General features: G+C 73.1%; 52 protein-coding genes, 1 pseudogene and 1 riboswitch (2 of these 54 running past the window's edge). Of the genes and pseudogenes, 20 read left to right on the top strand and 33 right to left on the bottom strand.

What is annotated here, in order from left to right; translation table 11 throughout:
• Positions 1-535, top strand: the 3' portion of a protein-coding gene (locus tag O7616_RS28865; protein WP_282304834.1) for a histidine kinase. Its footprint begins 596 nt before the window's first position; the window shows 535 of its 1,131 coding nt (coding positions 597-1,131); its start codon lies off the left edge, out of view; its stop codon occupies positions 533-535.
• Positions 532-1,164 carry a response regulator transcription factor gene (locus O7616_RS28860; RefSeq protein WP_282304833.1) on the top strand — a complete coding sequence of 211 codons (633 nt, stop codon included), beginning with the start codon at positions 532-534 and terminating at the stop codon, positions 1,162-1,164. Before O7616_RS28865 ends, O7616_RS28860 begins: the two co-directional genes overlap by 4 nt.
• Positions 1,165-1,188: 24 nt before the next feature.
• Here the strand turns inward: O7616_RS28860 and O7616_RS28855 are convergent, their stop codons facing one another.
• Complete coding sequence (locus tag O7616_RS28855; protein ID WP_282304832.1) at positions 1,189-2,097, bottom strand: L,D-transpeptidase; 909 nt, start codon at positions 2,095-2,097, stop codon at positions 1,189-1,191.
• A 200-nt stretch (positions 2,098-2,297) separates the two neighbouring features.
• On the opposite strand from O7616_RS28855, the gene O7616_RS28850 reads away from it, so the two are divergent.
• The 5 genes from O7616_RS28850 (at position 2,298) to O7616_RS28830 (ending at position 10,249) form a co-directional block, all read left to right on the top strand.
• On the top strand, positions 2,298-3,932 hold the full coding sequence (locus tag O7616_RS28850) for a hypothetical protein (protein ID WP_282304831.1): 1,635 nt from the start codon (positions 2,298-2,300) through the stop codon (positions 3,930-3,932).
• Complete coding sequence (locus O7616_RS28845; protein ID WP_282304830.1) at positions 3,932-5,395, top strand: NADH-quinone oxidoreductase subunit NuoF family protein; 1,464 nt, start codon at positions 3,932-3,934, stop codon at positions 5,393-5,395. Before O7616_RS28850 ends, O7616_RS28845 begins: the two co-directional genes overlap by 1 nt.
• A gap of 52 nt (positions 5,396-5,447) precedes the next feature.
• A complete protein-coding gene (locus O7616_RS28840; protein ID WP_282304829.1) occupies positions 5,448-6,101 on the top strand; it encodes a redoxin family protein in 654 nt (217 codons plus the stop codon).
• On the top strand, positions 6,098-6,991 hold the full coding sequence (locus O7616_RS28835; RefSeq protein ID WP_282304828.1) for a cytochrome c biogenesis CcdA family protein: 894 nt from the start codon (positions 6,098-6,100) through the stop codon (positions 6,989-6,991). Before O7616_RS28840 ends, O7616_RS28835 begins: the two co-directional genes overlap by 4 nt.
• A gap of 114 nt (positions 6,992-7,105) precedes the next feature.
• On the top strand, positions 7,106-10,249 hold the full coding sequence (locus O7616_RS28830; protein WP_282304827.1) for a discoidin domain-containing protein: 3,144 nt from the start codon (positions 7,106-7,108) through the stop codon (positions 10,247-10,249).
• A 71-nt stretch (positions 10,250-10,320) separates the two neighbouring features.
• Here the strand turns inward: O7616_RS28830 and serS are convergent, their stop codons facing one another.
• The 5 genes from serS to O7616_RS28805 all read right to left on the bottom strand — a co-directional run bounded on the left by serS (position 10,321) and on the right by O7616_RS28805 (position 15,693).
• On the bottom strand, positions 10,321-11,607 hold the full coding sequence (gene serS / locus O7616_RS28825) for a serine--tRNA ligase (RefSeq protein WP_282307762.1): 1,287 nt from the start codon (positions 11,605-11,607) through the stop codon (positions 10,321-10,323).
• Positions 11,608-11,692: 85 nt separating this feature from the next.
• Entirely contained in the window at positions 11,693-12,757 is a 1,065-nt protein-coding gene (locus O7616_RS28820) for a MerR family transcriptional regulator (protein ID WP_282307761.1), read from the bottom strand.
• Positions 12,758-12,800: 43 nt separating this feature from the next.
• Positions 12,801-13,982, bottom strand: a complete 1,182-nt coding sequence (locus O7616_RS28815; protein WP_282304826.1) for a saccharopine dehydrogenase NADP-binding domain-containing protein — start codon at positions 13,980-13,982, stop codon at positions 12,801-12,803.
• Between the two features lie 50 nt (positions 13,983-14,032).
• Complete coding sequence (locus O7616_RS28810; RefSeq protein ID WP_282304825.1) at positions 14,033-15,187, bottom strand: alcohol dehydrogenase catalytic domain-containing protein; 1,155 nt, start codon at positions 15,185-15,187, stop codon at positions 14,033-14,035.
• Positions 15,184-15,693 carry a hypothetical protein gene (locus tag O7616_RS28805; protein ID WP_282304823.1) on the bottom strand — a complete coding sequence of 170 codons (510 nt, stop codon included), beginning with the start codon at positions 15,691-15,693 and terminating at the stop codon, positions 15,184-15,186. Before O7616_RS28805 ends, O7616_RS28810 begins: the two co-directional genes overlap by 4 nt.
• Positions 15,694-15,760: 67 nt before the next feature.
• Here O7616_RS28805 and O7616_RS28800 point away from each other — a divergent pair, with 67 nt between their 5' ends.
• On the top strand, positions 15,761-18,679 hold the full coding sequence (locus O7616_RS28800; RefSeq protein ID WP_282307760.1) for a LuxR C-terminal-related transcriptional regulator: 2,919 nt from the start codon (positions 15,761-15,763) through the stop codon (positions 18,677-18,679).
• A 14-nt stretch (positions 18,680-18,693) separates the two neighbouring features.
• Here the strand turns inward: O7616_RS28800 and O7616_RS28795 are convergent, their stop codons facing one another.
• From O7616_RS28795 to O7616_RS28775, 5 genes are all read right to left on the bottom strand, one after another.
• Positions 18,694-19,242, bottom strand: coding sequence for a DsbA family protein (locus tag O7616_RS28795; protein ID WP_282257306.1), 549 nt, complete (start codon positions 19,240-19,242; stop codon positions 18,694-18,696).
• Positions 19,239-19,736, bottom strand: coding sequence for a redoxin domain-containing protein (locus O7616_RS28790; RefSeq protein WP_282304822.1), 498 nt, complete (start codon positions 19,734-19,736; stop codon positions 19,239-19,241). Before O7616_RS28790 ends, O7616_RS28795 begins: the two co-directional genes overlap by 4 nt.
• 94 nt (positions 19,737-19,830) lie before the next feature.
• Positions 19,831-20,517 (bottom strand): BON domain-containing protein, encoded by a 687-nt coding sequence (locus O7616_RS28785; RefSeq protein WP_282304821.1) that lies wholly within the window; start codon positions 20,515-20,517, stop codon positions 19,831-19,833.
• Between the two features lie 488 nt (positions 20,518-21,005).
• Positions 21,006-21,404: a hypothetical protein gene (locus tag O7616_RS28780; RefSeq protein ID WP_282257311.1), complete on the bottom strand. Its 399-nt coding sequence runs from the start codon at positions 21,402-21,404 to the stop codon at positions 21,006-21,008.
• A 128-nt stretch (positions 21,405-21,532) separates the two neighbouring features.
• Positions 21,533-21,673, bottom strand: a complete 141-nt coding sequence (locus O7616_RS28775) for a hypothetical protein (RefSeq protein WP_282257313.1) — start codon at positions 21,671-21,673, stop codon at positions 21,533-21,535.
• Positions 21,674-22,060: 387 nt separating this feature from the next.
• Here O7616_RS28775 and O7616_RS28770 point away from each other — a divergent pair, with 387 nt between their 5' ends.
• Entirely contained in the window at positions 22,061-22,423 is a 363-nt protein-coding gene (locus O7616_RS28770; RefSeq protein ID WP_030330302.1) for an STAS domain-containing protein, read from the top strand.
• A gap of 10 nt (positions 22,424-22,433) precedes the next feature.
• Here O7616_RS28770 and O7616_RS28765 read toward each other — a convergent pair whose 3' ends face one another.
• Together O7616_RS28765 and O7616_RS28760 are read right to left on the bottom strand one after the other, a co-directional pair.
• Positions 22,434-23,261 (bottom strand): 5'/3'-nucleotidase SurE, encoded by an 828-nt coding sequence (locus tag O7616_RS28765; protein ID WP_282257314.1) that lies wholly within the window; start codon positions 23,259-23,261, stop codon positions 22,434-22,436.
• The gene (locus O7616_RS28760) at positions 23,258-24,253 is read right to left on the bottom strand and encodes a PfkB family carbohydrate kinase (protein ID WP_282257317.1); all 996 of its coding nucleotides are present in this window, start codon (positions 24,251-24,253) and stop codon (positions 23,258-23,260) included. The genes O7616_RS28765 and O7616_RS28760 overlap by 4 nt, the downstream gene beginning before the upstream one ends.
• Before the next feature lie 148 nt (positions 24,254-24,401).
• Here O7616_RS28760 and O7616_RS28755 point away from each other — a divergent pair, with 148 nt between their 5' ends.
• Positions 24,402-24,869: an SRPBCC family protein gene (locus O7616_RS28755; protein ID WP_282304820.1), complete on the top strand. Its 468-nt coding sequence runs from the start codon at positions 24,402-24,404 to the stop codon at positions 24,867-24,869.
• A gap of 657 nt (positions 24,870-25,526) precedes the next feature.
• Here O7616_RS28755 and O7616_RS28750 read toward each other — a convergent pair.
• From O7616_RS28750 to O7616_RS28730, 5 genes are all read right to left on the bottom strand, one after another.
• Positions 25,527-26,042: a hypothetical protein gene (locus O7616_RS28750; RefSeq protein WP_282304819.1), complete on the bottom strand. Its 516-nt coding sequence runs from the start codon at positions 26,040-26,042 to the stop codon at positions 25,527-25,529.
• Positions 26,043-26,161: 119 nt separating this feature from the next.
• Complete coding sequence (locus O7616_RS28745; RefSeq protein ID WP_282307759.1) at positions 26,162-27,175, bottom strand: hypothetical protein; 1,014 nt, start codon at positions 27,173-27,175, stop codon at positions 26,162-26,164.
• Between the two features lie 55 nt (positions 27,176-27,230).
• Positions 27,231-27,362: riboswitch (cyclic di-AMP (ydaO/yuaA leader) on the bottom strand.
• 113 nt (positions 27,363-27,475) lie between these two features.
• A complete protein-coding gene (locus O7616_RS28740) occupies positions 27,476-28,393 on the bottom strand; it encodes a cation diffusion facilitator family transporter (protein WP_282257324.1) in 918 nt (305 codons plus the stop codon).
• A gap of 105 nt (positions 28,394-28,498) precedes the next feature.
• Complete coding sequence (locus O7616_RS28735; RefSeq protein ID WP_282304818.1) at positions 28,499-30,616, bottom strand: AAA family ATPase; 2,118 nt, start codon at positions 30,614-30,616, stop codon at positions 28,499-28,501.
• Between the two features lie 108 nt (positions 30,617-30,724).
• Positions 30,725-31,690, bottom strand: a complete 966-nt coding sequence (locus tag O7616_RS28730; protein ID WP_282304816.1) for an alpha/beta hydrolase — start codon at positions 31,688-31,690, stop codon at positions 30,725-30,727.
• Between the two features lie 169 nt (positions 31,691-31,859).
• Here O7616_RS28730 and O7616_RS28725 point away from each other — a divergent pair, with 169 nt between their 5' ends.
• Positions 31,860-32,486, top strand: coding sequence for a carbonic anhydrase (locus tag O7616_RS28725; protein WP_282304815.1), 627 nt, complete (start codon positions 31,860-31,862; stop codon positions 32,484-32,486).
• Positions 32,487-32,573: 87 nt separating this feature from the next.
• On the opposite strand, the gene O7616_RS28720 is transcribed toward O7616_RS28725, so the two are convergent.
• On the bottom strand, positions 32,574-32,903 hold the full coding sequence (locus tag O7616_RS28720; protein ID WP_282257332.1) for a hypothetical protein: 330 nt from the start codon (positions 32,901-32,903) through the stop codon (positions 32,574-32,576).
• 307 nt (positions 32,904-33,210) lie between these two features.
• Between O7616_RS28720 and O7616_RS28715 the strand changes: the two genes are divergently transcribed.
• The 3 genes from O7616_RS28715 to O7616_RS28705 all read left to right on the top strand — a co-directional run bounded on the left by O7616_RS28715 (position 33,211) and on the right by O7616_RS28705 (position 35,829).
• On the top strand, positions 33,211-33,702 hold the full coding sequence (locus tag O7616_RS28715) for a DUF3145 domain-containing protein (RefSeq protein ID WP_030330284.1): 492 nt from the start codon (positions 33,211-33,213) through the stop codon (positions 33,700-33,702).
• A 96-nt stretch (positions 33,703-33,798) separates the two neighbouring features.
• Complete coding sequence (locus tag O7616_RS28710) at positions 33,799-35,532, top strand: glycoside hydrolase family 3 N-terminal domain-containing protein (RefSeq protein ID WP_282307758.1); 1,734 nt, start codon at positions 33,799-33,801, stop codon at positions 35,530-35,532.
• 78 nt (positions 35,533-35,610) lie between these two features.
• On the top strand, positions 35,611-35,829 hold the full coding sequence (locus tag O7616_RS28705; protein ID WP_282304814.1) for a hypothetical protein: 219 nt from the start codon (positions 35,611-35,613) through the stop codon (positions 35,827-35,829).
• 50 nt (positions 35,830-35,879) lie between these two features.
• Here the strand turns inward: O7616_RS28705 and fabF are convergent, their stop codons facing one another.
• From fabF to O7616_RS28665, 8 genes and pseudogenes are all read right to left on the bottom strand, one after another.
• On the bottom strand, positions 35,880-37,106 hold the full coding sequence (gene fabF, locus O7616_RS28700; protein WP_282304813.1) for a beta-ketoacyl-ACP synthase II: 1,227 nt from the start codon (positions 37,104-37,106) through the stop codon (positions 35,880-35,882).
• Between the two features lie 2 nt (positions 37,107-37,108).
• Positions 37,109-37,348 carry an acyl carrier protein gene (locus tag O7616_RS28695; RefSeq protein ID WP_053653162.1) on the bottom strand — a complete coding sequence of 80 codons (240 nt, stop codon included), beginning with the start codon at positions 37,346-37,348 and terminating at the stop codon, positions 37,109-37,111.
• A gap of 84 nt (positions 37,349-37,432) precedes the next feature.
• Positions 37,433-38,377: a beta-ketoacyl-ACP synthase III gene (locus O7616_RS28690; protein ID WP_282304812.1), complete on the bottom strand. Its 945-nt coding sequence runs from the start codon at positions 38,375-38,377 to the stop codon at positions 37,433-37,435.
• Between the two features lie 14 nt (positions 38,378-38,391).
• Positions 38,392-39,300, bottom strand: a pseudogene (locus tag O7616_RS28685) (ACP S-malonyltransferase); the annotation flags it as partial.
• A 78-nt stretch (positions 39,301-39,378) separates the two neighbouring features.
• The gene (locus O7616_RS28680; protein ID WP_282304811.1) at positions 39,379-40,680 is read right to left on the bottom strand and encodes a helix-turn-helix domain-containing protein; all 1,302 of its coding nucleotides are present in this window, start codon (positions 40,678-40,680) and stop codon (positions 39,379-39,381) included.
• Between the two features lie 11 nt (positions 40,681-40,691).
• A complete protein-coding gene (locus tag O7616_RS28675) occupies positions 40,692-41,531 on the bottom strand; it encodes a septum formation family protein (protein ID WP_282304810.1) in 840 nt (279 codons plus the stop codon).
• 96 nt (positions 41,532-41,627) lie between these two features.
• Positions 41,628-42,305 (bottom strand): response regulator transcription factor, encoded by a 678-nt coding sequence (locus O7616_RS28670; RefSeq protein ID WP_282304809.1) that lies wholly within the window; start codon positions 42,303-42,305, stop codon positions 41,628-41,630.
• Positions 42,302-43,507, bottom strand: a complete 1,206-nt coding sequence (locus O7616_RS28665; protein WP_282304807.1) for a histidine kinase — start codon at positions 43,505-43,507, stop codon at positions 42,302-42,304. Before O7616_RS28665 ends, O7616_RS28670 begins: the two co-directional genes overlap by 4 nt.
• Positions 43,508-43,626: 119 nt before the next feature.
• Here O7616_RS28665 and pyrE point away from each other — a divergent pair, with 119 nt between their 5' ends.
• Together pyrE and O7616_RS28655 are read left to right on the top strand one after the other, a co-directional pair.
• Positions 43,627-44,169 (top strand): orotate phosphoribosyltransferase, encoded by a 543-nt coding sequence (gene pyrE, locus O7616_RS28660; RefSeq protein ID WP_282304806.1) that lies wholly within the window; start codon positions 43,627-43,629, stop codon positions 44,167-44,169.
• A 195-nt stretch (positions 44,170-44,364) separates the two neighbouring features.
• Positions 44,365-44,730, top strand: coding sequence for a hypothetical protein (locus O7616_RS28655; protein ID WP_282304804.1), 366 nt, complete (start codon positions 44,365-44,367; stop codon positions 44,728-44,730).
• Positions 44,731-44,843: 113 nt separating this feature from the next.
• Here O7616_RS28655 and O7616_RS28650 read toward each other — a convergent pair whose 3' ends face one another.
• Complete coding sequence (locus tag O7616_RS28650; RefSeq protein ID WP_282304802.1) at positions 44,844-45,494, bottom strand: hypothetical protein; 651 nt, start codon at positions 45,492-45,494, stop codon at positions 44,844-44,846.
• Positions 45,495-45,765: 271 nt separating this feature from the next.
• On the opposite strand from O7616_RS28650, the gene O7616_RS28645 reads away from it, so the two are divergent.
• Complete coding sequence (locus tag O7616_RS28645; protein WP_282304801.1) at positions 45,766-46,350, top strand: copper resistance CopC family protein; 585 nt, start codon at positions 45,766-45,768, stop codon at positions 46,348-46,350.
• A 62-nt stretch (positions 46,351-46,412) separates the two neighbouring features.
• Here O7616_RS28645 and gltX read toward each other — a convergent pair whose 3' ends face one another.
• Genes gltX through O7616_RS28630 form a run of 3 tightly spaced genes read right to left on the bottom strand, consistent with a single transcriptional unit; the run spans position 46,413 to position 50,496 of the window.
• On the bottom strand, positions 46,413-47,822 hold the full coding sequence (gene gltX, locus O7616_RS28640; RefSeq protein WP_282304800.1) for a glutamate--tRNA ligase: 1,410 nt from the start codon (positions 47,820-47,822) through the stop codon (positions 46,413-46,415).
• A 50-nt stretch (positions 47,823-47,872) separates the two neighbouring features.
• Entirely contained in the window at positions 47,873-49,150 is a 1,278-nt protein-coding gene (locus tag O7616_RS28635) for an MFS transporter (RefSeq protein WP_282304799.1), read from the bottom strand.
• Positions 49,147-50,496: a GH1 family beta-glucosidase gene (locus O7616_RS28630; protein WP_282304798.1), complete on the bottom strand. Its 1,350-nt coding sequence runs from the start codon at positions 50,494-50,496 to the stop codon at positions 49,147-49,149. The genes O7616_RS28635 and O7616_RS28630 overlap by 4 nt, the downstream gene beginning before the upstream one ends.
• A gap of 188 nt (positions 50,497-50,684) precedes the next feature.
• Between O7616_RS28630 and O7616_RS28625 the strand changes: the two genes are divergently transcribed.
• Complete coding sequence (locus tag O7616_RS28625) at positions 50,685-51,131, top strand: SRPBCC domain-containing protein (RefSeq protein WP_269682909.1); 447 nt, start codon at positions 50,685-50,687, stop codon at positions 51,129-51,131.
• A gap of 273 nt (positions 51,132-51,404) precedes the next feature.
• On the opposite strand, the gene aceE is transcribed toward O7616_RS28625, so the two are convergent.
• A complete protein-coding gene (aceE, locus tag O7616_RS28620; RefSeq protein WP_348773841.1) occupies positions 51,405-54,143 on the bottom strand; it encodes a pyruvate dehydrogenase (acetyl-transferring), homodimeric type in 2,739 nt (912 codons plus the stop codon).
• A 179-nt stretch (positions 54,144-54,322) separates the two neighbouring features.
• Between aceE and O7616_RS28615 the strand changes: the two genes are divergently transcribed.
• On the top strand, positions 54,323-54,751 hold the full coding sequence (locus O7616_RS28615; protein ID WP_282304797.1) for a hypothetical protein: 429 nt from the start codon (positions 54,323-54,325) through the stop codon (positions 54,749-54,751).
• Between the two features lie 86 nt (positions 54,752-54,837).
• Positions 54,838-55,242: a YjbQ family protein gene (locus O7616_RS28610; RefSeq protein ID WP_282304796.1), complete on the top strand. Its 405-nt coding sequence runs from the start codon at positions 54,838-54,840 to the stop codon at positions 55,240-55,242.
• A 98-nt stretch (positions 55,243-55,340) separates the two neighbouring features.
• Here the strand turns inward: O7616_RS28610 and O7616_RS28605 are convergent, their stop codons facing one another.
• Positions 55,341-56,742 carry the 3' portion of an alkaline phosphatase D family protein gene (locus tag O7616_RS28605; protein ID WP_282304795.1) on the bottom strand. It continues 242 nt past the right edge of the window, so 1,402 of the gene's 1,644 nt are visible here — the last part of the coding sequence; its start codon lies beyond the right edge, outside the window; the stop codon is at positions 55,341-55,343.

Genomic DNA, 56,742 nt, shown 5'->3' with positions numbered 1-56,742 from the left:
CGACATCCTCGGGCACTCGTTGACCGTGGTGGCGATCAAGGCCGAGTTGGCCGGCCGTCTGATTGAGGTCGACCGGGACCGGGCCGCCGTCGAGATCGCCGAGGTGGAGGCGCTGGCCCGGGCCGCGCTGGCCGACGTGCGGCAGACCGCTGGGGCGTACCGCGAGGTCAGTCTCGGCGCGGAGCTGGCCGGCGCCCGCTCCGCGCTGGCCGCGGCGGGCATCGCGGCGGACCTGCCGGTCGAACTGCCGGAGCTGCCGGAGGAGTGGGACCGGTTGTTCGGTTGGGCGGTACGGGAAGGGGTGACCAACGTGGTCCGGCACAGTGGGGCGCGGTGCTGCGTGATCCGGGTGCACCCGGATCGGGTCGAGATCAGTGACGACGGGCGGGGCCCGTCCACTCCCGACGTGAGTGGGCACGGGCTGGTCGGCCTGCGGGAGCGGGCGCGGCGGCTGGACGCGGTGGTGACCGTCGGTCGCCGGCCGCCGGGCGACGGCTTTCTGCTGCGGGTGCACACCCGGGAGGCGGCCCGGTGAGCGGCGGTCCGACGCCGATCCGGCTGCTGCTCGCCGACGACCAGGCGCTGGTCCGGGGCGCGTTGGCCGCGCTGCTCTCGTTGGAGCCGGACCTGACCGTGGTGGCCGAGGTCGGCCGGGGCGACGAGGTGGTGCCGGAGGCGCTGCGCAGTACACCCGACGTGGCCCTGTTGGACGTGGAGATGCCCGGCCTGGACGGGATCGCGGCCACCACCGCGCTGCGGGCCGCGTTGCCGACCTGCCGGGTGCTGGTGGTGACCACCTTCGGGCGACCCGGCTACCTGCGCCGGGCGATGGAGGCCGGCGCGAGCGGTTTCGTGGTCAAGGACACCCCGGCCCGGCAGCTCGCCGACGCGGTCCGCCGGGTGCACTCCGGTCTGCGGGTGGTCGACCCGACACTGGCGGCCGAGACCCTGGCCACCGGCGTCAGCCCGTTGACCGAGCGGGAGACCGAGGTGCTGCGTACGGCCCGGGACGGTGGCACCGTCGCGGACCTGGCCGGGGTGCTGCACCTCTCCGAGGGGACGGTGCGCAACCACCTGTCGGCGGCGATCGGTAAGACCGGCGCACGCAACCGGGCCGACGCGATCCGGGTCGCCGAGCAGAACGGTTGGCTGCTCGGCGACTGAACGGCGGGTCTCGCCGTGGGGCGCTCAGGCGGTCGGTGGCGGGGTGGGCAACCGGTCGACCACGACCAGGCTGCTGCCGGGGCGCACCTCGGCGAGCAACTCCCGCTGACCGGAGCGGGTCAGCCGGATGCAGCCGTTCGTGGTGTTCTCGCCCAACTCGTCGTCGTTGTGCCAGGTGTGCACGCCGATGTGCGCGCCCCGCAGCCCGGCCGGCACCGACTCCGGGTCGTCGGGCACCGACCCGAGCGCGTAGATGTCCACGCCGCCGTAGACCGACTCCGGCGGTGGGGTGCGGCCCAGGATGAAGGTCCGTCCGAGTGGGGTCTCCTGCCCCGCCTGGCCGAGGCTGACCTCCCACGAGCGCACCGCCTTGCCGGCCCGGTACCAGGTGAGGCGGTGGACCGCGCGTTCCACCACGATCTGGTCGCGCAGCGGCACGGTGTCGAACCCGCCGGGGGGCAGCCAGGCGAGCCGCCGATTGGCCGAGGGCAGCAGGACTGCCGTCCAGCCGGCGTGCCGGTCGGCGATCGGCATGGTCAGCTCCACGCCTCGGATCGTCGGTTCGAGGAAGGCACGCGGACGACCGCCGGGCGCGTCGTACGCGGCGATCCGCTTCGTCGGGTGCGCGCCCTCGGTCAGCGGCGTGGTGTCCATGGTGGCCGGGTCGGCGGGGAACCCACCGGGGGCCGGGTCGTAGTCGACCACCGGCAGTCCCGCCGGGGCGGGTGCGGCCGGGGGGATCGACTCCTCGGCGTTCTGCTCGACGCTGCCCGGCGTCGGGTCGGCTGCCGTGACGACCCGTTCTGGGGCCGTCGAGTTCGGAGTGAGGGCCTGGCCGATCAGCAGAGCGGTCACCAGCAGCACGGGGACGGCGATCGCTGCGGTCACCCAGACGCCACGACGGCGGTACGGCTTCTTTCCGTCAAACGACACCAAACGACTGTATCGGACAAAGTTCTGCTGAGCGGAGGTCCTTCCCGCACAAAATCGATAAACGGGGTGCTCTGTGGCCCACGCGGGCGGCGCAACGCACGATGGCACCACTCGGTTCGATCTCGACCCAGAAATTTTCGGCAGTGGGTGATCCGCGCGCCCCGTCCGTCCGTACTGGATGGGGGAGCAGGGGTCGGCCGGTGGTACGCCGCCGCGAGACGATCGAGGAGCAGATGGCCCGGGCACAGCAGGACAAGAAGGCGGCCACCGTCCGGACCAGCGCCAGCAGTCGGGGGGTGCGAACCCCCTCGAGGCCGGCGGTCGGCATGTTGATCGCGTCGGCGCTCGCCGCGCTCTGGGCGGCGGTCATGCTGACCGGCGCTGGACAGAAGGCGTACGCGTACGGCTTCTTCTTCACCGAGTTCTTCGCCGGGGTGATCTCCCTGGTGGCGTTGAGCCTGACCGTGATGCTCGGTCTGCTCGCCACCGATCGGCTGGTGCTGCGCATCCCGCACCGGGTGCTGATGCAGTCGGCGCACCGCGCCACCGGTGTGCTGGGCGTGGCCGGGCTCGGATTCCACGTCCTCACCAAGGTCGCCACAGGTCGGGCGGCGGCGACCGACGCGGTGGTGCCGTTCGTCGGTGGCCGAGGGCTGTACGTCGGGCTCGGCACGGTGGCCGCCCTGCTCATGGTCAGTGTGATCTGGACCGGAATCATCCGGGCCCGCTTCGCCGACGTCGGTCCGAAGTGGCTGTGGCGCGCCCTGCACTCCGTCGCGTACCTGGCCTGGCCCTTCGCCGTGCTGCACGGCCTCAACGCCGGTCGGGCCGCAGCGCCCTGGGTGATGTTCAGCTACCTGGGCTGCATCCTGCTGGTGGTGCTGGCCCTGCTGGTGCGGCTCTCGGTCAGCCTCGGTCGGCGCAGCCGCGAACAGCACCAGGCGGCGGCGCGCAACGCCGCGATGGCCGGCCGGGCCGGTGACGCGAAGGCCGCTCGGTCGCTGTTGGCCGGGTTGGGTCGGCGCAGCAACTCCGCCGCGGAGAAGCGTCCCGCCTGGGCGGACACCACCACCGCCACCTGGGCCGCCCCGCCCGCGCGGCGGGACCCCGAACGGTTCACCGTCCCGGTGGTGCCCGAGCCCGGCTCCCTGGTGGAGCCGAACCGGCCCAGCCGACGCCGACGCGAGGAGGAGCCGGCCGCCCGCCGCGACACCGAACGGTCGTCCCGTAGCCGGCGCGACGAGGCGGAGCCCACCACCCGCCGGTCGACCCGCCGCAGCGTCGAGGAGACCGACACCCGCCGACGCGACGAGGAGGAGTTGGAGCCGGTGGCCCGGCGACGTGGCTCGCGTACCCGGGACGAGGAGGCCTCGGCCGGTCGGCGACGCGCCGAGGAGTCGGCCGCCGAGCGACCCACCCGCCGGTCCCGCCGTGAGGACGAGGACAGCCGGTATTCGGCCCCGCCGCTGCCGACGCCGGAGCCCGAGGAGCCGTGGGACAGCCCGCGCCGGTGGCAGGCCGGCGAGCCGATCTCCGCCGGCCCGGTCTCCGCAGAGCCGATCTCCAGCAGCCCGATCTCGGCGACGCCGCGCAGCGGCAGCGGCCGGCACAGCGCGGAGGACGACCTGCCGGAGGAGCCGGACTACTGGCGTCCGCCGGCCCGGTACGTGCCGGACGAGGCACCGCCGGTCGACGACACGCCGACGCTGGTCGACCTGGCCTCACGTCGCGCCAAGCGGGCCGCCGGTGAGGGCCGCTCCGCCAAGCGCCGCAAGGCCAGCGCCGACGCTGTCGACGGGGCGTACTGGGCTGGGCTGCGGGGTGAGGCGAAGTGATGCGGACGGCTGTGCCACCGGTCGCCTGCGTGGGCGAGCCGCGGCTGACCGCCGGGTTCGCCGAGTACGGTCGGCTCGACCTGGCCGCCCACGAGGAGGTGCACGGCCCGATCGGCCCGATGGAACCCGCGCAGCTGCTCCGGCTCGCCGAGGGCATGCAGCTCAAGGGCAAGGGCGGGGCGGGTTTCCCGTTCGCCCGCAAACTGCGGGCCGTGCTGGAGTCCTGCGAACGGCAGGACCTCGCCGCCGTCGTGGTGGTCAACGCCACCGAGGGTGAGCCGGCCAGTTGGAAGGACAAGGTGCTGCTGACCCGCGCACCGCATCTGATCCTGGACGGCGCGGCGCTGGCCGCGTACGCGCTGGACGCCGACGAGATCGTCATCGGGGTGGCCGACGACGGGGTCGGCAAGGACTCGCTGATGGAGGCCCTCGATGAGCGCCGGATGCCGGTGATGACGACGATCGTCACCGTGCCGCACCGGTTCATCTCCGGTGAGGGCGGCGCGCTCGTCAACGGGATCAACGGGCTGCCGCACATCCCACCCGGCACCAAGAAGCGTTCCAGCGACTCCGGGGTCAGCGGCCTGCCCACCCTGCTGTCCAACGCCGAGACGTACGCCCAGCTCGCGATCGGTGCGCGACTCGGCCCGTACGAGTACGCGGCGCTCGGCACCGACGACGAGCCGGGTACGGTGCTGCTCACCGTGACCGGCGCGGCCGGTCGACCGGCCGTGGTGGAGTGCACCGCCGGCATGCCGCTGCGCGACGTCCTGGACCTGTGCGAGGTCCCGGACGTACAGGGCATCCTGATGGGCGGCTACCACGGCAAGTGGATCACCCCGGAGGCGGCGGAGAAGGCCGAGGTGTCCCGCAGGGGTCTGGCCGCGGTCGGCGGCACCCTCGGCGCGGGCATCATCATCCCGGTCGGTGTCGACACCTGCCCGCTCGGCGAGGCCGCGCAGGTGGTGCGTTACCTGGCCGGGGAGTCCGCCGGCCAGTGCGGACCGTGCAAGATGGGCCTGCCGGATCTGGCCCGCGCGGTGGACCTGGCCGTCGCCGGTAGCCAACCGGCGGACGTGGTGCGGGCCGCCGCCGGCGAGGTGAGGGGCCGGGGTGCGTGCAGCCATCCGGACGGCACCGCCCGGTTCGCGCTGTCCGCGATCGAGGTCTTCGCCGAGGACCTGCGGCTGCACAGCACCGGCGACGGTTGCGGCCGACGGGTCAAGGGCGTGATGGGGCTGCCGGGCGCACCGGACGCGAACCCGCAGAAGCTCACCCTGGACTGGTCGCGGTGCGACGGGCACGGGCTCTGCGCGCACGTCGTACCGGACTTCATCCGGCTGGACGCGAACGGATACCCGGCCTTCCCGGCCACCCCCGTGCCGACCTGGCTGCGGGAGGGGGCGCTGAAGGCGGTCAAGGTCTGCCCCGAGTTGGCCCTCCGACTCGCCAAGGCCGAGTAGGTAGGCCCCAGGTCCAGCAAGGGTCCCTTCCGGACCGGAGACGGAGAAGCGGATGCGGATCAGCAGGACGTGGACGGCGGCCGGGCAGCTGCGCCGCTGGACAGCGGCCGGACCGGTACGTCGTGGCGCCACCGCTGGGGCGCTCGTGGTGGCCCTGTTCGGCGTCGCCGCCTGCACCGGCACCGCGCCGGGCGGACCCACCGCCGCCGGATCGGCCCCGGCCTCGACCGGTGCCGCGCCGACCGCGACACCGCCCCCGCCCACCCCGACCGGCGGACCGCCGGCTGCCGCGGCGCAGGTCCCGGACGTCCTGCGCTTCACCGGGACCACCCTCACCGGTGCGGCGTTCGACGCGGCGCAGCTCGCCGGCAAGCCGGTGGTGCTGTGGTTCTGGGCGCCGTGGTGCGCCACCTGCGCCAGTCAGGCGTGGACGGTGGCCGAGATCGCGCCGAAATACCGGGACACCGTGCCGATCGTCGGCGTCGCCGGGCTGGGCGAGCAGCGGGCGATGAAGGAGTTCGTCACCGAGTTCGAACTCGCCGGGACGACCCAGGTCGACGACCGCAAGGGTGCGCTCTGGAAGCGGTTCAAGGTGACCGAGCAGAGCATTTTCGTGATCATCGACCGGACCGGTGCTGTGGTCCACCAGGGATTCCTGGACGGTGAGGCGCTCAGCGCCCGCGTCGCCGCCCTGGCCGGGGCGTGACCGCCGCGCTGCTGCTCGCGCTGACCGCCGGCATGCTCGGGGCGGTCAACCCGTGCGGCTTCGCGCTGCTGCCCGCGTACCTCTCGCTGTTGGTCGCCGGAGCGTCGGACACTCGCGGCGCGGTCGGCCGCGCGCTCACCGCGGCGGCCGGGCTGACAGTGGGGTACGTGCTGGTCTTCGGCGCGTTCGGCCTGGCGCTCGCGCCGCTGGCCGGCTGGCTGCGGCCCCGCCTGCCGTGGCTGACCGTGACCCTCGGTGTGCTGCTGGTGCTGGCCGGTTGCTGGCTGCTCGCCGGACGGCGACTGCCCACCCTCGGCCGGTCGGCCCGAGCGCCCCGGCTGACCCGGTCCTGGCCGTCGATGGCCCTGTTCGGCGCGGCGTACGCGTTGGCGTCGCTCGGCTGTGCCATCGCCCCGTTCCTGGCCATCGTGGTGACCAGCCTCCAGGCCGGTTCGACCGGGCGTGGGCTGGCGCTGTTCGGGGCGTACGCCCTCGGGATGGGTCTGGTGGTCGCGGTCGCCGCGCTCGGGGTGGCGCTGCTGCGCGACGGGCTGGTGGCGCGGCTGCGCGTCGCCGGGGCGTTGGTGCCCCGGCTCAGCGGTCTGATGCTGCTGGTGGCCGGTGGTTACGTCGCGTGGTACGGCTGGTACGAGCTACGGCTGGCCGCCGGCCGCCGCGACGCCCTGCACGATCCGGTCATCCGAACAGCCGCCCAGGTTCAGCGAGCCCTGGCCGACACTGTGGATCGGGCCGGCCCAACGGTCCTGCTGGCCGCCCTGGCCCTTCTCCTCCTGACCGCGCTCCTGGCGAAGCGCGCCCCCCACCGCCCGACCCCCGCCGCCGTCGACCATGACGTCATCGCCCCGACACGCCGGGGTGACGGGCGATAACGTCATGATCGACCGTCGGAACGGGCCGCGGACCTGAGGTGACGGGGTGGTCTTGACATCTGGAAACGATCATCGGAGGCTGGCTGACAACGTTGTCACCACCGAAGGACCACCATGCGCATATCCGAATTCGAGCTGAGCAGGCGGCGGCTCCTCATCCTCGGCGGTGCCGTCGGCGCCGGCCTCGCCATCGCCCGACCCGCCGCCGCCCAGGCCGCGCCAGCCGCCACCACGTTCCCGGCTGCGGCTACCGGCCCGGTTGCCGACACCTACCACGCGCTGCTGCTGGCCCACACCCGATGGGCCGAGGAGCAGTGGGATCCGGCGATCAACGCGTACCGCCTCGCGGACTTCAGGTTCGCGGTCGTCCTCGGTAACGCGGTCCTGCTCATCTCGCCCGGGTACGACCCGGCGGCAGCAGGCGTCGACCGGGACACGCTGCACGCCCGTACCGTCGCCACCATCCGCCGGTTCGCGGCCACCAACCGGCTCGCCGGCGGCACCGAGTGGGGACGACAGCTGTTCTGGGACAGCACCTTCGAGCTGTACTTCGTCCTGGCCGCCCGACTGCTCTGGTCCGACCTGGACGAGGTGACCCGCACCAACGTCGATCGCATCGCCCGCGGGCAGGCCGCGTACGCCCACTCCCTCGGCACCGGTAACGACCCGCTGAGTGGCAGTTGGACGCCGAACGGGCTCACCGGTGGCTGGATCGGTGACACCAAGCTCGAGGAGATGGGGGTCTACGCCCAGGCGATCGCGCCCGGCCTGGCCTGGGCACCGGACGACCCCGCCGCCGCGGCGTGGCGCGAGCGGTTCTCGATGTGGACGCTCAACGCGAGTGGACTACCGGCAGCCGACCGGGCCAACCCCGCCCTCGTCGACGGGCGGGCGATCGCGGACTGGAACACCGCCCACAACATCCACGACACGTTCCTGGTCGAGAACCACAACTCCTTCGGCCCGCACTACCAGGAAGAACTGTGGCGCACCGCGGGTCGTACCGCGGCGCACTTCCTGACCGCCGGCCAACCGCTCCCCGAGGCACTTTCCCGGCAGCCCAACGGCGACCAACTGTGGCGGACCATGCGGCTGCTGGCCAGCGATGCCGGCGAACCCTTCATGCCGATGGTCGCGGACCGCTACCACCTGTACGGCCGTGATGTCCTGCCGCTCGCCTTCCTCGCGCAGGTCCAGGGTGACCGGCACGCCGCCCGGGCCGAGGCGGACCTCGCCGAGCGGCTCATGCCCTACCTGAACTACCCGCCCGAGAATCGGCTCACCAAGTTCAGCGGCGAGCCGAAGTACGAGCCCGAAGCCCGGGCCGAGGTCGCCATCAGTTACCTCTTCCATGCCTGGCGGGCGGCCAACGGCGGCGTGGTCCAGCCGGTCGCCGGCAGCACGTTCTTCGCGGCGGCGGCGGGCACCCGGGACTTCGGGTCGCAGGCCGGGCTGACCGCCCACCAGACCCCGGCCGCCTTCGCCGCGGCCGTCAGCAAGACCGGATTCGTCTCGTTCCAGTGGGCCCCCGCCCACGACAACTGGCTGTTCGACACCCGGGCCGCCTCGCTGCTGCCGAGGCAGTCCGCGCCGGTCCTCGGCCGCACCTCCGCCGCGTACACAGTGGCCCGGGACGGTGTCGACGCCACGGCGACCGTTCTACGCGTCGCCGGCGGCACCGCCGGATACGTCACGCTGCCCACCGGTACGGTCGTGTACGCCACCACCGGCACCGGTGCCGACGAGGGCGTGTTCACGGTGTTCAACCTGAACATGCCCGGCGTTCCCGGGCTCACCGGCAGCCGTACCTTCACCGGCGAACAGGGATCCGTCACCCTGGCCGGACAATCGGGCGTCGGCGACGGCGGAACCGACCAGATCAGCTTCGCGCCCCGTGCGGCCCGGCACGTGCGGATGCTCGGCCGATCTCCCGCCACCCAGTACGGCTACTCGCTGTTCGCGTTCGCCGTGCTCGACGCCAGCGGGGTCGACCTCGCCACCGGCCGGCCCACCACGGCCTCGTCCGCCGACCCCGCCTACCCGGCGGTGCGGGCGACCGACGGTAACGCCGGCACCCGCTGGGCGGTCGCCCGGGAGGAACGCGCCCGCGCGGACAGTTGGCTCGCCGTCGACCTCGGCGAGGCCGTCGACATCAGCGGCGTACGCCTGGACTGGGAGGCCGCGTACGGCACCCGCTACGTCATCCAGACCTCGCTCGACGGCACCACCTGGACCGACGCGGCGGTGGTGCCGGACAGCCCGACCATCACCGGTTCCTGGCTGGACGTCGACGGACGAGCGGGTCTGGTGGTCCACAACGCCGAGAATCCGATCACCGTGACCGCCACCACCGTCACCCTGTCCAGCGGACCAGCCGCCGGCAGCACTCGGCTGATCATCGAGGGGTACGCGGGCGCGAGCCGGTCGGCCCTGGCCGCCGCGGCGTCGCGAACCCTGCCCAGCGGCGGTCCGGAGGCGTTGCGGGTCAGTGACGCGGACGGATACCTGAGCCTGTTCAACCTGTCCGGCGACGACGTCACCACGGCGGCCGTCACGCTTCCGCAGAGCACCACGCTGCGGCTGTACCACGGAAGCCAGATCACCGGATCGGGAACCACCACCTACCAGGTCGACCTCGCCGCCGCGACCGCACGCGTCGAGCCGCCCCGGTTCACCGTGACGGCGGCACAGCCGGAGAAGGCGATTCCCGCCGGTACCCGGTTCGACGTCACCGACTCGCACCACGTCCGAATCACCGCACCCGCCGGGCACATCGTGAAGGTGCAGGTGGAGTCCGCGTCCGGCGGCGCCCGACAGCGGGTGACGGTCCCCGCCGGACACCGCAAGGACGTCGCGTTCGCGGGGGAGACGGTGACGCCGACCAGGGACCTGGCCCGGTCCCGGACGACCTACCCGACGTCACCGCTCCCAGCCGGCATGACCGACCCGTCGGCCGCCGTCGACGGCGACCCGGGGACGGCCTGGCAACCCGGCCCGAACGGCCGAATGGTGATCGACCTCGGATCGCTGCGGGATCTGGCCTCGATCCGCCTGAGCTGGACTCCCGGTCGTCGGCGGCCGGTCACCGTGGCCACCTCCGCCGACGGACTCGGCTACGTGACGGTCGCCTCGGTTCCGAAGCCGAAACCCGAGACCACCATCTCGACCGGCTCGTCCGCCCGGTACCTGGCGATCGCGGTCGCCGACTGGCAGCCCGGTGACGCCCGGCTGACCTCCGTGGAGGCGTTCGGTGCCTGAACCGTCGGGATCGACCAGCTGAATCGGCGGCGGGGCTGGTGCGGATCGCACCAGCCCCGCCGCCGACTGATTCAGCGCAGGGGGGTCAGCCGGTCGGTGCCCAGGCGCTCCTGGAGGACCTTCGGGACCAGGACGCTGCCGTCGGCCTGCTGGTACTGCTCCAGGATGGCCGGGAAGAGCCGGCTGGTGGCCAGCGCCGAACCGTTGAGCGTGTGCACGAAACGGGTCTGCTTGCCGCCCGGCTCGCGGTAGCGGATGGCGGCCCGACGCGCCTGGTAGTCACCGGCCCAGGAGACCGACGACACCTCCTTGTACTTCCCGGTGCTCGGCATCCACACCTCGATGTCGAGCGTCTTCTTCATCGAGGCGCTGGCGTCGCCGGCCGAGAGCAGCGTGCGCTGGTAGTGCAGGCCCAGCCCCTCGACCAGGCTCTCCGCGTGGGCGAGCATCTCCTCCAGCGCGGCGTCGGCCTGCTCCGGAAGGGTGAACTGGAAGATCTCCACCTTGTTGAACTGGTGGCCGCGCACGGTGCCGCGCTCGTCCGAGTGCGAGCCGGCCGACTCCCGCCGGTAGCACGGGGTGTACGCGAACGCCTTCAGTGGCAGCTTCGGGGTCTCCAGGATCTCGTCCTGGTACGCGCCGAGGATCGCCGTCTCCGACGTCGGCAGCAGGAACTGGCCGCGCAGGGCGGACGCCGAGTCCAGGTGGTAGACGTCGTCGTAGAACTTGGGGAACTGCCCGGCGGCGAAACCGGCCGAGTCCAGCAGCAGGTGCGGCGGGAGCAGGAACTCGTAGCCGGCCCTGATGTGCTGGTCGACGAAGTAGTTGAGCAGCGCCCACTCCAGCCGGGCGCCGATGCCGGTGTAGATCCAGAAACCGGACCCGCCGAGCTTGACGCCGCGCTCGTAGTCGACCAGGCCCAACGCCCGGCTCAGCTCCACGTGGTCGCGGACCTTCTCGATCACCGGAGGCTCACCGAAGGTCTTCACGACCCGGTTGGCTTCCTTGCCGCCGGCCACCACGTCATCGCTGGGCAGGTTGGGCAGCTCGCTCATCGCGTCGCGCAGCCGGGCCTGCACCTCGTCCAGCTGGGACTCCAGGTCGGCGAGCTGCCGACGTTCGGCGTCCGGCGCGGCGACCTGCGGCTCCTCACCGGCGCGCTTGGCCTGCGCGTACGCCCGGGCCTCGGCCTTGCGGCGCTGCCGCTCGGCGTCGATCTCCGTGATCAGCGCGCGTCGTTCCTGGTCGAGCCGCTGGATCTCGTCCAGGGACCGGGTGACCTCGGCGGGATCCAGTCGCTTCGCCAGCGCGGTCGCCACCGCCTCGCGATCCTTCCGGATCAACTCCATGTCGAGCATGCTGCTCCGTACGCCTCCGTCCGGGGTCACAGGTGAACCACCAGATGCTACCGTCGCGGCCCCGTCGGGCCGGGACGGGGAGGTTCTACAGCCGGATCGGCATCAGCACCGAGTAGGTGTCCGCGTCGTCCGTCCGGCGTACGGCCAGCGGGGCGATCGGCCCGTCCAACTCCAGCACCAGTTGCGACGCGCCGGTCGCGTTCAACGCGTCCAGCAGGTAGCCGCCGTCCACCCCGACCCGCAGCGTGTCCGAGGTCAGGTCGCTGTCCGGGAGCAGCCGCAGGCCACCGGCGTCGTCGACGCCGAGCACGGTGACCGTCCGCGCCGTGCCGTCGTGATCGCGGGCGACGGTGGGCGCCGCCGGGTCGGACAGCGCGGCGCGCAGCGCCGCCACGTCCACCGGGATGCGACGGGCGGTGGGCCGCTCGCCGACGGCCTGGCGCACCAGTCGACGGTAGTCCGGGAAGTCGTACGGCAGGGCGGTGCCGGTCAGTGTCCGTCCGGCCACCAGCACCCGCAGGTCCGCGCCCGCCACGGTCAGCCGTACCGGCCGGGCGTCGGCGGCGGTGAGCAGCACCCGGACCTGGTCGACGAGGTCGACGGGGGCGAACGCCCGCACCGGGGGACCGTCGACGTCGGCCCCGGCCCGGGCCAGCGCGAGCCGGTACCGGTCGGTGGCGACCAGCCGCACGCCGTCGGACTCCACGTCGAGCAGCACGCCGGAGAGCATCGGCAGCTCCGGGTCGGCGCCGACGGCGAAGCGCACCGCGTCGAGCGCGGCGGCCAGGTCGGCGGGGGAGAGCAGCAGCGTGGTGCTGGTCGGCGGGGTCGGGTCGACGAGTGCCCGCAGCCGGGTCACCTCACGGCGGGCGTCGGCGAGCCCGTCGACCAGCCGACGCAGGTGCGTGTCGAGCAGCCGGTGCACCGCCGTCGGCTCGGCGCGTACCGCGGCGGCGATCTCCGGAACCGGCATGCCGATGCGGCGTAGCCCGGCCACCAGGCGGGCCGGCGCGACCTGCTCGTCGGTGTACCAGCGGTAGCCGGTCACCGGGTCGACCAGCGCCGGTTGCAGCACCCCCGCCGAGTCGTAGAAGCGCAGCGCGCTGACCGTCAGACCACTGGCCCGGGCCAGCTCACCGATGCTGTGCAGGTCGCTCACGCCGGGCATCCTCCCCCCTCGACCCGGTCGAGGGTCAAGCCGAGGCGTTCAGCACCCGGAAGGTGAGCCCGGCCCGGACGAGCCGGTCGAGCAGCGCGTCACCCATCGCGGCGACCGGGGTGAGCTGCCCGGCGCTCGGCGGCAGGTCGTCGAGCGCCAGGCAGAGCGCCGACTCGCCGAGCATCTTCGCCGTCTCGTCGTAGCCCGGGTCGCCGCCGGCCACCTCGGTGACCACCCGACGTCCGCCGCCGGTGCCGACGAACCGCACCCGGAACCAGGACCCGGCCCGCTGCTCGGCGGTCGGCCCCTGCCCGGAGGAGAGCCGACCGAGCAGCCACCGTCGAGTCGGTGGCAGCTTCACCAGCCCGATCAGCGCGCCGAGCCCGGCCGCGCCGGCCAGCACGGTGGGCAGCCGCTTCACCGCGGCGAAGTGCCGGTAGCGGAAGTCCGGGCCGTACTCCGGTCGGGTCGCAGCCGAACGGCTGACCACCTGCGGGTCGATGGTCGGCAGCGGGACGGTCCAGATGCCCAGCTCGGCGGAGCGGGCCAGCCGGCCGGGTACCGCCCGGACCCGACGGTCGGTGGGGCGCGGCTCGACCGCGCGGCGGTCCCGGGCGGCCCGGCCGGCCTGTGCCGTGCGGGAGAACGCGGTGAGCGCGGAATGGTACGTGCCGGCGGAGAACCGACCACCGGCGCGTACGTAACCGTCCACGGTGATCGGCACGTCGGCGGGCAGGTGCTTGACAGTGAACCAGGCCCCCAGGTCGTGCGGGATCGAGTCGAACCCGCAGGCGTGCACCAGCCGCGCCCCGGTGCGGGTCGCCTCGTCGTGGTGGCGCACGTACATCAGGTCGACGAACTCCGGCTCGCCGGTGATGTCCAGGTAGTCGGTGCCGGCCCGACTGCAGGCCGCGACCAGCGGCTCCCCGTGGTGGATGTACGGCCCGACGGTGCTGGCCACGACGCGGGCGCTCTCCGCCACCGCGCGCAGCGAATCGGCGTCGCTCACGTCGGCGGTCAGTAGCGGCAGCTCGGCCAGCGTCGGGTCGATCGCCGCGAGCCGGGCCCGGACGGCGGCGAGGCGCTGCCGGTCACGCCCGGCCAGCGCCCAGCGCAGCCCGGCCGGCGCGTGCCGGGCCAGGTATTCGGCGGTCAACCCTCCGGTGAACCCGGTCGCCCCGAACAGCACCACGTCGTACGTCCGCTCGCCAGTCATCCCCGGAGTCTGCCATTCGTGGCCCCCGATGGCCGATCGCGACGAGGCCGTCAGGGCGTGAACACGGCCCGCACGCAACCGTCGGTCCGGTCCCGGAACAACGCGTACCCGTGCGGGCCCTGCTCCAGCGGCAGCCGGTGGGTGGCCAGATGCTCGGTCCGCAGCTCGTCGCGGGCCATCCGGTCCAGCAGCATCGGCACGTCGCGCAGGTCCGGCCGACGTACCCCGCGCAGCGTCAGCCGACGGTCGGTGACCGTGCCCAGCGGAAACGCGTCGACGAAGCCGCCGGTCGCGCCGAGCACCACCACCACACCGCCCTTGCGGCAGGCGTACACGGCTTCCCGCAGCGCGTCCGGTCGGTCGGCGGTGTGGCCACCACCACCGAACCGGTCGGCAGACGATCGGGCGGGCGTCGGGCCGGAGGCCACCACGCACACGTCCGGACCGCGTCCACCGCTGCGGTCACGTAGCTCGGCGGCGACGTCGGTGCGGTGGTAGTCCAGCGGCTCCGCGCCGCATTGCCGCTCGGCCATCCGCAGCCGCTCCTCGTGGCGGTCCACCACCAGCACCCGCGCGGCCCCGCGCAGCACCGCCGCCCGGGCGGTCAACTGGCCCACCGCACCGGCGCCCCAGATCGCCACCACGTCGCCGTGGCGCACCGCACCCACCTCGGCCGCGAGCCACCCGGTCGGCGCCGCGTCGGCGGCGAACACCGCCCGGTCGTCGTCGACCGCGTCCGGCACCCCGAACGCCCCCACGTCGGCGTACGGCACCCGCACGTACTCGGCGTGACCGCCGGCGAATCCGCCCGCCGCCCGGGGTCGGCCGAAGCACCCCGCGTCGGAGTGCCCCCGGTCGGGGTCCGCGCTCGCCAGGTCGGCGCTGGCGTTGTCGCAGCAGGAGTGCAGGCCCTGACGGCAGTACCAGCAGCCACCGCAGGCGACGCTCGCGCCGACGACGACCCGGTCGCCGGTGCGGTGCCGGCGCACCGCGGGCCCGACCTCGACCACCTCGCCCAGGAACTCGGCCCCGAGCACGTCACCGGCCCGCAGCAGCGGGTCCCGGCCGGCCAGCAGCGGCAGGTCACCGCCGCAGGTGGCGCTGCGCCGCACCCGGACGATGACGTCCCGCTCGTTGCGCAGCTCCGGGTCGGGCACCTCGCGTACCGCCACCTCGTCGGCGGCCACCCAGCACAGCGCCCTCACCCGCGCACCCCGGGGCGGTCCAGCGCGGACCGGTCCGCGCGCAGCACCTCGCCGGCCTCCACGCGCTGCTTGACCTGGCGCAACGTCCGGCGTACCAGCAGTGCCGGGTCGTCGCCGACCAGGTGTGCGGCCAACCCGGCCGGTGCGGGCCCGCCGACCAGCGGCCGGGCGGCCAGCTCCGTGCCCCGGTCGCCGGGCGCCGGGCGCACCCGCACCTCGATCGCCCCGCCCAGGCGGCGCAGCGGTTCCGGCCAGCGGCCGTCCGGGAGCACCTGCTCGGGCGGCCGGTCGACAGTCACCACCTCCCACCGGGCCGGCGCGCCGGGGTCGCCGTCCGCGCCGGTCCGACCCCGCGCGGGGGCACTCGGCCAGGCCCGCGTGGCGGCACCGCCGTCCGCGCCCGGCCGACCCCGCCACGGGGGTACGCGCAGCGAGCGCGCCGCCCGGGCGAGCGCCCTGCTGCCGAAGGCGGGTCCCGTCCGCGCCAGCCGTCCCATCGGTCCCACCCGTCCTCCCTGTCCACGTCCCTCGATCGTCGGTGCCGGTCGGGTGAAGCGTGCTCGCCCGGAAGGGGTGAACCGCCCGCCGCCGGGTAACCGCTCGCCGACCGGGGGGCGGAACGTGCGGTGGGGGTGGGGCCGGGTGCCGGAACAGGATCGTGTGTCTGTCGGGGCGGCGCCGCTGCTGGCGTCCCGACTGACTCCGGCCGTGCCGCCGGAGCCGGTGGTGGCCCGACCCCGACTGCTGCGCAGGTTGGACGAGGGAAGCGCGGGGCCGGTCACCCGGATCGCCGCTCCCGCCGGTTGGGGCAAGACCACGTTGCTCGCGTCCTGGGTTCGGCTGGGCGGCGCTCCGGCCGAGGTGGAGCCGGGTGCGGTGGTGCCCGACTCCGGCGAAGTCGCGGCCCCGCCCGAGGCCGGTCCGGTTCCGGCGTGGGTGTCCGTGGAGGTCGGCGACGACGGTGACCGGCTCTGGGCGTACCTCGCGGCGGCGTTGCGGTCGGCGACCGGCTCGACGGAGAGCGGCCCGGTGCCCGACCGACCGCCGCGTCCCGAGCACCTGGAGGCGCTGGCGGCCTCGCTCGCCGCCGCGGACCGGCCGGTGCTGCTGATCCTGGACGACCTGCACCGCATCGCCGACCCGGCCACGTTGACCGGGTTGGAGTTCCTGCTGCGCCACGCCGAGCAGCGGTTGCGTCTGGTGATCGGCGCGCGGGCCGGGCTGCAGCTGCCGCTGCACCGGCTCCGCCTCGCCGGGGAACTGACCGAGATCGGCCCGGACGAGTTGGCGTTCACCGACGACGAGGTGGCCGACCTGCTCACCGCGCACGGCGCCGTGCTGCCGGCGGCCGCCGTGCGCCGGCTGCGGGAGCGGACCGGAGGGTGGCCGGCCGCGCTGCGCATCGCGGCCCTGGCGGTACGCGGTCAGCCCGACCCGGAGCGCTGGGCGGGACAGTTCGGCGGTGACCAACCGGAGATCGCCGGCTACCTGCACGAGGAGGTACTGGCGACGCTCGACCCGGCCGAGGAGGACCTGCTGCGGCGTACCGCTGTCGTCGACACCGTCTGCGCCGACCTGGCCGAGGCGCTGACCGGCCGCGCCGACGCCGGGCAGGCGCTCGCCGACCTGGCCGGGGCGGGCGGTCTGCTGCACCGGGACGACACCCGCCCGCCCTGGTACCGCTGCGAGCCTCTGCTGGCCGACCTGCTCCGCGCCGACCTGGCCCGGCTGCCCGCCGACGACCTGCGCGATCTTCATGCGCGGGCCGCCGACTGGTACGCGGGTGACGGCCGACCGGCCGACGGGCTGCGGCACGCGCTGGCCGCCGGTCGGTGGGACCTGGCCGGTGACCTCTTCGTCGCGCACTGGCCGGACCTGACCCGGTACGACAGTGAACCGGCGCCCGCCCCCGCCCCCGCCGCCCCACCGGCGGAGGTGGTCCGCGCCGACCCGGAGGTGGCGCTGGCCTGTGCCGCCGAGCGCGCGTACGCGGGCGACCTGCCGGCCGCCACCGGCCACCTCCACGCGGCGGCCGAACACGCGGCGGGCCTTCCCGTGCCGCGTCGGGACCGGTTCCTGCGGTTGGTCACCGCGTTGGAGGTGAGCGTGGCCCGGCTCGCCGACGACCCGGCGGAGGTGCGGGCCGCCGCCGCCCGTCTGCTGCGAACCCGCCCGGCGGGTGCCACGCCGACCCGGGTGCCGGAGTCAGGGCCGAGTGGGCCGTCCAACTCCGCTCCCACCACCGGCGGGGGCGGTGCGGCCGACGACGCGGACCTGCGGGCGTTCACCGGCACCGCGCTGGGGCTCGTCGAGTTGGCCGAGGGCGCGTTGCCGGTCGCCCGCTTCGTCCGGGCCCGGGCGGCAGCGCGGGAGGCCGGTCGGCCGCGTACCGAGTTGGTCGGCGCCAGCCGCGCCGCACTTCTGCTCGCGGTCCGTGGGGAGCTGCGCGCGGCCGAGCAGGCGGCCCGGGACGCACTGGGCATGCCACCTTGCCGAGGCTGGTCCTGTCGGCTCGACTGCGCCTACGCGTACCTGGCGCTGGCAGTGGTGGCCCTGCTGCGCGACCAGCCCGACGAGGCTGCGGCGAACCTCGCTCTCGCCGGTCCGGCGCTCGGCGTCGCCGACGGGTGGGTCGGCGGCGCCGAGCCCGACACCGGCGAGGACTGGCTCGCCGCCGCCTCCGGCGAACCGGTGGCGGCGGCGGTGGCGGCACTGTGCCGGGCGCAGTTGTACCGCGACGCCGGTGATCCGGCGGCCGGCCAGCGGCTCCTCGTCCGGGCTGGCGCGGTGCTGGCCGACCGTCCCTCCGCCACCGAACTGACCAGCCTCCTGCGGGCCGCCGAGGCCGAACTGCGCGCCGAGCGGGGCGATCTGGACGCCGCCCGCGACCTGCTGGCCGGTGCGACCGACGACCCGGTGCTCGCGGTGGCGGTGGCGAAGGTGGAGTTGCTGGCCGGCGACGCTGCCGCCGCCGGGCGGGCGTTGCCGGGCTGGCAGTCGCCGACAGCCACGGCGTGGCCCCTGCCGGTACGCCTGGACGCGGGCCTGCTGGACGCCGTGCTGGCCGAGCAGGCCGGGGACGGCCGTCGGGCCGGTCGGGTCCTGGAAGAGGTGCTCGACCTGGCCGGCCCGCAGGGCTGTCGGCGGGTCTTCACCCACGCCGCACCACCCGTGCGGGACCTGCTGGCCGCCCACCTGGACGCGGGTACGGCGCACTTCACGCTGGTCAGCGACCTGGTGCGGGGGACCAGCACGGGCACGGCCCGGCCGGTCGCCGCCGCCTCGGGGGGCGTCCTCGACGAGCCGCTCACCGAGCGGGAGCTGACGATCCTGCGTTACCTGCAGAGCATCCTGTCCAACGTGGAGATCGCCGGCGAACTGTCGCTCTCGGTCAACACGGTGAAGACCCACGTCCGCAACATCTACCGCAAACTCGACGCGACCCGCCGGCGTGAAGCGGTCCGGCGGGCGCGCGAGTTGCGGCTGATCTGAGCGGGTCGAGGCGGTCAGGCGTCACCGGCGGCGTCCACGGCCGTCAGCAGGTCGGGCAGGTCGTAGCCGCCGTCGTGCCGGACGCCGTTGACGAACAGGGTCGGTGTGCCGTTCACCCCGCTGCGGATGCCGCCCACGAAGTCCCGGCGCACCCGGTCCGCGTGCGCACGGCTCTCCACCTCGGCGTTCAACTCGTCCGGGGGCAACCCGACCTGCTCGACACCGAGCGAGAGGTGCACCGGGTCGAGTTGGTCCTGGTGCTCGTAGAGCCAGTCGTGCATCTCCCAGAACCGGCCCCGCACCCCGGCGGCCTCGGCCGTCTCGGCGGCGCGTTCGGCGTACGGGTGGACGTTGGCGATCGGGAAGTACCGGTAGACCAGCCGTACGGTGTCGGCCCGCTGCCGCAGCAACTCGTGCAGGTTCGGGTACGCCGCACCGCAGAACTGGCACTGGAAGTCGCCGTACTCGACCACGGTGACGGCCGCGTCGGCCGGACCGCGGATGTGGTCCTCGGTGGTCACCGGGTCCCGGAGTCGGGCGGTGACCTGCAGTGGCGTGGTCATCCGGTCGTCACCTTCCGGTCGGCGGCGAGTTGGTCCAGCGCGTCGAAGATGCCGTCGGCGCCCGGGTTCACATCGGGCGGTGAGAGATGGCTCCAGGCCACGGTCCCCGTCGGGTCGAGCACTACGAGCGCGCGGGCGGCCTCACCCCGCGGCTGGTACGCGCCGTAGGCGCGGGCCACCTCGCCCTTGGGCTCGAAGTCGGCCAGCAGTGGGAACTCGATGCCCCGGCTCTCCGCGAACGCCCGGTGCGACCAGATGCTGTCCACCGAGATGCCGAGCACCACCGCCTGGTACTGCGCGAAGACGGGGGCGGCGGACTGGTAGAGCGACATCTGGTCACCGCAGACCGGGCTCCAGTCGGCGGGGTAGAAGGCGAGCACCACCGGTCGGCCGCGGAACTGCTCGGGCCCCATCGGGTCCCCAGCAGGGGTGGCCGGCAGGGTGAAGCCGGGCGCGGCGTGCCCCGGCTGGATCAGCCCGTTCGGATCACTCATGCCCCCAGCCTGCCCCCGGGGTGGGTGAGACGGGCTCACCCACCCCGGGTGGTTCCGTGCCGGGCGGCGGCTCAGCGCCGTGCGGGGCGCTCGCTCACCGCAGACCCGGGGCGACGGCGATGTGGTTCTGCACCTCACGGATGCCGGGCGCGGACCACGCCACCTGCTCGACCTCCGCCCGCTCGGGCATCGAGTGCACCAACCCGGCGAGCACCGCCGTGTCACCGTGCACCCGGACGCTGATCCGTTCGGCTTCGGTGGCACCGGCTCGGGCGAGCGCGTCGACGATCCGGTCGGCCAGGTTCCGACCGTCCGGCGGGGCGGCCGGTCGGACGGCGATGCCGTTGCTCACCCCGCGTACGCCGGTCAGTCGGCTGACGGCCCGCTCGGCGGCGCGGCGCTGGTACTCCCACTCGACGTCGCCGTGCAGCGTCACCCAGCCCGCCGAGACGGTGACCTGGAGCTTCTCGATCGGCACGAACGCGTCCCACTCCAGTGCGTGGCTGGCGGCGGCGGCCAGGTCGGGGTCGGTGCGCTCCGCGCCGTCGGCCAGTTGTACGGCCAGGTCGTTGGCGACCGCCCGGACCTGGGCGACCCGGTGTGCGGCGCGTTCGGCGGCCCACTTCTTCGCGTAGCTGTCCACCCGGCCGGTCAGTGTGACGACGCCCTCGCCGACTGTCACGCCGATCTCGTGTGGCTGCACCCGTGGTTCCCAGGTCAGCTCGTCGAGTACGGCGGACTGGATGTCCTGGTCGGTACGGCTGATCTCCGCGATGGCCATCTGTCCTCCTCCCGTGCTCCGTCGGCGAACCGGGCGGCGACTCGCAGCCGGAGGCCCGCCGACGTCGAACCTGCCGCAGCCTCGGGTGAACCGTCCTCGCCCGGAAGGGGTGACGACACGGTCGGCGCGGACCGTCTCCCACCCGTGGGAGCGCTTCCATTACGAGCGCATTTCGGTTACGGTAATCGCGTTCCTCGATCGCGGGAGCCGTCGCGTCGGGTGGTGGAGTCAGGGCAGCTCCGTCCGTCCCCGGCGTCGTGCTCGTCCCCCGGGCCACGACGTTCCCACTCGGTCGACCCCGTCCCCCGGGGTGTGCCCACCACCACCACCATCACCACCACCACCCGAGCACCGGTCCGCCGGGCCGCCTGAGGGGTCCGGCACCCGGCGGACCGGTTCCACCCCGTACCGACCCCAGCGGTACGGGCCCCGTTCGACCTGGGTCGATCGGGGCCCGTGGGATGCGCGGTGCGGGGGAAGGTCGTCGGTCAGACCGCCGGTGAGTTGGGGCGGTCCACGTCGACGAACTCCACGTCGTCGACGGTGGAGTCGTCCCGGCTGCCGGCGGCCCGCGCGGCGGAACCGACGGCCCAGCCGACCGCCGCGCCGACCAGGGCCGCGCCGATCAGCAGGGTCCAGGGCAGAGCCGGCTGGCGACCGGCCAGCGCGTCGAAGGCCAGCGAAGCACGGCGGCGTGCCTCCTCGGCGGCGGAGCCGACCAGGTCACCGGCGCCATCGGCCAGGTCACCGCTGTTGCGACGGGCCGACCGCGCGGTGTCCCGCACACTGTCTCCGGCGGAGCTGACGGCGGAGACCAGGTGCTCCCACGCCTGGTCCGCGATCCGCTCCGGCTTGCTGCGGCGATCCAGCAGGTTGGTTCCGAACATCGTGGTTACCTCCTCGGGTGCCGAAGCCGCCGGCCACTTCGGACTTCGGCGTCTGTTCAGCGCGTCACGGTTCGCCTACCCCGCCAGTGCCCAGGGTCGCCCGCGCGCAAACCCGGCCGGGCGGTACCTCAACGCACCGCCACCGCCGTAGCGCCCCTGGCGAAGTCGTCGTCATCGTCGTCATCGTCGCCGCCTCCGCCGAAACCGCAGGCCAGCACCAGGGCGAGCAGCACGCCGACGCCAGCCAGCCCTGCAAGTCGCTTGATCATTGAAGGTCCTCTCCGTCACGGTGGGTGTCCCGGCCCGATGCTAGGACGGGTCGGCAACCACGGGCACCGATCCGGCCGGGGGTCGTGGACGACACGCCGGTGGCACGCGGGATGGGCGTACGTCGTGGGGCGGTTGTCGGGCGCGCCGGGTCCGGACGGCTACCCTGGTCCGGCGACGCGTCGGTCACGACTGATCGACGAGCCGCAGATAACGAAAAGTGTTGAGTAATCAGATACTGAAAAGTACGGATATGGGCCGCTTTGTTGGCTCGGATCCGCGAATTGCTCATCCCGAGGGGTGGCGACCGAGGCCGTTGGAGGAATACTCTCGGTCGCGGCCCGCGTACTGATGAGGCGCCCGGGGGACGGGCGGGTGGAGGTGCTCGCGTGAGCCTGTCGATCGTGAAGTCGGTTCTGTCCGGTGGTGTCGTGGAGATCGCCCCGCGGGGCGAGATCGACGTCGACACAGCGTACGAGGTGCGCGAAGCGATCGCGGAGGTGCTGGCCAAGGGTCGGCCCCTGCGCATCGAGCTCAACATGAGGCTGGTCACCTTCATCGACTCCGTCGGCATCAGCGCCATGGTCGCCGGCTTCCAGACGGCCGAGGTCAGCGACGTCAAGCTGGTGGTGACCGAACCGAGCCGGTTCGTGCACCGGCAGCTCTGGGTGACCGGTCTGCTCGGCCTGTTCGGCGCTCCGGAGCCCTACTTCGCCGGGGCCGCCACCCCCGAGGTGCTGCCGGGTGCCTGACGCCCCCGCGTCAGGTCTGCTCGTCCAGCCCGGTCAGGTCCACGTCGGCCGCTTCGGTGACCGCCCGGATGGCCGTCACCGACGCGTACCCGGCGGCCAGCAACGCCACGTCGGTGCCGGGCTGTGCGGCCTGCCCCGGCTCCTCCAACGAGGTACGCACGTAGCCGTGCCCGGATTCGGCCACCGTCATCTGCACCTGGCCGAAGCTGGCCAGCGCACCTCGACGCACCCCGCGCAACTCCCCGTGCGGCAGGTCCGGTGCGTTCACGTTGAGCACGCTCTCCAACGGCGCTGAGGTCAACCGGGGGAGCAGATCCAGGGCGACCCGTGCGGCGGTGCTCCAGTGCCGTTCGGCGTCGCGTACCCGGGCGGCGGCGTCCACCGCGGCACCGCCGCTCGCCGCCGTCGCCTCACCCGCCGAGAGCACGTCGAGGGAGACCGCCATCGCGCGACACCCGTTCGTGGCGGCGGTGAACGCGGCCCCCACCGTTCCCGAGTGCAGCACCGCCCGGCCGGCGTTGGCGCCCCTGTTGATTCCGGAGAGCACCACCGACGGCGGCGGACCGAACGCGCCGTGCAGGGCGATCAGCGTGATGAACCCGGGGGAGCCGCCGACTCCGTACGCGGGCACTCCCGCCAGGTCCGGTAGCGGATGATCGTTCACGACGACCCTCCCGTCCCGTTCCATCGCGCTCATCGCGGCGCTGGTGCCGCTCGCCTCCTCCAGGGGCGCGGCGACCACCACGTCCAGGCCCCGCTGCACGGCCGCCCAGGCGAGTGCCTGGATGCCGGGTGCGGCTATCCCGTCGTCGTTGGTGATCAGCACCCGCAGGGTCATCGGTCGACCACCCGGTCGGCCAGCTCCTCGGGGGTGGTCCGCTCCTGTGGCCGGCTGTCCGCCGGTACCAGCCGGACCCGGTCCACCAGCCCGGTGATCGAGTCCAGCCGTCCGGTGCCCAGGCCGTGCCGGGTCACGTTCAACGCGCCGGCCGCGGCGCCGGTCCGGATGGCGGTCCGGATGTCTCCGCCGCCGGCCACGACGGCGGCGACCCCGGCGGTCATCGAGTCGCCCGCGCCGCGCGGATCGGCCGCCTCCAGCCGGGGCATCTCGACCTCGAACAACTCCCCGTCGATGAGCGCGAGCGCCGGCTGGTCGGCCCGGCTCACCACCACCGTCTCGGCACCGGCCGCGTGCAGCTCGTACATGGCCCGGGTCAACTCCACGCTGTCGTCGGTGCGGGCGCGGCCGTCGCGGATCAGCTCCTCGTGGCTCACCTTGAGGAAGAACACCCCGCTCTCCAGCACCGCGGAGAGATGATCGCCGGAGAGGTCGACCACCACCCGGCCGCCGTTGGCGCCGAGGTCCGCCGCGAACCGCCGGTACAGGTCGGCGGGGACGAGCCACGGCTCGTTCGGCCCGCTGAGGATGCTCACGGCCGCCGCCAAGCCCTCCCCGAGGGCCAGGTTGTACAGCTCGTCGAGTTCGTGTCGGCTCAACGGCTGCCCCGGCACGTCGGCGATCTCCTCCCGGGACCCGCCCCGGCGGTCGTGCACGTACCCGCCGCTGCCGGAGTCACGGACCACCATCTTGAGGTCGACGCCCTCGCTGACCAGCAGCGGCTCCAGCACCTGCCCGATCTCGCCGCCCAGGGCGGCGCAGAGCACCACGTCGACGCCGAGCGACATCACCATCCGGGCCTGCCAGACGCCCTGCCCCCCGGGGTGCAGGTGCAACTCCGGGTGGTCGTTGGGCTGGTCCACGGTCACCGTCAGCTGTGGCGTTGGCGCGAAGACCATCACGTGCCCGCTCACCGGATCGTCGCCGTTCATGGTGTCCACCCTCAGCACGGTTGGGTTATTCATCACTAATACGACAAATAGTAGCTTGCATCCCATCCTCCGACGCCCGCCCAGCGGGGCGTTGCCAGCCAGACATCGGTAGGGGACGATCGTGCGACAGTCGACGGCGGGAGACGGTGTGCTCAGCAGCGATACCTTCAGCTACACCGTTCAGGCCCGATGCTCGGTTGCCCACGCGGCCGCGCTGCTCAGTGACCTGACCCGGCAGGGTGAGCTGCACCCATTGATCGTCCGGGTCCGCCGACTGCCGCCCCGCCCCGGCGCGCAGGCCAGCTACACGATCAACGACCGGCTGGCGGCCGGCCCGCTGCGCTTCACAACCACCTACCACGCGGACGTACTGAGCAACGAGGAAGACGAGATCGTCATGGTGGCCCGTCAGTGGCCGGCCACCACCGTCCACAACCACACCCGGCTACGCCCCGAGCCGGACGGCCTGGTCCGCGTCGACGTCGAGATCACCCTGACCGCGCCGACACCGCTGTTCCGGTACGCGTTCCGCCAGGCCCGTGCCGCCCACCTCGCCCTGGCCACCCGCTTGGGCCCGGCCCTGGAACGCGCCAGCAACCCCCCACCCATCACCTGACTCCGCGCCTGCGCGCCCCGCGCCCCGCGCTCCGCGCCCCCCGCGCCGCGCGCCCCGCGCTCCGCGCGCCCCGCGCTCCGCGCCCGCGCGCCCCGCGCCCCGCGCCTGCGCGCCCCGCGCCTGCGCGCCCCGCGCCTGCGCGCCCCGCGCCCGCGCGCCAAGATCCGAGTAACATCCCGGATGTTGCTGCCTCCGGCGCGTAGGAGACAGCACTATCCCTGATGTTGCGCGGATCTTGAGGACGAAACACCCGGCGCGACCGCCCGGAGCGGATCGGCGAGCCGGCAGCCGTCAAGGTCACGCTCGATCATGGATGTAGTGGCCTGATGGTGCCCAGGAGACCACTGCATCATGGTTGTAGCGCGATCATGGTGCCGTGGGCGCGGTCGGGGCGCGGTCGCGGTCGGGGGTGTGGTTTCGGTCAGGGGGCGCGGTCGCGGCCAGGGGTGTGGCCGCGGTCGGAGGGCGTGGCGGCGGTCGGGGGTGTGGTTCGGTCAGGCGCGTGGTCGCGGTCGCGGTGTGGTCACCGCGGGGCTCCCCGGTGGGCGCGTCGGCGAGGATGTGCAGGCCGCAGGCGTGGGTCGCGGTCACGGCGAGGTCACCGCAGGGGCGTCGGGGCGCGGCCACCCACGCGGCGTGGTCACCGCTGTGGCCTGGTCAGGGCGCCGTGGACGTCGACCTGCGGGCGTTGCTCACGGTGGCTGGTCGGGCGGCCCGCTGCCGTCCCCACGGCTTGTAGGTGGAGAGCACCGTCGCGATGATCATGAGGCTGGTCGACACCGCTGGTGCGATCACCAGGTCGGCGCGGTCCCGCGCGGGCAGGGCGGCGCCCAACGCCCCGGCGTGGCGCAGGTTCGGGGTGAGCAGGAACAGCACCAGCCCGACCATCACCGTGGTGAGCACGAGCTTGACCAGCACCCACCGGTAGCGCAGCAGGCCCCACGGTGTGAGCAGCGCGCTGGCGACGCCGACCAGCCAGACCAGGATGCTCAGTGGCGCGAACAGGACCGTGCCGACCAGCGCGCCGACCGGGTAGAGCAACGCCGGGTCGCCGCCCCGTTGCACGGCGATGCCGAGGGTGAGCAGCACCAGGTCGGTGCCGAGCCAGCCCAGCGAGGTGACCAGGTGCAGGGTGAGCAGCCCCTTGCGGGCGGCCGGTGGGATCCGAGGCATACCGCGATGTTGCCCGCCGACCGCGGCCGGGTCGTCCGACGACCGGCGACATCGGGTGTACGCCCCGCGACGTAGCCGTGGCCGGTGCCCCCGGGCAGGTGGGCACCGGCCACGGGTGGTCAGTAGACGGACAGGTGTACGTGGTTGGTGTGGTCGCTGGACGGGTCGCCGCCCGCCCCGCTGTACGACTTCCACCCGCTGCTGGGCAGCCAGATCTGCCGGTACCAGATCACGTAGAGCACGGCGAGCCGGTCGGCGTTGCGGATGAAGTACGCGGCCAGGTTGTTGCCGTACGTCTTGTCGCCGCCGGTGGCGTCCCCGCCGAAGCCGCCCTTCTGCGCGGCGAAGTCGCAGGCTCGGCCCTTCGGGTGTTCGCCGGAGCCCCCGCTGCGGTGGCAGGAGACGTACCTGGTGAAGCCGGCTGCCTTGGCCTGGTTGAGGGCGTGCAGGGTGCGCGGGGTGATGCAGCCGCTGGCCGGCGTGGGGTCGTCGACGCTGCACGACTCCTTCGGCCAGGAGCCGTCGGAGTTGCGCGGAGCAGCCTTCGCGTTGCTGGTGGAGGTGCCCCGGTTGGAGCCGGTGTCGGCGGTGGTCTGCGGCTTGGGGGCCGTGGCGACGGTCAGGGCCCGCTCGGCCTGCTCCTTGCGCTTGGCCATCACCGCGACCTGCTTGCGCTGTTCGTTGATCTCACCGTCCAGGGCGGCGCGGGTGCGGTTGGCCTGGTCTTTGGTGGTGAGGAGGTCGCGCAGCACCCGGTCCTCGTTGGCGGCCACCGCGTCCAGGGAGGCGGCCCGGTCCATGAAGCCTTCCGGGGTGTTGCTGTTGAGCAGCGCCGAGATCGCGCTGAGTCGCCCGGTGCGGTACGCGACGCCGGCGATCTCGCCGACCTTGCCGCTGCGCTGGTCGAGCTCGACCTCGATGGTCTTCAGTTGGGTGGTGAGCTGCTGCTGCCGCTGCACGGAGGTGTCCAGGGCGCGTTTCGCGTCCAGGTAGCCCTTGCTGGCGGCCTCCAGTTGGGCGCGGAGTGCCGGGGTGCCGCCCTCTTCGTCGGAGTCGGGTGCGGCGGCCCGCTGGCCGGTCGGGGGAGCGGCCGAGGCGGTGCCGGCCGGGAGCGCGACGCCGAGAGCGAGCATCGCGACGATCAGGGCCGCCAGTCGGGCGGCAGGTGGTCGTGCTGGTGCCACTGCGCAGTCCTTCCGTCAGCCGCCGACCGGGTTAGCTGACGGGTTCGGGACGGAAGATCCCTACCGCTGACGCGGATGCACCCCAGGAACGTGGTTCCCCGGTTCGCCCGTGCGGGCGATTAGGCGACGACCACCACCGGCGCCGGGAGGCGCCGCCTGGTGGCGGCCGGGACAGAGCCTACCGGTACCGGTGGGGCCGCTGCAGCGAATGTGACGGACGGTGCGTGCGTCATCACGGTGAATCGACCTTCACCACTCGATGGAGCCGCATTCTCCGGATGCCGCGCCCGGCTCGATCTGCAACGTGGCGTGCTCGATGCGGAAGTCGTCGTGCAGGGCGGTGCGCGCGGCGGTGAGCACCGCGCCGACCTCCGCGCCGGGCTCCATGGTCAGGTGGGCGGAGGCGACGTCCATGCCCGAGGTGAGCGTCCAGACGTGCAGGTCGTGCACCTCGACCACGCCGGGGACCGCGGCCAGCCGGTCGTGCACGGCGGTCACCTGGAGGTGTTCCGGTGCGGCCTGCACCAGGATGCGGATGGCCGCGCGGGCCAGCCGCCAGGTGCGCGGCAGGATGAACACGCCGATGGCGACGGCGACCAGCGGATCGGCCCACCACCAGTCGGTGACGGTGATGAGCACCGCCGCGCCGATCACGCCGACCGAGCCGAGCAGGTCGCCGAGCACCTCCAGGTAGGCGCCCTGGATGTTGATGCTCTCCCGCGCGCCGGCGCGGAGCAGGCCGAACGCGGCGATGTTCGCCAGCAGGCCGAGCACCGCCACCACGAGCATCGGACCGGTGATGACCTCGTGCGGGTCGCCGAAGCGGCGGATCGCCTCGATCACCACGTAGACCGCGACGCCGGAGAGCAGGACGGCGTTGGCCAGCGCGGCGAGCACCTCGAGTCGGTAGAGCCCGAAGGTGCGCTGCGGGTCGCCGGTGGCCCGTCGGGTGGCGGTGATCGCGGCGAGCGCCATGCCGATGCCGAGCACGTCGGTGAACATGTGCCCGGCGTCGGAGAGCAGGGCGAGCGAGCCGGTGTGCAGGGCGGTCACCGCCTCGACCACCATCAGGGTGGCGAGCAGCCCGAACGCCGCCCAGAGTCGCCCCCGGTGCTGGTGCGCGGCATTGGCGACGGACCCGTGGTGGTGGTCATGACCTGCGCCCACGTGAATCACCTTCCGCCGCGATCCGGGATCCGGTCCAATGTATGTTCACATCGCAATGTGTGCAAGTGTCAGGGCGGCGGCTCTCATCGGCCTCATCCGGGCAGGTCAGCCGGTCGGGTCGATGGTGGTGAGTCGCTGGGTGGCCCGGGACAGCGCCACGTACAGGGTGCGTACTCCGGCGCCCGGATCCGCCCTGATCTCGCTCGGAGCGACCAGCACCACCCCGTCGTACTCCATGCCCTTGGCCTCCAGGCTGGTGACCACCTGCAACCTCGGCGCGGCGAGCGCGTCGAGCCAGCCGACGACCTCGTCGCGGCGCGGCACCGGCGTGATCACGCCGACCGTGCCCTCCACCTCGGCCAGCAGGTCGGCGGCCGCCTTCACGGTCGCGGTCTCCAGCCCGGTCGCGGGCACCACCAACTCGACCGGATCGACCCCGCTGGAGCGGACGGCGCTCGGCAGCGGCAGATCCGGGTACAGCCGACGGATCTCCGCCGCCGCCACCGCGAAGATCTCGGAGGAGTTGCGGTAGTTGGTGGTCAGCGTGAAGTCGTGCCGTTTGCGCCGCCCCAGCGCCTGGTCCCGGGCCCGGTCCAACTCGTCGGGGTCGCCGGTCCACGCGGTCTGCGCGGGGTCACCCACCACGGTCCAGGAGGCCAACCGCCCCCGACGGCCGATCATCCGCCACTGCATCGGTGAGACGTCCTGCGCCTCGTCGACGACCACGTGCGCGTACTCCCGGTAGTCCTCCGGCCGCTCCCGGGCCGCCGCCCGGGCGGCCCGCTGCCGGTCGGCGGCGGTGCTCAGCTCGCGTACGCCCCCGGCGAGCTGGAACGGGTCACGACGGGCCCGGGCCGGTTGTGCCGGCTTCCCGAGCAACGCGTCCAGTTCGTCCAGCAGCGCGATGTCGGCGATGGTGAGCCCGGCCGGGTCCAGGTCCCGGTACGCGGCGGTGAGCAGCCGGATCTCCGCGCCGGAGAGGATCCCCCCGGCGTACCGGCGCAGCCGGTCCGGCCGGGTCAGCCAGCCGAGCACGTGCCGAGGGTGCAGACGCGGCCACCACGCCTTCAGGAACTCCCGGAACTCCGACCGCTCGGCGATCTCCGCCTCGAAGGCCCGCTGCTCCGGCAGCCGGGTGACGCCCACCTCACGGGCCTGCGCCCAGAGCGCGGCGAACACCCCGTCGAAGCCGGCCCGGCGCACCTCGTTGCGTCGGGCGCCCCGGTGCAGCGCGCGGTCCCGGATCCGGTCCAGCGTCGTCCGGTCCAGCCGCAGCAGCGTGCCCCGGTAGAGCAGCCGCAGCTCACCCGGGCCGCCCGGCACCGCGTCGCGGGACGCCCGCTCCAGCACCCGACGCATCCGCAGCGAGCCCTTCACCGCAGCCACCTCGGGCGGGTCGGTGCGGGTGGCGGTCATCCCCGGGAAGAGGGTGCCCAGCGAGTGCAGGGTCGCGGTGTCCTCACCGAGCGACGGCAACACTGAGCCGATGTACTCCACGAAGACCGACGACGGGCCCACCACCAGGATGCCGCCGCCCGCGTACCGGCTGCGGTCGGAGTAGAGCAGGAACGCGGCCCGGTGCAGGGCCACCGCCGTCTTGCCGGTGCCGGGGCCACCCGCGACGATCGTCACCCCGTTACCGGGCGAGCGGATCGCCTCGTCCTGCTCCCGCTGGATGGTCGCCACGATGTCCCGCATGCCCCGGCCGGTGGCCTTGGACAGGGTGGCCAGCAACGCGCCGTCACCGACGACCGTCATCCCCTCCGGAGCGGCGGTCGGGTCCAGCAGGTCGTCCTCGATCCGGGTGACCCGCTCGGCGCGGGACTGGATCGTGCGGCGACGCACCACGTTCAGCGGCTGCGCCGGGGTGGCCTGGTAGAAGGCGGCGGCGGCCGGCGCCCGCCAGTCGACGACGAGGGTGCTGGCGTCCTCGTCCCGGATCCCGAGCCGCCCGACGTGCAGCACCTGACGGTCGCGCAGGTCCAGCCGGCCGAAGACCAGCCCCTCGTGCTCGGCGTCCAGCGTGTGCCGTCGCTGTGCCGCGTGGAAGACCATCGCGTCGCGCTCCACGAGCGCGCCGAACGTGCCCACCCGAGCCATCCGGTAGCCGTCGCGCTCGGCGCGGACCGCCGACTGCCGCAGCTCGGCCAACCGGGCGTACACCCGGTCGAGGTGGCGTTGCTCGACGGCGATCTCCTGCTCCAGGCCGGTCTGGTCGGTCAACGCACGCTCCTTCGACTGTCGCCGGCAGGCGGCGGGAACCGCGCAGGCCGACCGCAGAAGGGTACGGCCCCGGGCCCGGCCCGCCGCGCCCGAGGTGCGGGAACGTGCTCAGGCGGGGGTCGCGTCGAGGCTGCGGGAGGGCGGTTCGGCGAGCACCCGGCGCAGGACTCCGGTGAGCGCGGCGTTGACCTCGTCCGGACGTTCCATCATCAGCATGTGCCCGGCACCAGGGCAGATGGTCAGCTCGGTGGCCGGCAGAGTCGCCGCGATCGACTCGGCGCACGGCGGTGGGGTCAGCCGGTCCCGGTCGCCGACCAGTGCGGCGGCCGGCAGCGGAGCCAGCGCGGCGAGGGTTTCCAGTCGATGCTGGGCGCCGATGGAGGCGCGAAACCCCCCGATCGAGCGCAGCGAGGCGCGCGCCACCGCCGAGGTCACCAGGCGGAGGTCGGACGGTTCGCACCGGTCGCCGAACAGCATCCACCGGATGCTCGGCCGCAGCGCGTTCAACAACGCTCGGGGTGCCCGCCAGGAACCGCATCGGGCCAACACGCCGGCACCCGTCGTCTCGGCCAGCCGGATCAGCCGGGCGATCCGCGGCGAGAGGCCGTAGACGGTGTGCGTGTGCCCCTCGGCGGTGGTCGAGACGAAGACCAGCCCGGCGGTACGGGCGGCGAAGTGCTCCGGGTGGCGGTGGGCGTACTCCATGATCGTCATGCCGCCCATCGAGTGCCCCACCAGGACCACCGGCCCGGTCGGCGCCACGGTGTCGATCACCGTGGCCAGGTCGTCGCCGAGCTGGGCCAGGGTGGCGGTGGGCAGCGCCATGCAGCTGGAGCGGCCGTGCCCCCGCGCGTCGTAGGTGACCACCCGCACCGCCCCGCCGAGCGACGCCGCGCCGAGGGCCTCGACCTGCCGGTGCCAGGCGCGCCCGTCGAGCGTCCAGCCGTGCAGCAGGACGGCCGTCACCTGGGCGTCCGCCGGCCCGGTCACCCCGACGTTGAGCCGTACGCCGTCCGGCATGGCGACCTCGAGCCGTACGCCGTCCGGCTCGGTGACCTCGAATCGCTCCGGCATCGCCACCTCCCCAGGGCCGCCCAGCACCACGAGCACCGGGATACCCGGCGGTAACACCGGCTACCCGCCATGAGAGCACGCCAATCGCGCCAGGGCGAACATTCCCGACCCCGCCCCTGATCGGCGGCGGAAGGCCAAGCTGAACGGCATGGGGTCGTCGGGAGCACCCATGGGCGGGACGCCGGGGCAGGAACGGCAGGCCGGCGGAACGCCCCGCGCCGCGCTGGCCGACCTGCTCGCCGGGAACCGGCGGTTCGTCAGCGGCCAGCCGATCCACGGGCACGACGTCACGGCCGCCGCGGCAGCGGCCTCCGGTGACCAGCAGCCGTACGCGGTGGTGCTCGGCTGCATCGACTCGCGGGTTCCGCTGGAGGCGATCTTCGACCAGACGTTCGGCGCGATCTGCGTGATCCGTACCGGTGGGCACGTGCTCGACCGGGCGGTGTGCGGCTCCATCGAGTACGTGGTCCGGCAGCTCGGCGTACCCCTGGTGATGGTCCTCGGCCACGAGCGGTGCGGCGCGGTGGGTGCCACGGTGGACGCGCTGCGCACCGGGGAACGTCCCGGGGGGTCGCTGGCGTACCTGGTGGACGAGATCGCTCCAGCGGTGACCGAGACCGGGGTCGACGACCCGGCGGCGCACCCGCTGGCGATCCGCCGGCACGTCCGGCGGACGGTGCGCACGCTGCGCGACGACGACCTGCTGGCCGGGCTGGTGGCCGCCGGTCGGGTGGCCGTCACCGGCGGCCTCTACGACCTCGCCACCGGTGAGGTCGCCCTCCTCGACCCGGGCTGACCGTCCGCGCCGCCGGTCCGAGCGCACGCGAAACCGCCCGCCGGGAAGTCCCGACGGGCGGTTTCAGATGATGCGGTGGGGGAGGGCTCAGCCCTCGAAGACACCGGCCGCGACGAGGCGCTTCTCGGTGGCCTCCCAGCCGTCACCCGGGTGGGTGGCAGCCAGGGTGTTGATCTCCGCCCGGATCTTGGCGGCGTGGCCGGCGGCGGCCAGCACGCGGATCTCCTCGACGAAGGCGTCCGAGTCGGTGCGCAGGTGCGCGGTCTTGCCGTTGGTCAGGTTCCGCACGTAGGCGTGCTTGCCGCCGTTGAGCGGGATGAGGTACTTGAACTCGCCCAGCACGCTGAGGGCGCCACCCTGGCCAGCCTGGCCGGCCCGGACTGACGCGCGCGCGGTCTTAGAGGTGTTGCTCGCCACGGAGGTACTCCTTGCAAGACGTACGGGAGGACTGGACGTCCGGGGGCTGTGTGCGGGCCGAACGGACTCGGCTCGCGTAGGTGTAACGCGGCAGAAGCCGCCGGTGGAACTGTACAGGACCACGACATCATGCTGGTCGTCGCGGTGTCCTGAGAGGCAACGGCAGCCACCCGTCCGGCTATTCCGCCCGGCGTTTTTTCCGATTCCCTGGCGCACCACGCGTCACAGGAGTCATCATGTGTTGCACGAGCCACCTGGGTGGTCGAGGTCGTAGGGGAAGACGCACCTCGCTCTCCGGGAGGTCACCGTGCCAACGCGTGGCGTCGTATACGTCCACTCGACCCCGCTCGCCGTGTGCTCACACGTCGAGTGGGCGATCGCGCGCGTCCTAGCCGCGCCGGTCAACCTGCAGTGGACGGCTCAGCCCGTCGACCCCGGCGCACGCCGGGCCGAGTGCGGGTGGACCGGCCGTCCGGGAACGGGCGCCGAGCTGGCTGCTGCCCTACGGCAGTGGCCCATGATCCGTTTCGAGGTCACCGAGGAGCCGAGTCCCGGTGCCGACGGTGAACGCTTCATGTACGTGCCGGCCCGTGGCCTGTTCCGGGCCACCGTCGGCGTGGCCGGGGACATCCAGCTCGGCGAGGACCGGCTGCGGACGCTGATGGCCGCCTCCCGGGCCCCGGAGGCGCTGGCGCACGCGCTGGACAAGGCGCTGGGCACCGCGTGGGACGCCGACCTGGAGCCCTACCGCTACGCCGGCGACGGCGCGCCGGTGACCTTGCTCACCCGGGTCGGCTGACTCGTCCGCGTGCCGGTCGGGCAACCTGCACGCACGTCGTCGCTGGCGCCTGCGGGCGGAAAGGTCAAGTTGCCCCGATAAGGGGGAACTGATGGGATAGGCCGCGTGTCGAATCGCCCGTGGCGCGCCACCGTCGCAGTCGCCGCCCTGACCGCCCTGCTCGTCTCCGGCTGCTCCGGTTCCGCCGAACGCCCGGCCCCGACGCCGAGCCCGTCCGGCACCTCGGCGGCGCCCGGCACCTCCGCCGCGCCGCCGGCCGGCGACCCCGCCGCCCGGGCCGCCGCGCTGGTCGCCACGCTGTCCGACGAGGACCTGGTCGGCCAGGTGCTCATGCCGTACGCCTACGGCGACTCGGCGACGAAGGTCTCGGCCGGCTCGGCCGCCGGCAACCAGGCCCTCGCCGGAGTCGACACCCCCGCCGACATGATCAGCAAGTACCGGCTGGGTGGCCTGATCCTGGTCGGCTTCAGCGCCGACGACCCGACCAAGGGCAACCAGGAGACCACGAACGTCGACAACCCGAAGCAGGTGCACGACCTCACCACCGGGCTGCGCGCCGCCGCCGGTCGCCTCGCCGCCGGCCCCGCGCCCCTGCTGATCGGCACCGACCAGGAGTACGGCGTCGTCACCCGCGTGACCGACGGGGTCACGCTGCTACCCAGCGCGCTCGCGGCGGGCGCGGCCGGCGACCCGAAGCTGACCGAGGCCGCCTGGCGGGCCGCCGGCGCCGAGCTGGCCGCGATGGGAATCAACGTCGACTTCGCCCCGGTGGCCGACGTGCTGGCCACCCGCAGCACCGTGATCGGCTCCCGGTCGTACGGCTCCGACCCCAAGCAGGCCGCCGCGCAGGTGGGCGGCGCCGTCCGCGGCCTCCAGGCCGTCGGGGTCGCGGCCACCCTGAAGCACTTCCCCGGGCACGGCCACAGCGCCGACGACTCCCACCAGGATCTGCCGGTGCTCACCCAGTCCGCCGAAGCGTTGCAGAACGGCGCGTGGCCGCCGTTCACCGCCGGCATGGACGCCGGGGCGATGGCGGTGATGTCCGGCCACCTGGACGCTCAGGCGATCGACCCGGGGACCCCGGCGACGTTCTCGCACAAGCTGCTCACCGACGTCCTGCGCGGCCGGCTCGGATTCAAGGGCGTGGTGATCACCGACGGGATGAACATGCCGCCCGCGAAGCGCTGGGCGCCCGGCGAGGCGGCGGTCCGCGCGCTGAACGCCGGTAACGACCTCATCCTGATGCCCCCGAACGTCGGTCAGGCGTACGACGGGCTGCTCGCCGCGCTACGCGGCGGGTCACTGCCCCGGACCCGGCTGGTCGAGGCGGTCACCCGGGTGTTGACCATGAAGTTCCGGCTCGCGGACACCCCGGCCGCGCAGATGTCCACGCTCAACTCCCCGGAACACCGCGCGGCGGCCGACGCGCTGGCCGCCGCCGCCGTCACCGTGCTGCGAGGAGCCTGTGGCAAGGCGGTGGCCGGGCCGATCACCGTCACCTCCTCCGGCGGTCGGGACGGAACCCGGGCCGCCCTCACCGCCGCGCTGACCGCCGCCGGTGTGCCGGTGAAGCCCAGCGGCGGCACGATCGTGCACCTGGTCGGTTACGGCGACGGCGCCACCGACCTGCGGCCCGACGCGGCGGTCACGGTCGCCATGGACACCCCGTACGTGCTGAGCGACGCGAAGTCGCCGACACTGCTGGCCACCTACTCGTCCAGCCGGGCGTCGATGACGGCGTTGGCCGCCGTGCTGGCCGGCAAGGCCAAGCCGAGCGGCAGATCACCGGTGGCCGTGTCCGGCCTGCCCGCCACCACCTGCGGCACCTGACCGGCGCGGCGTCCGACCCCGGTCGGCCGGTGCGAAAACGGCTCGCTCCGGGCCGTCCGCCCTGACAGTCTCCCGGGCATGGGAGCGCCAGGAGGATTCCGGTACGTGCGGCGGGCCGACGGCACGGTGGTGATCACCCACCACGGGCGGGCGGCCGGCGTGCTGCGTGGTGCCCGGGCGGCGGAGTTCCTCGCCGAGGTCGACGACGACCCGCAGTTGGTGATGGCCCGGTGGACCGGCAACTACCGGCACGGCAACGAGCGCACCGCCAAGCAGCACCCCCGCAACCGGGGCTGAACGAGCGGAACGGGCCACCTCCGATCGGAGGTGGCCCGTTCCGGGCAGGCTCAGGGGCGGGCGAAGACCAGCGCCACGTTGTGGCCGCCGAAGCCGAACGCGTTGTTCAGCGCCGCCGGGATCTCCATGTGGCGGGCCTTGTGCGCGGCGACGTCCAGGGTGAGGCCGGGCTCCGGGTCGTCCAGGTTGATCGTCGGAGGGACGACACCGTCGCGGATGGCCAGGATGGTGGCGATCGACTCCAGCGCCCCGGCCGCACCGAGCAGGTGACCGGTCATCGACTTCGTCGCGGACAGCACCGGGTGGTCACCGAGCGCCTTGTGCAGCCCGCCGATCTCCAGCATGTCCCCGACCGGGGTCGAGGTGGCGTGCGCGTTGACGTGCACGATGTCCCGCTTCGCCACGTCCGCGTCCGCGATCGCCTTGGCGATGGCCCGGATGGCGCCCTCGCCCTCGGCGTGCGGCTGCACGATGTCGTACGCGTCCGAGGTGATGCCGGCACCGGCGAGACGCGCGTACACCCGGGCGCCCCGGGCGGCCGCGTGCTCGGCCCGCTCCAGCACCACGATGCCGGCGCCCTCGCCGAGGACGAAGCCGTCCCGGCCCCGGTCCCACGGACGGGAGGCGCGCTCCGGCTCGTCGTTGCGGGTCGACATGGCCCGCATCGAGCTGAAGCCGGCGATCGGCAGCGGGTGGATGACCGCCTCGGTGCCGCCGGCCACCACCACGTCCGCCCGACCGGAGCGGATGATGTCCAGGCCGAGAGCGATCGCCTCGGCGCCGGTGGCGCAGGCGCTGGCCACCGAGTGCACACCGGCCTTCGCGCCCAGCTCCAGCCCGACCCAGGCGGCCGGACCGTTCGGCATCAGCATCGGGATGGTGTGCGGGGAGACCCGCCGTGGCCCGGAAGCCTCCAGGATGTCGTCCTGGGCGAGCAGGGTGGTGGCACCACCGATGCCGGAGCCGACGCTGACGGCCAGCCGTTCCCCGTCGAGGTCGGAACCGGCCAGACCGGCGTCGGCCCAGGCCTGCTGCGCCGCGATGATCGCGATCGCCTCGGAGCGGTCCAGGCGGCGCAGTCGGACCCGGTCCAGCACCTCGGACGGCTCCACGGCCAACTGGGCGGCGATCCGGACCGGCAGTTGCGCGGCCCACTCCTGGGTGAGGGCACTCACCCCGGAGCGGCCGGCGAGCATGGCGTCCCAGGTCGACGCGACGTCCCCGCCAAGCGGGGTCGTCGCGCCGAGCCCGGTGACGACGACGTCAGGACGACTCATGATCAGGACTGCGCCTCGATGTAGCTGACGGCGTCACCGACGGTCTTGAGGTTCTGCACCTCGTTGTCCGGGATCTTGACGCCGAACTTCTCCTCGGCGGCGACCACGACCTCCACCATGGAGAGCGAGTCGACATCGAGGTCGTCGGTGAAGGACTTCCCCTCGGCAACGTCGTCCGGGTTCACCCCGGCAACCTCTTCGAGGATCTCGGCGAGGCCGGTGGTGATCTCGTCACGGGTCATTGCGGTTGGTTCCTTTCATCGGGGTTTCCGGCGGACGGCGTCGCCGACCGCCACTCCTGGACGCGTCCGCGCCCGAGGGGGTCATCAGGGGCAGCGGACGACCTGACCGGCGTAGGTCAGGCCGCCGCCGAACCCGAACAGCAGCACCGGCGCGCCCGAGGGCACCTCCCGGCGCTCGACGAGCTTGGACAGGGCCAGCGGAACGCTCGCCGCGGAGGTGTTGCCGGACTCGACGATGTCCTTCGCGATGATCGCGTTGGGGATGTTGAGCCGCTTGGCGATGCCGTCGATGATCCGGGCGTTGGCCTGGTGCGGCACGAACGCGGCCAGCTCCGACGGGGCCACCCCGGCCCGCTCGCAGGCCTGCAGCGCGAGCGGCGCCAGCGCGGTGGTGGCCCAGCGGAACACCGCCTGCCCCTCCTGCTGGACGTACGGGCGCCAACCCTCGATGCGGACCGCGTCGCTCTTCTCCGGCACCGAACCCCAGACCACCGGTCCGATCCCGGCCGGCTCGTCGTCGGCGGTGGCGGAGACCACCGCCGCGCCGGCACCGTCGGCGAAGATGATGCAGGTGGAGCGGTCGGTCCAGTCGGTGAAGTCGGACAGCTTCTCCGCGCCGATGACGATCGCGTTGCGCGACGCACCGGCCCGGATGGCGTGGTCGACGGTGCCCAGCGCGTACGCGAAGCCGGAGCAGGCCGTGTTGACGTCGAACGCGCCCGGCGCGGCGATGCCCAGCTTGGCGGCGACCCGGCAGGCCACGTTGGGGCTGCGGTCGACGGAGGTGCAGGTGGCCACCACGACCAGGTCGATGTCGGCGGCGGTCAGGCCGGAGTTGGCCAGCGCCTTGCCGGCGGCGGCGGCGGCCATGTCGGCCACCGTCTCGGTGTCGGCGATCCGCCGGCTGACGATGCCGACCCGGTCCCGGATCCACTCGTCGTTGGTGTCGACGAGCTGGGCGATGTCGTCGTTGGTCACCACCCGGGAGGGTTGGTAGTGCCCCATCGAGACGATGCGACTGCCAGTCATGAGCGACCTCCGATGCGGGCGATCAGGTCCCGTGCGGCCGGCAGGTCGTCCGGGGTGTTCAGGGTGACGATCTCCGGGGCGCCGTCGCCCTTGAGGTCCCGCTTCACCAGCCCGGCGAGAGTGCCGGCCGGTGGCAATTCGATCACGCCGGTGACCCCGAGGTCGGCCAGCGTACGCATGCACAGATCCCACCGCACCGGCGCGGTGACCTGACGCACGAGGCGCTGCACCATCGCGGCACCGTTGTCGACAGCCGTGCCGTCGAGGTTCGACAGCAGGAGGCGGGCCGGGTCGGCGGGGGTGATCTCGGCGGCGAACGAGGCGAGCGCGGTCTCGGCCGGGGCCATGTACGGGGTGTGGAAGGCTCCGGCCACCTTGAGTCGGATGATCCGGGTCCGCGCGGGCGGCTCGGCGGCGAGCTTGTCGAGCCCCTCCAGCGAGCCGGCGGCGACGATCTGCCCGGCACCGTTGCGGTTGCCCGGGTACAGCTCGTGCGTCTCGATCGCGGCGAGCACCTCGTCGGGGTCGCCGCCGAGCACCGCGGCCATGCCGGTCGGCTCCAGCGCGCACGCGGCTGCCATCTCCCGGCCGCGGACGCCGGCGAGGCTGATCGCGGCTTCGGGCGTCAGCACACCGGCCAGGGCGGCGGCACCCAACTCGCCGACGCTGTGGCCGGCGGTGAGCGCGACGTCGTCCAGCGGCAGGTGCTCGCCGGCGAGCAGCGCGGCGGCGACCAGCAGCGGCTGGGTGCGAGCGGTGTCCTTGATCTCGTCGGCGTCGGCCTCGGTGCCCAGGTGCAGCAGGTCGACCCCGGCCAACGCGGACCACTCGCGCAGACGCGCCTCGGTGCCGGTCAGGTCGAGCCAGGGGGTCAGGAAGCCGGGTTTCTGGGAACCCTGGCCGGGACTAAGTACGGCGAGCACGCCTATGACTCTCCCGGATACGCGCGGGTAATGCTGTGCCGCCCCCGACCAAACCGCACTAGTGCCTTTGGAGGTTTCCTACAAAGATCGGCGGGGATCATCCTCGTTTTGAGCGGTTTTCCGGGCGGCCGGGGTCATTGTCTGAGTCGGGACGGGTGCGGCGGGCGGGGCGACCGGATCCAACCGGCCCACGGTCAGCGCGACCTGGAGGGCGAACGCGTCCCGAGGGGACAACGGCGAGAAGCCGGTCACCTCGGCGATGCGCCGCAACCGGTACCGCACGGTGTTCGGGTGGACGAACAGGGCGCGCGCCGCGCTCTCCAGCGTGCCACCGGCGGCGAGGAACGCGTCCAGGGTCGCCAGCAGTTCGCCACCGGCGCGCACCAGCGTCGCGTACACGTCGTGCCGCAACCGTCGACGGGCCTCGGCGTCACCCGCGAGCGCCCGCTCCGGCAACAGGTCGGCGGCCGGCACCGGCCGGGGAGCGCTGGGCCACGCCGGCGCCGCCCGGAAACCGGACAGCGCCGCCCGCGCCGACTCGGTGGCCTCGTCCAGGCTCGGCACGGCCGGACCGACCACCACCGGGCCGTCGCCGAACGCGCTCAGCAACTTGGCGGTGGCGGTCATCGGGTCCGCCGCGCCACCCAACACGATCACCAGCCGGTCGCCGTGCACACCGCCGATCACCTCCACGCCGATCCGGCGGGCCTGCCGGTACACCACGTGCAGCACCGCGGAGACCTCCCCGCCGGGCGACCGACCGACCGCCACCGCCACCGGCGGCGCGTCCGCCCAGCCGAGCGCTGCGGCCCGACTGGCCAGCACGTCCGGCGAGTCACCGCGCAGCAGCGCGTCGACGAGCAGGGCCTGCAACCGGGCGTCCCAGGCACCACGGGACTCGGCGGCCCGCGCGTACACCCGGGCGGCGGCGAACGCGATCTCCCGGGAGAAGCGCAACACCGCCTCGCGGAGTTGCTGCTCCTCGCCCTCGGCGGCCAGGTGCGACACCTGCTCCTCGACCACGTCGATGGTCACCTTGATCAACGCCACGGTCTGTTGGAGGGTGATCGACCGGGCCAGCGCCTGCGGAGCGGCGGCGAAGACCTCGTCCGAGACCTCCTGGGTGCTGTCCGCGGTGCCGCCGCCGTCCTGCAACCACTGCACCAGCGATCGGGCACCCGCCTGGGCCACCAGCATCACCCAGGAGCGCTGGTCGGCCGGTAACGCCCGGAACCACGGCAGGGTCTCGTCCATCCGGGCCACGCTGGAGGTGGCCAACGCCCCCGCCGAACGTTCGATCCGGCGCAGCGTGGCCGACAGCTCTCCACCGCCCGGCGTACTCACCGCCCTAGCCTGACACGTTCTGAGCAGGTCATCCACGTCGGGACCGGTCAGCGGGTGGCAGCAAGGACCTTCCGACCGGCGCCCTTGACCGACGCGTCGAGCGCCTGGTCGGGGCTGTGCAGGAGGCACCCCACGCCGAGCCTGCCCGCCTGCCACTCGGGCTCGCCCTCCGGCGTGAACCAGAACATCTCGAACCGGCTCTGCACGTCCTGCTCCGACACCCCGACATACCGGGAGACGGTGGTCAGGCACCCCGCGTCCCTGATCTCGTCGGTGAGTTCCTCGACCTCCGGCCCCGCCCGCCAGATGCCGGCGAACTCGGTGTCGTGCGGCCCGGTGCACGAGGCGGGGGGCAGATCGCCGGCCTCGGTCGGGTCGGTGAAGCAGGTGTACCTCAGCGGTGATTCACCGGTCAGGGCACCGCGCAGGCTGTTCGCCCGGGGGTTCGGGAACCACCGGTCCATCGCGTGCATCTCCAGCAGGTCGCAGCGGTACCACCGCTCACCCGCCTCCCAGCGCGCGGCCGACGGGGTCAGCGTTCGCATCGCCAGCCGCGACTCGCGCCACTCGCCGCCCAGGAAGACGGCGGCCTCGGCGTCGCAGGCCTCGTGCAGCCGCGCCATCCCCTCGGAGTCGGCGGCCGGTGGCGCCGACGCGGCGCCGTCCGCGCCGGTGATCCGGCCGACCAGGAACGTCTCCACGTCGTGCTTCGAGGAGCAGGGAATCGGGAGGTACGCCTCCGGGCTGCGGTCGTCGGAGGCGGTGGCGTGGCACACCCCCGTCGAGGGGACGAAGGTCGAGGTCTTCTTCGTGAAGGGGACGCCGTCACAACCGCTCGCCCCGATGGTCAGCGCCACGAGGATCGTCGTTCCCCACGAACGTCGCACGTCGTCCCCATTCTGCACAGCTACCATCGGCGTGAATGCCGGACAGCGTACGACGGGTCGACGGCCGTCGTTGTCCAGGGTGGACTCCCGTGGTGCTCACCGCCGCGGGGGAGTGGGCAGGCCCAACTCCTGGGCCAGGATCGCGGCCTGCACCCGGCTCCGCAGGCCCAGCTTCGCCAGGATCCGGCTCACGTGCGTCTTGGTGGTGCTCTCCGCCAGCGCCAGCCGGTCGGCGATCTGCTGGTTGGACAGGCCCAGGCCGAGGCAGGCCAGTACGTCCCGCTCGCGCGGAGTGAGGGTGTCCGACGCGGCCCGGGTGTCGGCCGACGCGCTCGGCGTGGTGGCCGCGAAGGCGGCGATCAACCGTCGGGTGACCGCGGGAGCGATGAACCCGTCGCCCCGCGCCACCGTACGCACCGCGTCCACCAGGCCGTCGGCGTCGGTGTCCTTCAACAGGAACCCGGCCGCGCCGGCCCGCAACGCCCCGAAGACGTACTCGTCGAGGTCGAAGGTGGTGAGCACCAGCACGTCGGCGAGCACGTCGGTGACGATCTCCCGGGTCGCGGAGATCCCGTCCCGGCGGGGCATCCGGACGTCCAGCACCGCCACGTCCGGGCGCAACTCCCGGCACAACCGCACCGCCTCGTCGCCGTCGGCCGCCTCGCCGACCACCTCGATCCCCGGCGAACCACCCAGGATCAGGGCCAGCCCGGCCCGTACCGCCGGTTGGTCGTCCGCGAGCACCACCCGTACCGGCGCCACCGCGTCGCTCATCCGCCCTCCCCGATGGGCAGCGCGGCGCGGACCTGCCAGCGGCCGTCGTGCGGGCCGGCGCTGAACCGGCCGGCCAGCAGGGTGGCGCGTTCCCGCATCCCGATCAGCCCGGCCCCGGCGCCGGGTAGCCCGGCCCCGTCGCGGCGCACCGGGTTCTCCACAGTCAGCACCACCTCCGCCGGTCGGTACGCGATCGTCAGGTCCGCCTCACCCGTGCCGTGCTTGAGCGCGTTGGTCAGCGACTCCTGCACGATCCGGTACGCGGCGAGGTCCACCCCCACCGGCAGCGGGCTCGGCGCGCCGTCAGTGCGTACCCGCACCGCGAGGCCGGCAGCCCGTACCCGCTCGACCAGCTCGTCCGTCTCGGCGAGCCGGGCGCTGACCGACTCCGGCATCGCCACGCCGTCACCCGCCGGGCCCGGTCCGCCCCCGGCACCCGGCTCGCGGAGCACCTCGATCATCTGACGCATCTCCGCCAGGCCCTGCACGCTGCTCTCCCGGATCACCCGCAACGCCGCCTCGACCTGACCGCGATCCAACCCGGGCACGGACAGCACGGCGGTGGCGTGGATCGCCACCGCGCTGAGGTGGTTGGCGACCACGTCGTGCAGCTCCCGGGCCATCCGGGCGCGTTCCGCGCTGACCGCCTGCCGGCGGTCCAACTCGACCAGGCGGGCGGTCTGCTCGGCCCGGGCCCGTTCGGCGGCAGCCTGGTCGCGGTACTGCCGCACGCTGATCCCGGTCAGGACCGGCAGCAGGCCGACGAGCACCACCAGCACCCCGATGGCCACCCCGCTCCACTCGTCGGTGAGGACCACGCCGACGACCGCACCGATCACGCTCAGCCCGATGGTCGCCCGCAGCAGCCACCGCCACAGCCGGGGTGGGCCGTAGACGCAGGCGTCGTAGAGCACCTGGGTGTAGATCAGGATCGTCCCCAGCGAGCCACCGAGGGCGATGTCCACCACCACCGCCGTCGTGCCGACGGCGAGGCTGGCGCGCGGGGCGACGAGGCGCAGGCCCACGGCGACGCACATCGCCAGCAGCGGCGGCAGGAACAGGACCGCGGGCACGTCCGGGTGCGGGCGGATCTGCGGTTGCCAACCGAGGGTCCACAGCACCAGCCCACCGGCCAGCGACGCCCCGGCCAGCGCCAGGTCCCGGCCGCGGGTGCCGGAGCCGAGCCACGGTGGCGGACGCATGCCCTGATCCCACCACAGCCGCACCCGCTCGGACTCCGACCGGGGGAGGACGCCGCCGCCCCCGCCATGCGCCGAAAGGGGTACGCGGACAGCGCCCCGACGGCCGGACAATGATCATCATGACCGATGTGGAAGCCCGAGCCGCACTGGCTCGTGAGATCGACACCACCTGCCGCCTGACGGGCACGTTCGTGCTCCGCTCCGGACGGACCGCCGACGAGTACTTCGACAAGTACCGCTTCGAAGCGGATCCGCGCCTGCTGGACCGGGTAGCCGCCCAGTTGGCACCCCTCGTTCCGACGGACACCGAGGTGCTCGCCGGGTTGGAGATGGGCGGGATCCCGGTGGTGACCGCGCTCGCTCGGCACACCGGGCTGCCCTGCGCCTTCGTCCGCAAGAGTGCCAAGCCGTACGGGACGGCCCGGCTGGCCGAGGGGGCCGAGTCGGCCGGTCGACGGGTGCTCATGGTCGAGGACGTGGTCACCTCCGGCGGTCAGGTGGTCATCTCGACCGGCCAACTACGCGAGTTGGGTGCCCGGGTGGAACATGCCATCTGTGTCATCGACCGGGCCGAGGGTGGGGCGCAGGCGCTCGCCGATCACGGCGTGGCCCTTCGGGCGCTCTTCACCCGAGCGGATCTGGAGGCTCACCGCACCCGCTGACCGTCGAACCGGCCGGTCGCGACGCCGGGGTGAACGACGCGAGAAGACGCTGTGAACTGGGCAACCGGCGTCCGCGCTCACCGTGCTGCGCACTGGTCGCCCGGGTACGCCGTGCACGGCCCGTCGGGCCCGGCCAGTACGGTGACAGGGCACGTCGGGGGCATCCGGGGTGAGACGAACGTGAGGAGACCGGGGATGGCGCACGGGGAGGCCGACCACGGCTGCGCCCAGGGCGAGCCCTGCCGTCCGGGGCACCACGACCCGCAGCCGGCCGGCAAGCACCGCCGGTCGGTCGGCGGTGCGCCATTCGTCGGTGGTGAGGTTGAGGCCCTGGACCGACGGCTGCACCCGGGGGAGCCGCCCGCCGGTCGAGCCGACGACGAACCCGCTCTTCCGCGTCAGCGCTCCGGCGAGCCCGGCGCCCTCGGTGCGGCCGACGTCGACGTCCCGGCTGGTTGCCTCAGCGAACTTCCCGGCTGGGCCGGGGCGCATCGGCACGGTCCGGTCCGGCCGCGCCCGCGCGCCACCCGCCGCGAACGCCCACCCCGCCGCTGGTGCTGACCTGATCACCGCCCGCCGCTGACCGGCGGGTGCGGCTGCCGCTGTTCAGCGGGCACGGCTGGTCAGCGCGTGCGGTTGACCGGCAGGCGCGGTCGACCAGCTCGTGCGGCTGGTCAGCGCGTGCGGCGCCGGATCAGCAGGGCGATCCCGGCGAGGCCGACCGTGATGGTCAGCATCACCCCGACGTTGAGCAGCAGCAGTCGTTGCAGGTCGCCGAGCGCCTCGTCGAGATCCTTGGCGGGGTCGAGCGTGTCCTCCGGGAGCACCCGCTCGCCGCCGCCCACGCCGCCGCTGACCGTGTCGAACTGCCGCTCCAGCGGCACGCCGGCGGTGCGCAGGGTCTCGGACATGCTGAGTCGACCCAGGAACCAACCGGCGCTGGTCTTGCGGCCGTCCGGCTGCTTCGCCGGCCGGTAGACCCGGGGGCCACCGATCGCCTTGGGATAGAGGTCGTAGGTCTGCTTCGGGGTGTCCCCGGCGAGCACCACGACCGTGTACTTCGGACCGAGGTCGGCGGCCTTCGGGCCCTTGGCCATGCCGGTGCCGGCGAGGAAGTTGACCTGGTCGATGACCGCGCCCACGTGGGCGGGCTGCGTCTCCGCTCGTAACTGCAACGGTGCGGACAACCCCACGCCGGTGATGTCCACTCCGGCGGGTGCGGGCTTCGGCGCGGCCGAGGCCGGGCCGACGGTGCCGAGTGACAGCAGCGCCGTCGCCAGCGCGCCCGCCAGCACGGCGGCCAACCGCCTCATCTGTCGGACCATCCCGCCTCCTCGCCCCGTTCGATGGATGGCATCGTTCGTGTCGTCCGGACCGGTCTGCCGGTACGACGCCGACCGGAGGGTCGGGGTCATCTTTACAGACTCCGGGGAACGTCGATGAGTTGCAGCAAGTGGAGCAGTAATTGGAACTATCTGCGATCTCGGCTCGACTAATGAGGAGCCGTTTGATCAGCGGGCGGATCGTACCCTTACGGAGGGGTTCATGGGGGGCAGGGTTACACGTACGGCGCGGGTAGTGCCAGTGGTGCTCGGCGTGGCGTTCGGTGTGTCGTTTCTGGCGCCGCCGACGCCGGCGGCAGCGCACAACTCGCTGACCGGCAGCGACCCGCGTGACGGTGCCAAAGTGGCGACGGCACCCGCCCGGATCGAGCTGCGGTTCCTCGCCAAGCCGGCACCGGCAACGACGAAGATCACAATAACGGGGCCGGACAATGTGGTCGCTGGCGGCCCACCCGTCTTCGACGGCAGCCGGGTACGGGTGCCGTTCAAGCCGGCGGCGGCGGGGCTCTACATCGTGGGCTACCAGCTCGCGTCCTCCGACGGGCACCCGGTGAAGGGTGAGGTGCGGTTCACCCTCACGACCGGCACCGCCGCCGACCCGTCCGCCTCGCCGTCGGCCACCCCGACCGTTGACGGCACCGCCCCGGCCGCCGCCGCGAGTCCGGCCGCCGAAGGGACGTCGTCCGTGACGCCGGTCGCCACCGCGGCGGGCAGCCCGCTGCCGGCCGCGCAGGAGAGCAGCCAGGTGCGCGGTTGGCTGTGGACGATCGGGGCGGCTCTGCTGGTGGGCACGCTCGTCGTCTGGTTGCAGCGGCGCCGCCGAGCCCGCCGCCGCTGACCGGCCGGGCGCCAGCCTGACCGGCTGGCGTCCGGCGACGGCGCGGGCGTCGGTGCCCGGGGTCAGACCAGGCGGAGGCGGGCGGCGCGGATTCGGGTCAGGGTGCGCTCGCGACCGAGCACCTCCAGCGACTCGAACAGCGGCAGGCCCACGGTGCGGCCGGTGACCGCGACCCGCACGGGTGCCTGCGTCTTGCCGAGCTTGAGGCCACGCTCGGCGCCGACCGCCTCCAACGTCGACTTCAGCGACTCGGCATCCCAGGACTCCAGCGCCTCGAAGGCCGCGACGGCGTCGTCGAGCAACTCGGCCGAGCCGTCCTTCATCGTCTTGGTCCACGCGGCCTCGTCGATCAACGGCGAGGCGAGGAAGAGGAAGTCGACGTTCGACACGATCTCGCTGAGCACCGCGATCCGCGTCTGGGCCAGCGGCGCGACGGCGGCGAACGCGTCGGCGTCGAACTCCTCGGGCTGCCACGGCGGCGGCGCGATCGTCTCGGTGCCGGTCAACCACGGCTGGCAGGCGTCGACGAAGTCGGCAACCGGGAGGGCGCGGATGTATTCGCCGTTGAAAGCGCGCAGCTTCTTCTCGTCGAAGAACGCGGGGGAGGGGTTGACCTCGTCCAGCCGGAACTCGTCCTCGATCACCGACCAGGGCACGATCTCCCGGTCGCCGGAGGGGGCCCAGCCGAGCAGCATCAGGTAGTTGCGCATCGCACCGGCGAGGTAGCCCTCCTCGCGGTACGCCTCCAGGGCGACCTTGTCGCGCCGCTTGGAGAGCTTCTGCCGCTTCTCGTTGACCACCACGGGCACGTGCGCCCAGATCGGCGGCTTGACCCCGAGGGCCTCCCAGAGCAACTGCTGCTTGGGGGTGTTGGGCAGGTGCTCCTCGGCCCGGATCACGTGGGTGATCCCCATGGTCATGTCGTCGACGACGTTGGCCAGCAGGAAGACGGGCGACCCGTCGCCCCGGGCGATGACGAAGTCCTCGATGAGCTTGTTCTCGAAGGTGGGCTCGCCGCGGATCAGGTCGACCACCACCGTGGCGCCCTCGTCGGGCGTACGGAAGCGCAGCGCGTGCCCCGGCCCCGGGCCGAGGCCGCGGTCGCGGTGGTAGCCGTCGTAGCCCTGGTACTGCGAGCCGGTGCGGGCCTGCACGTCCTCCCGGGTGCAGTCGCAGTAGTACGCGCGGCCCGACTCGTAGAGCCGGGCGGCGGCGGCCCGGTGCTCGCCGGCGTTCTCCGACTGGAAGTACGGGCCCTCGTAGCTGCCCCGGGAGATGCCGATCCAGTCCAGCGCGGAGAGGATGCCCTCGGTCCACTCGGGCTTGTTGCGTGCCGCGTCGGTGTCCTCGATACGCAGCACGAACACCCCGCCCTGCTGCCTGGCGTAGATCCAGTTCTGCAGCGCCGAGCGGGCGCCGCCGACGTGGAACATACCGGTCGGGGAAGGGGCGAAGCGCACACGTACCGTCACGCCCCCAGCCTACGGCGAGCGTCGACGGGTTTCCGCCACGGCCCCCTGACTCAGGGAACCGAGCGGATCTTGACGACCAACGCGCTGCCGATCAGGGTGACCACCGCCGTGACGGCGTAGAGCGTGGGGTAGCCGCCCAGGTACACCACGAGCGGCGCGGAGAGCGCCGGGCCGAGGACCTGCGGTGCCGAGTTCGCGATGTTGATGACGCCCAGGTCCTTGGCCCGGTCGGTGGCCCGGGGAAGCACCTGCGTGATCAGCGCGGCGTCCACCGAGAGGTAGACGCCGTAGCCCGCGCCGAGCAGCAGCGCGGCGACGATCGCCATCGGCCAGACCGGCGCGACAGCGAGCAGCAACGCCGCCACCGCCATGATCACGCCGGATGCGATCACGTAGATCTTGCGGCGGCCGGAGCGGTCCGACATCCGGCCGGCGACCACCGCCGTCAGCATCATGCCGAGCGTGTAGAGCAGGATCAGCACCAGCAGCGAGCCCTCGGGGTCGGGGTGGCGCACCCCGTCGGTGAGGAAGTACAGCAGGTAGAGGGTGCCCAGGGCATTGCCGAGCTGGACCAGGAACCGGGTGATCCAGGCCCAGGCGAAGTCCGGGTGCCGACGCGGGTTGATCCACATCGAGGCCAGCAGCGCCCGCGCGCGCACCACCTGCCGATGCGTACGCGGCAGCGGCTCGTCAGGAGTGAGCAGCGCGAACGGCAGCGACAACAGCAGGACGGCCACGGCGATGGCCAGGTAACCGGCGGCGTTGCCGGTGACCACGGCGGTGACCAGCACCGCGCCGAGCACCAGCCCGAGCGCCTGCGGGATGCCCACCCAACCCGAGACGCCGCCGCGCTGCGCCACCGGGACCCGGTCCGGGATGGCGGCGGTGAGGCTGGCGAGCATCGCGTTGAAGCAGACCTGGGCGGCGACCCAGCCGAGGGCGACCCCGAGGATGGTCCGCTGCTGCGCCAGCAGCACCAGGGCCGCCGCCCCGAGCACCGCCCCACCCGCGGTCCAGACGTGTCGGCGACCGAACTCGCGGCCGGCGACCCGCAGGCAGGTCCGGTCGGAGAACGCGCCGGCCAGGGGGTTGGCGAGCACCGCCGCCAGCGCGCCGAGGCCGGTGACCACGGCCAGCATGTTCTCCTTGTCGCCGGGCGCGATCTGCTCGATCTGCTGGGGCAGCAGCACCTGGATGGGCGTGAAGAACGCCATCCAGACGCCGAGGTTGGCGGCGAAGATCAGCCCGATCCAGCCGCGCCGCACCGGCACCGTCGGCTCGGCGAGCGCCGCCGGCAGCGACGCCGGCGTCGGGTCGACCGTGGTCATCGGGCCGACCCCGGCCGGCTGGCCGCGATGACGTCGCGCAGCCAGGTGTACGACGACTTCGGGGTACGGGTCTGCGTGGCGTAGTCGACGTGCACGAGGCCGAAGCGTTTGGTGAACCCCTCGGCCCACTCCCAGTTGTCCAGCAGTGACCAGACGAAGTACCCGCGCACGTCGACCCCGTCGTCGATGGCGGCCCGTACCGCCCGTAGGTGCCCGTCCAGGTACGCGATCCGCTGCGGGTCGGCCACCCGCCCGTCCGCGTCCGGCGCGTCGTCGTACGCGCACCCGCTCTCGGTGATCTCGATGGGCGGCAGCGCGTCCCGGTAGGTGTCCCGCAGCCAGCCGAGCAGCTCGTGCAGCCCGTCCGGGGCCACCGGCCAGTCGAAGGCGGTGCGCGGGTAGCCGTCGAGCGGGACGAGGTCGAACGGGAGGGGAGAACCCTCCTCGGCGGCGCGTACCCCCGTGGGGTTGTAGTAGTTCACCCCGAGGACGTCGATCGGTGCGGCGATCGTGTCGAGGTCGCCGGGGTGGACGATGCCCGGGTCGAGGCCGGGCAGTTCCGGGTAGCCGCGGCCCAGCAGCGGATCGGTGAAGAGCCGGTTGTGCAGAGCCTCGTACGCCTCCCCGGCGGCCCGGTCGGCGTCACCGTCGCCGAGCACCCGCACCGGGGAGTAGTTGTTGGCGATCGCCACCGGGCTGCCGGTGTGGGTCCGCAGCGCGGCCACCGCGAGCCCGTGCCCGAGCAGTTGGTGGTGGGCGGCCGGGAAGGCGTCGAAGAGCAGCATCCGGCCGGGGGCGTGTACGCCCATCCCGTACCCCATGCTCATGTGGATGAACGGCTCGTTCAGGGTGATCCAGAGCCGGACCCGGTCGCCGAGTCGGGCGGCGGTGAGGTCGGCGTAGTCGGCGAACCGGGTGGCGGTGTCGCGGTGCAGCCAGCCGCCGGCGTCTTCGAGGGGTTGGGGCAGGTCCCAGTGGTAGAGGGTCGCCACCGGGTCGACGCCGGCGGCCAGCAGGTCGTCCACCAGGCGGTCGTAGAAGTCCAGGCCGGGCGCGTTGGCCGGGCCGGTCCCGGTGGGCTGCACCCGGGGCCAGGCGATGGAGAACCGGTAGTCGGAGACGCCCAGCCCGCCCAGCAGCGCGACGTCCTCGGCGTGCCGGTGGTAGTGGTCGCAGGCCACCGCACCCGTGCTGCCGTCGCCGATCCGGCCCGGCGAGTGCGCGAACGTGTCCCAGATGGACGGACCGCGTCCGCCGACTGTGGTGGCGCCCTCGATCTGGTGGGCCGAGGTGGAGACGCCCCAGCGGAAGCCGGTGGGGAACTGGGGCAACGGTGCTCTCGACATGCGCCCTCCCGGTCAACGTGAAACGTGTTCGGGACTTTAGAGCGCTCTCGATGAATGCGCCATAGGCCGCTCTGGCGCTATCCGCAATGGCTGATCGGCGTGTCTTTTTCCAAACCCGTCCAGGTAAGTCCGATTTAGCGCATAGAGTGCCGATATCGTGGGATGTCCTCACCGGAGGAAGACGGAAAATGATCCTCGTTGAACGCAGTGCGCACGTGGCGGCGCCGATCGAAGTTGTCTGGGATGTCGTCCAGCGGGCCGAGCAGTTGCCGGCCTGGCTGGCGGGGGTCCGCGCGGCCGAAGTGCTCTCGGGAGAGGGCTTCGGCCGGCGGCAGCTGGTCCAGGCGGGGCGCGGCTCGGCGCATGAGGCCGAGGTGATCGCCTACCAGGAGCCGACGCTGATCGGCTGGCGGGAACGGGCCAAGGGGGCCGGCGCTCGGGCGGAGGCACGCACCGAGATCTACGTCCAGCTCACCACCGACGAGGAGGAGGGCGGGACCATCGTGCGGCTCATCGTCGTCCGTTGGCCGGCCGGGCCCGTCAAGGCGGCCCTGCTGCGCCTCGGACTGCGTCGGGTCGGCGCCGACCTGGAGGACTCGCTGGCCCGGCTCACCGACCTGGCCGCCGTCGGCTGACGAGAGCCCATCCTCCCGGCGCCACCCGCGACGGCGGTGGTCCGGATCCCCGCCAGGGACCCCGGCCCACCGCCGCTCCCGTTCCCGCCCCCACCGGCGTCGCCCACCCGCCCTGCTCGGCGTCGATCATGGACTTGTGGTGCCTGGTTCGCGGCCTTGTAACCGCTTCGTCCCCACCACAACTCCATGATCGACGCTGGCGGGCGGGGGTGAGTTCACCGTGGCGAGGGCCCGGCACGCGACAGCATGCCGGGCCCCGTTGGTCGTGCTGATTTAGCTGTCGCCGCCGGTCTCCCCGACCGGGGCGGCGTTGACGTCGTCGATCGCGTACTTCTTCGCAGCCTCCGCCGGTACGGTGGCCGCCACCGCGCCGCTACGGGCGAGCTGCCGCAGCGTGGCGACGACGATCGACTCGGCGTCGACGTGGAAGTGCCGGCGCAGCGCGTGCCGGGTGTCCGACATGCCGAAGCCGTCGGTGCCGAGCGACGTGTAGTCGCCGGGCACCCACCGGGCGATCAGGTCCGGTACGGCCCGCATCCAGTCGCTGACCGCGACCTTCGGGCCGTCCGCGTCGGCCAGCTTCTGCTGGATGTACGGGATCTTCGCCTCGGCGCCCGGGTTGAGGAGGTTGTACTCCTCGGTCTCCACCGCGTCGCGGCGCAGCTCGGTCCAGGAGGTCACCGACCACACGTCGGCGGCCACCCCCCAGTCCTGGGCGAGCAGCTGCTGGGCCTTGAGCGCCCACTGCATGCCGGTGCCGGAGGCGAGCACGTTGGCCTTCGGGCCGTCGACCTCCGGCGCCGGGGAGTAGCGGTAGATGCCCTTGAGCAGGCCCTCCACGTCCACTCCGGCCGGCTCGGCCGGCTGCAGGATCGGCTCGTTGTAGACCGTCAGGTAGTAGAAGACGTTCTCCTGCGCGTCCCCGTACATCCGGTGCAGGCCCTGCTCCATGATGTGCGCGATCTCGAACGAGAACGCCGGGTCGTACGCGACCACCGCCGGGTTGGTGGCGGCGAGCAGCAGCGAGTGGCCGTCCTCGTGCTGGAGGCCCTCACCGTTGAGCGTGGTGCGCCCAGCCGTGGCGCCCAGCAGGAAGCCCCGCGCCATCTGGTCGGCAGCCGCCCACAGCCCGTCGGCGGTCCGCTGGAACCCGAACATCGAGTAGAAGATGTACATCGGGATCATCGGCTCGTCGTGGGTGGCGTACGCCGAGCCCGCCGCCGTGAACGAGGCCACCGAACCGGCCTCGTTGATCCCCTCGTGCAGGATCTGCCCGGTCGTCGACTCCTTGTACGACAGGAACAGCTCCCGGTCGACCGAGGTGTAGCGCTGCCCGTGCGGCGAGTAGATCTTCGCGGTGGGGAAGATCGAGTCGAGGCCGAAGGTGCGGGCCTCGTCCGGGATGATCGGCACCCAGCGCTTGCCGAACTCCTTGTCCTTCATGATGTCCTTGAGCAGGCGGACGAAGGCCATCGTGGTGGCCACCTTCTGCTTGCCCGAGCCGCGCTTGACGTCGGCGAACCGCTCCGGACCGGGGATGGTCAGCCGCTTGGTGCTGGTCCGCCGGGACGGCAGGTAGCCGCCGAGCTGCTCGCGCCGCTCCTTCAGGTATTGGATCTCGTCGGACTTCTCACCCGGGTTGTAGTACGGCGGCAGGTAGGGGTTCTCCTCCAGCGCCGAGTCCGGGATGTCCAGGTAGAGCCGGTCGCGGAAGGTCTTCAGGTCCTCCAGCGTCAGCTTCTTCATCTGGTGGGTCGCGTTGCGGCCCTCGAAGTGCGAGCCGAGCGTCCAGCCCTTGATCGTCTTCGCCAGGATGACGGTCGGCTGACCGGTGTGCTCGGTGGCCGCCTTGTAGGCCGCGTAGAGCTTGCGGTAGTCGTGCCCACCCCGCTTGAGGTTCCAGATCTCGTCGTCGCTGAGCGGTTCGACCATCTTGCGGGTGCGCGCGTCGCGGCCGAAGAAGTGCTCCCGCACGTACGCGCCCGACTCCGCCTTGTAGGTCTGGTAGTCGCCGTCGGTCGTGGTGTTCATGAGGTTGACCAGCGCGCCGTCGGTGTCCGCGGCGAGCAGCGGGTCCCACTCACGGCCCCAGACGACCTTGATCACGTTCCAGCCGGCACCCCGGAAGAACGACTCCAGCTCCTGCATGACCTTGCCGTTGCCCCGGACCGGGCCGTCCAGCCGCTGGAGGTTGCAGTTGATCACGAAGGTGAGGTTGTCCAGCTCCTCGCGGGCGGCCACGCCGATGGCGCCCAGCGTCTCCGGCTCGTCCATCTCACCGTCGCCCAGGAACGCCCACACGTGCTGCTGCGAGGTGTCCTTGATGCCGCGGTGCTGCAGGTACCTGTTGAACCGGGCCTGGTAGATCGCGTTCAGACCGCCGAGGCCCATGGAGACGGTGGGGAACTCCCAGAAGTCCGGCATCAGCCGCGGGTGCGGGTACGACGGCAGCCCGCCGCCGGGGTGCGACAACTCCTGGCGGAACCCGTCGAGCTGGTGCTCGCTGAGCCGCCCCTCCAGGAACGCCCGCGCGTACATGCCGGGGGAGGCGTGACCCTGGTAGAAGATGTGGTCGCCACCGCCCGGGTGGTTCTTGCCCCGGAAGAAGTGGTTGAAGCCCACCTCGTACAGCGACGCCGAGCTGGCGAAGGTCGAGATGTGCCCGCCGACGCCGATCTCCGGGCGCTGTGCCCGGTGCACCAGCATGGCGGCGTTCCACCGGACGTACGCCCGGATCCGCCGCTCGACGTGCTCGTCACCCGGGAACCACGGTTCGCGCTCCGACGGGATGGTGTTGATGTAATCGGTGGTGGTCAGGGGCGGAACCCCGACCTGGCGCTCACGGGCCCGCTCCAGCAGGCGCAGCATGACGTAGCGGGCACGTTTGGCACCGCGCTCGTCGATGACACCGTCAAGCGACTCGACCCATTCGCTTGTCTCTTCAGGGTCGATGTCCGGAAGCTGGCTCGGTAGGCCGTCGCTGATCACCGGGCGCTTGCGTTCCGTAGCCACAGGCGTTCCCTCGGTTGTGTGTGGGATAGGTCTCTAGCGCCATCCTGCCCCCTGGTGGCACCTGCCGTCACGCCTAGGTGCCCTCGACGCGATGCTGAACACAGGTACTCGCCGGTAACTTAGCGCGACGACGCGGGGAACTCTGGGCGGTTTGCTCGCCACTCCTACCGTTGCGGAACATGAACAGGCGCCATGTCGCGGTCGCCGCGACCATGATCGTTGCCGGGGTCGCGGGCCTGGTGGTCGGCGTCGTCCAAGTCGCCTCCGGCGAGGCGGCATTGGTGGGACTGGTGGCCATCGGCGCCCTCGTGGCCGTGCTCGGAGCAGTCCTGCTCCGCGACACGGCCCGCGCGGCCCGGCAACCCGGCGGGTCCGCCCGCCGCCGTCCGGACACGGACGACAGCGGCCACCGCGTCTACCCCGGGCCGACCGGCGACGTCGGCAGCGAGTGGCACGTCAACCGCCAGCGCGACGGCGAGACCTCCGGCGGTACGGAGTCCGTCGGCGGCACCAGCGGTGACTCCGGCTGGGGCTGGTCCAGCGGTGACTCCGGCGGCGGCTGGTCCGGTGGCGGCGGTGACTCCGGTGGCGGTGGCGGCGGCTCCTGACCCCGCACCGGCCGGCCCGGCAGCGCCGCTGACCCGGTCGGTGGCGGCGGCGGTTCGGGACCCGCCGCTACGGCAGAATGCGGGGTATGCGCAGCGACGTCATCACCGTCCAGACCGGGTCCCGCCCGGCTGTCCGCGACATCACCGCGGAGGCCCAGCAGTTCGTCTCCGATGAGAGCGACGGGCTGCTGCACGTCTTCGTGCCGCACGCCACCGCCGGTGTGGCGATCATCGAGACCGGCTCGGGGTCCGACGACGATCTACTCAGCGCGTTGGACGACCTGCTACCCACCGAGGACCGCTGGCGGCACCGGCACGGCTCGCCCGGCCACGGCCGCGACCACGTGCTCCCGGCGTTCGTCCCGCCGTACGCGACGCTGCCGGTACTGGCCGGTCGGCTCGCGCTCGGCACCTGGCAGTCGATCTGCCTCGTCGACACCAACGGCGACAACCCGACCCGGCAGGTCCGTTTCTCCTTCCTCCCCGGCTGACGGCCGCCCGCGTCACGATCCGCGCGGCGTCCCTCGAACGGTGGCGCCTCGACCAGAGCGAGGCGCCGCCGTTCGAGGATCGTGACGCGTCGGGCGGGTTACGGGCGGGCGGTCTCCTGGTCGACGGTCTGCTGGCCGGGGTCCGTGAACGGCGTGGCGCTGCGGGCCGCCGACGGGACCGGGTTGTCCGCCGTCTGGTGCAGGCCGGGCACGCGGTCCTCGATCACGAACGAGGCCCGGGTGTACGCGGGCGCGCCCGGCCGGCTGACGTACGGCAGCACGTCGAAGTCGGCGGTGAGCTGTCCCGGGGTGATCGTGGTGCGCACGTACCCCCGCAGGTTGTTCTGGAAGCGCAGGTGCGGGTTGAACGCGAACCACGGGTGCGAGCCGGCCGCCGAGTCCGCGCCGTCACCCGTCGAGGTGATCGAGGAGCAGACCAGTTCGGTGCCGACGGTGCGCGAGGTCGGGTCGGCGTAGTCCAGCTTGAGATCGCTGGCCCAGTGCGCGTGCACGTCGCCGGTCAGCACCACCGGGTTGCGTACCCCGGCAGCCAACCAACCTCGGGTGATGCGGTCCCGGGAGGCGACGTAGCCGTCCCAGGCGTCCATGCTGGTGACGGTGAGCGGGCCGGAGTCGTTGTCCCGTTGGGCGAAGAAGACCTGCTGGCCCAGGATGTCCCACTGGGCGTCCGAGCGACGGAAGCCGTCCAGCAGCCACGCCTCCTGTGCGGCCCCGGTGATCGACCGGGCCGGGTCGCTTGCCGCCGCGCAGTCCCGGTAGCCGTCGCCGCAGGCCTGGTCGTCGCGGTACTGCCGGGTGTCGAGCATATGGAACGTGGCCAGCCGCCCCCAGCGCACCCGCCGGTAGAGCTGCATGTCGATGCCGCGGGGGATCGACGTGCGTCGCAGCGGCATGTTCTCGTAGTACGCCTGGAACGCCGCCGCCCGCCGCGCGGGGAACTCCGGGTCCGTCGCCTCAGGCACCTCGTCGGCCCAGTTGTTCTCCACCTCGTGGTCGTCGAACACCACCGCCCACGGCGCCACCGCGTGTGCGGCCTGCAGGTCGGCGTCGGTCTTGTACTGGGCGTGCCGCTGCCGGTAGTTGGCCAGCGTCCGGGTCTCCGGTCCCTCGTGGTCACGCGGGTTGCCACCGGGGACGTTGTACGTGTCCGGGGCGTACTCGTACTGGTAGTCGCCCAGGTGCAGGATCAGCTCCGGCTCGGTCTCGGCCAGCCGCCGGTAGGCGGTGAAGTAGCCGTGCTCGTACTGGGAGCAGGAGGCGAAGCCCATCGCCAGGGCGGCCGGCATGCTCCACGGAGCCGGGGCGGTGCGGGTGCGTCCGGTCGGCGAGACATGGCGCTCGGCCCGGAACCGGTAGAAGTATTCGCGCCCGGGCAGCAGGCCGGCCAACTCGACGTGCACGCTGTGCGCCGAGCGGGTGCGGGCGACCGCCACCCCGCGGCGCACCACGTGCCGGAACCGCTCGTCGGCGGCCAGCTCC

This window comes from Micromonospora sp. WMMD964, from assembly GCF_029581455.1.
In the GTDB taxonomy this organism is placed as follows: Bacteria; Actinomycetota; Actinomycetes; order Mycobacteriales; family Micromonosporaceae; genus Micromonospora.
Note: the sequence above shows the minus strand (reverse complement) of the source record. Positions and strands in the feature narration are given on the sequence as shown.

Excerpts from the sequence above, each read along its gene's own strand:
- O7616_RS28845 (WP_282304830.1), top strand. The coding sequence starts at position 3,932 with ATGCGGACGGCTGTGCCACCGGTCGCCTGCGTGGGCGAGCCGCGGCTG.
- O7616_RS28840 (WP_282304829.1), top strand. The coding sequence starts at position 5,448 with ATGCGGATCAGCAGGACGTGGACGGCGGCCGGGCAGCTGCGCCGCTGG.
- O7616_RS28830 (WP_282304827.1), top strand. The coding sequence starts at position 7,106 with ATGCGCATATCCGAATTCGAGCTGAGCAGGCGGCGGCTCCTCATCCTC.
- serS (WP_282307762.1), bottom strand. The coding sequence starts at position 11,607 with ATGCTCGACATGGAGTTGATCCGGAAGGATCGCGAGGCGGTGGCGACC.
- O7616_RS28815 (WP_282304826.1), bottom strand. The coding sequence starts at position 13,982 with ATGACTGGCGAGCGGACGTACGACGTGGTGCTGTTCGGGGCGACCGGG.
- O7616_RS28795 (WP_282257306.1), bottom strand. The coding sequence starts at position 19,242 with ATGACCACGCCACTGCAGGTCACCGCCCGACTCCGGGACCCGGTGACC.
- O7616_RS28790 (WP_282304822.1), bottom strand. The coding sequence starts at position 19,736 with ATGAGTGATCCGAACGGGCTGATCCAGCCGGGGCACGCCGCGCCCGGC.
- O7616_RS28785 (WP_282304821.1), bottom strand. The coding sequence starts at position 20,517 with ATGGCCATCGCGGAGATCAGCCGTACCGACCAGGACATCCAGTCCGCC.
- O7616_RS28780 (WP_282257311.1), bottom strand. The coding sequence starts at position 21,404 with ATGTTCGGAACCAACCTGCTGGATCGCCGCAGCAAGCCGGAGCGGATC.
- O7616_RS28775 (WP_282257313.1), bottom strand. The coding sequence starts at position 21,673 with ATGATCAAGCGACTTGCAGGGCTGGCTGGCGTCGGCGTGCTGCTCGCC.
- O7616_RS28765 (WP_282257314.1), bottom strand. The coding sequence starts at position 23,261 with ATGACCCTGCGGGTGCTGATCACCAACGACGACGGGATAGCCGCACCC.
- O7616_RS28760 (WP_282257317.1), bottom strand. The coding sequence starts at position 24,253 with ATGAACGGCGACGATCCGGTGAGCGGGCACGTGATGGTCTTCGCGCCA.
- O7616_RS28750 (WP_282304819.1), bottom strand. The coding sequence starts at position 26,042 with ATGCCTCGGATCCCACCGGCCGCCCGCAAGGGGCTGCTCACCCTGCAC.
- O7616_RS28745 (WP_282307759.1), bottom strand. The coding sequence starts at position 27,175 with ATGCTCGCTCTCGGCGTCGCGCTCCCGGCCGGCACCGCCTCGGCCGCT.
- O7616_RS28730 (WP_282304816.1), bottom strand. The coding sequence starts at position 31,690 with ATGCCGGAGCGATTCGAGGTCACCGAGCCGGACGGCGTACGGCTCGAG.
- O7616_RS28725 (WP_282304815.1), top strand. The coding sequence starts at position 31,860 with ATGGGCGGGACGCCGGGGCAGGAACGGCAGGCCGGCGGAACGCCCCGC.
- O7616_RS28705 (WP_282304814.1), top strand. The coding sequence starts at position 35,611 with ATGGGAGCGCCAGGAGGATTCCGGTACGTGCGGCGGGCCGACGGCACG.
- fabF (WP_282304813.1), bottom strand. The coding sequence starts at position 37,106 with ATGAGTCGTCCTGACGTCGTCGTCACCGGGCTCGGCGCGACGACCCCG.
- O7616_RS28695 (WP_053653162.1), bottom strand. The coding sequence starts at position 37,348 with ATGACCCGTGACGAGATCACCACCGGCCTCGCCGAGATCCTCGAAGAG.
- O7616_RS28690 (WP_282304812.1), bottom strand. The coding sequence starts at position 38,377 with ATGACTGGCAGTCGCATCGTCTCGATGGGGCACTACCAACCCTCCCGG.
- O7616_RS28670 (WP_282304809.1), bottom strand. The coding sequence starts at position 42,305 with ATGAGCGACGCGGTGGCGCCGGTACGGGTGGTGCTCGCGGACGACCAA.
- O7616_RS28665 (WP_282304807.1), bottom strand. The coding sequence starts at position 43,507 with ATGCGTCCGCCACCGTGGCTCGGCTCCGGCACCCGCGGCCGGGACCTG.
- pyrE (WP_282304806.1), top strand. The coding sequence starts at position 43,627 with ATGACCGATGTGGAAGCCCGAGCCGCACTGGCTCGTGAGATCGACACC.
- O7616_RS28655 (WP_282304804.1), top strand. The coding sequence starts at position 44,365 with ATGGCGCACGGGGAGGCCGACCACGGCTGCGCCCAGGGCGAGCCCTGC.
- O7616_RS28650 (WP_282304802.1), bottom strand. The coding sequence starts at position 45,494 with ATGGTCCGACAGATGAGGCGGTTGGCCGCCGTGCTGGCGGGCGCGCTG.
- O7616_RS28635 (WP_282304799.1), bottom strand. The coding sequence starts at position 49,150 with ATGACCACGGTCGACCCGACGCCGGCGTCGCTGCCGGCGGCGCTCGCC.
- O7616_RS28630 (WP_282304798.1), bottom strand. The coding sequence starts at position 50,496 with ATGTCGAGAGCACCGTTGCCCCAGTTCCCCACCGGCTTCCGCTGGGGC.
- O7616_RS28625 (WP_269682909.1), top strand. The coding sequence starts at position 50,685 with ATGATCCTCGTTGAACGCAGTGCGCACGTGGCGGCGCCGATCGAAGTT.
- O7616_RS28615 (WP_282304797.1), top strand. The coding sequence starts at position 54,323 with ATGAACAGGCGCCATGTCGCGGTCGCCGCGACCATGATCGTTGCCGGG.
- O7616_RS28610 (WP_282304796.1), top strand. The coding sequence starts at position 54,838 with ATGCGCAGCGACGTCATCACCGTCCAGACCGGGTCCCGCCCGGCTGTC.